We start from the raw sequence: 55220 nt of genomic DNA on the forward strand, positions 1-55220 counted from the left end.
AGTTCGCCGAGCAGCCGTTCGAGCGGCACGTCGGAGGCGCCCATGGCCTGGATGACGGTCCTGCGGGTGCGCCTGAGCGCCTCGTCGAAGGACGGCTCGTCCGACAGGTCGGCCCGCAGCATGAGCATCCTGGACAGGAAGCCGATCATCGGTTCCAGCTCGGTGCTGTCGCGGCCCGCGACGGGGGTGCCGACGCAGAAGTCCGTCTGGCCGCTGTGCCGTGACAGGAGCACCTGGTAGGCGGTCAGCAGCACCATGAACGGCGTGGCCCGCCGGGCGCGGGCGAACTCCGAGACCCGCGCGACCAGCTCCGGGGGCAGGCCGAAGACCAGTTCGGCGCCGTCGCCGCTGCGTTGCGGGGGGCGCTTCCTGTCGGTGGGGAGGTCGAGCGCGGGGACGCCCGACAGGCGCGCGGCCCACTCGGTCACGTCGGCCTCGTCCTGTCTGGCGCGCTGTTCACGGACGTGCTCGCCGTACTGCAGGGCCAGCGGCGGCAGGGGGTCGCGGCCCGCGTAGTGGTGGGCCAGTTCGTCGCGCAGCACGATGACCGAGGCGCCGTCGGCGATGATGTGGTGCAGTGTCACGGCCAGGACGTGGTCCCGCGCGCCGAGGCGGACGAGCGAGGCCCGCACCGGCGGCGCCGCGGACAGGTCGAAGGGGGCGTTGGCCCGTTCGGCGACGATCCGCCTGGCCTCCTCCTCCGAGCCGGCCTCGAACCGGTCGATCGTCACGGTCCCGGCGGGCAGGACCACGGCGGCGGGCCTGCCGTCGATCTCGTCGAAGCGGGTGCGCAGGGTCTCGTGCCTGCGCACGACCGCCGCGAAGGCGGCTTCGAGGGCGGGGACGTCGAGTTCGCCCTGTAGCCGGTAGGCGTGGCAGGTGTTGTAGGAGTGGTCGCGGGGGTCGAAGCGGTGAAGGAACCAGAGCCGTTCCTGCCCGTAGGAGAGCGGCTGGATCTGTTCCATGGCTTACCACCCAACTATGACGCACTTACTGGAAAGTTTACTTACAATTGCCGAGACGGCGACAGTGAACCACGCGTTGCTGGAGCGTTACAAGCCCCCTTTTTGCAGGGCTTTCTCTCTCGACGCTGGTGTGCCGCATTGACGAATCGGCGCCAACTTTAAAGACACTTTCAAGTAAGAACGCCTTTTGACAGCGACGAGGGCGCCCCCGGGGAATATGACTCCCCCGGGAACGCCCTCGCCTCGGCGCGGAACGGTCGGATCGCCGGGCCGGTCACGGTGTGTGGCCGGCCCACCGGCTCACCGATCGTCCGCCGCGTGGACCAGCTCGGCGAGCAGGCGCTGGCCGCCGGCGTTGGGGTGGAAGTAGTCCCAGGCGTTGATGTCGGACAGCTCGAAACGCCGGTCGAAGACCGCTCCGGCGTCGTGGCGGCAGGTGGGGTACTCGGCGCAGACCTTCTCCGCGACCAGGTTGAAGTCGACGACTCTGGCGTGCACCCGCTCACGCCTGGCCACGTCCTCCGGGTCGTTCGAGCGGGGCCGTTCGAGCAGCGACTGGCAGATGTGCAGGGTGGCCCAGGCCACACGGGCGGCCGTCTTGTCCTTGGCGACCTCCCACAGCCGCCGGACGTCGGGAATGCTGGCGACGAGGATCTCCGCCTCGGGCAGGCCGCCGCTCAGGGTCCGCAGCGCCGTACGGAAGGCGGCCTCGTAGTCGGCGACCGAGGTCATGTCCTCCTCGGAGGCGGTGCAGACGTCGTTGGCCCCGATCAGGATCGTGACGTATCCGGCCTGCTGGGAGACCGCCTTCTCGGCCTGGCCGGGCAGTTCGGCGACCTTGGCCCCCGTCTTGGCGTCGTTGTGCGCGACGATGTCGGGGTTGTCCTCCTTCAGCCTCAGGTAGAGGCTGTTCACCGACGAGGACGAACCCGTCGACCAGGATCGGGAGGGGCAGTCGAGGTAGAAGCCGCAGGCGTTGAAGCCACGGGTGATGGAGTCGCCGAGCGAGGCCATCGAGGTGATCGGCGCCCGAGTCCGGGCGGTGGCCGCACCTGGGGCGAGGGCGGGTGCGAGGACCACGGAAAAAGAGAGGGCGACAGCTGGAAAAAGACGGGGGGCGAACAAACCAGGCCTCCTGAGCTGCGGATTCGTCGGTTCCGGTGCTCAGAATGTGGGCCGCTTCCCGAGTCCTGACAAGCGGAACGACTGCTTCCTCACGGATCGGTAAGGAAGGTCAGACCCCGGAGGCGCCCTAGATCGTTTAAGGATGAGGTGATTACACTCGCCGCGTGAGCCGCGACCAGTCCCCGCCCGACGGCATCGACGCCGGCACCCCCCACATGGGGCGCGTGTACGACTACGTGCTGGGCGGCAAGAACAACTACGCGGCGGACCGCGAGTACGCCGACAGGATCGTCGCCCAGATGCCCGACTATCCCGTGCTGGCCAGGGCGAACCGGAGCTTCCTCAGCCGGGCGGTCGAGTACATGGCGCGGGCGGGAATCCGGCAGTTCCTCGACCTGGGCGCGGGCATCCCCACCTCACCGAACGTGCACGAGGTCGCCCGTGAGACCCACCCGGACGCGCGGGTCGTCTACGTGGACAACGACCCCGTCGTCTCGGTCCACAACGACGTGCTCCTGGCCACCGACGCCCTGCTGGTCTCCATCCGTGCCGACCTCGGGAGCCCCGGGACCGTGCTGGACCACCCCGACCTGCTGCGGCTCATCGACTTCGGCGAACCGGTCGGCGTGCTGCTGCTCTCGGTGCTCCAGCTGTTCCCCGGCGAGACGCCGGAACGCGTCCTCGGACCGTTGCGTGAGCGCCTCCCCGAGGGGAGCCTCCTGGCCGTCAGCCACCCGAGCGCGGAGGGCGACCAGGAGGCCGTCGCGCGGGCCCGCGCCGCGCTCGCCGGCGGTCCGGTCACCGTCGCCCTCAGGAGGCACGAGGAGATCCTGCCGTTCTTCGACGGGTTCGACCTGGTCGAACCGGGCCTGGTCGACGTGACGACGTGGCACCCCCGGATGCCGTCCCGCCCGACGAGCATGATCGTACTCGGCGGGGTGGCCAGGAAGGGCGGCGCGGAACCGGCCTGATCAGTACGGCAGCCGCTCGCGCAGCTCGCCGAGGAAGCGCCTGCTGTCGGAGATCGAGTAGGCCTGCACGCACAGGCTGTCCATGACCTGCGTGTAGTGGTCGGTCTCCTCCCGCTTCTCCACGTAGAGCGCGCTGGTGAGCTGCTCCATGTAGACCACGTCGGGGAGGTCCTTGTCGGGGAAGCGCAGGATGGAGAACGGGCCGCCCGCCGCCGCGTGCCCGCCCCGGTGGAAGGGCATGATCTGCAGCCTGACGTTGGGCAGCTCGGTGACCCGGAGCAGGTGGTCGAGCTGGGCGGCCATGACCTGCGGCCCCCCGATGGGACGGCGCAGCACGGCCTCGTCGACCACGGCCCACAGGATGGGCGCGTTCGGCCTGCTGAGCCGTTCCTGCCTGGCCAGCCTGAGGGAGACCCGGCGGTCGATCTCCTCGGCACAGGCGGTGCCGTGGACGAGCATGATGACCGCGCGGGCGTAGTCGGCGCTCTGCAGGAGTCCGGGGACGAACTGGACCTCGTAACTCCTGACGACGGAGGCGGCCTCCTCCAGGCCCACGTAGACCTGGAACCAGCCGGGCAGCAGGTCACCGTACTTGTGCCACCAGCCGGGGGCGTTGGCCTGCCTGGCCAGCGCGAGCAGCGGGTCCCGGTCTGCGGGGTCGATCACGCCGTACAGGGTCAGCAGGTCGGCGACGTCGCGCTCCTTGAAGCCGACCCGCCCGAGCTCAAGACGGCTGATCTTGGCATGGGAGGCGCGGATGGCGTACCCGGCGTCCTCCCTGGAGACGCCCCTGGCCACGCGCAGCCTCCGCAGCTGCGTGCCGAGGAGGATTCTCAGGATGGTCGGACTGCTCCCGCCCGAGTAGGCGAGGACACCACCCATCGCACCGTCTTCGGCATGCTGTATGCCCATGGCTTGCTCCCTGTCACCCGAGGACGGTGCAACGGCTTCTGTTCCAGACGCGGATAGTACAACTTTGGCAGCCTTGTCCACACATTGGATATCTGGATGACATGGGATCTTTCCCTAATGGAGACTTAAGGTGGTGTTCGAAAGCGTTCGTCTTTTTCGTTAATCCCCTACGCCTCGCATGTCGTGCAAACCTCGCATATTCCATGCGTTCTATGCATTTCGGGCGTTTCGTCCGACCAATGTCCCCGCCGACGGCCTGACCAGCGCCCTGACCCGGTGCGCGTCCAGCCGTACCAGTGCCGCCGCGGCCGCGACGCCGAGGGCCGCCACCGCCGCCAGCAGCACGGCCCCCGAGAGCGGGGTGAGGTCGGCCGGCGCGAGCCCCTGGACGGCCTGGAGCACGCTCACCACGACGAGCCCGCCGTACCCCGCGACGGCCAGGGCGACCAGGCGCGTCCTGGCGCGCTCGCCCCAGGAGGTCAGGGTGAGCAGCGCCGCGAGCGCGGGCAGCACCTGCAGGGCGTGCAGCGTGACCGCGTGCGGGACCTTCAGCTGACCGGCCGCGCCGAGGATCGACAGGTCGGTTCGGTCCGGCGGCAGCCCGATGATCCTGCCGTTGGCGATCAGCGCCCCGCCCGCGACCTGACTGAGCAGCAGTACGGCCAGCCCCGCCCTGATCGCCAGGCTCATGCTCGGCGAGGCGTCGAGCCCCCGGAAGGCCCGGACCGCGATGACCACGATCGGCGGGATCAGCCCGGCGAACGCGGTCACGGCCAGCACGGCCGAGACGGCCGTGTCGAACGGGGTGCCGAAGTTCAGATGGGAGGGCACCCCGCGCCAGCGCTGGAGGTCGATCAGCGCCACCTCGACCACGCAGGCCGTGCCGAGCGCGCCCAGCAGCAGCCGGGGCCGCGCGAGGGGCGGCCTGAGCCTGCCGGTGACCCAGACCAGGCATGCCAGCGTCAGACCGAAGGAGAAGCCGAACAGGATCGGCTTGCGCCAGGAGACCGGCCCCGCCCAGCCGCCGCCGTCCACGGCGTAGACGGCCAGGTGGAAGGCGCTCCCGGCGAGCAGCAGAGCCGCGACGCCGTACCAGAACCGTTGATGAGGGCGCATGGGCCAAGCCTCGTCCGCTTCCCCGGTGCGGGAATCCCACCGGGGAGGGCCCCTCGGCTACGCCCCGTGGAGTAGGGCGTGGAATCGGCCCCCCCGGATGGGGGTATGGACAGCGGATGAGCATCCACGATGAACTCCGCCAGGTCGAAGAGGACCTGGCCAGGCTGCGTTCCGAGGTCGCCGGGCTGCGTGAACAGGTCGGCGACCTCGGCCCGACGGACGCCATGGACCGGTCGGCGCTGATCTCCATGGCCGACCAGCAGGAGGCCCTCGCGGACGAGCTTGAGGAACGGCGGGAGCGCCTGCTCAAACAGGTCGGCGACCTCTAGAACACACCCCCCGATCGGGACATTTGGTTACACAAAACCCGAAAGGGTACCGATACCAGCGAACACTCATCGGGGGGGAACAATGATCAACATGCTTCGCAAGATGGGCGTGAAGTCCGGCACCATGTACGCCGCGGGTTTCGCGTCGATCGGCCTGTCGGTGGCGTCCTGGGTGGCGTCCCGCTCGGCCGAGCACGCCGGAATCGACCGGGCCGACCGCTGGGGCATCTTCGTCGGCCAGTGGGCGCCGACCTTCTTCGCGCTGGGCGTCGCCCTGCGCATCGAGGAGACCCACGGCCCGGAGATCTCCTCCAGGGAAACGCACGGCACGCGCGACGAACTCATCGAGGCGGGCTACGCCGAGGGCAGGATGCCCTCGCGCACCGGGGTCTGACGACCCGGCCGGGCGGGCGGCCGACCACCGCCCGCCCCCACCCCCGTCTCACCTCTGCCGTCTCATCTCTGGCCGACCAGCGCGGGATGCCGGGGGTCGTCCATCCGGACGACGACGTCGGCGGCACCGACCGGCCCGACCTCCCGCTCGTAACGCTCGTAGGCGGGCAGCGTCCAGCGCGCCCCCTCCTCCGTCCGCCTGGCCAGCGCGCCCGGCGAGAGCCACAGGTGCACGGTCAGGTCGAAGGCGAGCCCCCTGCCGAGCAGCAGGGCGCCGTCCAGCAGCAGCACCCCGCCCGGCGGCACGGTGACGTACGGCGCACGCGTCGCCCGGTCGGTCCTGACGTCCCACAGCGTGGGCAGGACCCTGCCCGAACGCCCCGGCTCCAGCGGGCCGAGCACCTCCCTGCCCAGGGCCCCGACGTCGAGCCAGTCGGTGTAGAAGGCGTCGGGGTCGGTCTTGCCGTACTCGAAGCGCAGCGACGCCGGACGCAGGAAGTCACCGGCGGACACCCGCATGACCTCGCGCCCGCGCAACCGCAGCGGGGCGACCAGTTCCTCGGCCAGCCGTTCCGGGCGCGCGGCGGGCGCGCCGTCGAGAGCCACCCGCACCCAGGAGGCACGGGGGCCCGCGGCGATCCGGTCGGCGAGGTCCTCGACGAGGTGTGCCGGCGAGATAGGAGTGATGTCCACGGGACATCTTTATCGAACCGCCCGCACCGTGGACTCCGCCGACCGTCTCCACGAGCATCGGCAGGTTAACCCGAACCACCGGAGCATCACGATCCAGTCAAGGTCGGACGTGAACCCGGCCAAAACTCACCACCCCATGTTGCCGATCGATGACTGGCGGTAACCATCCATGTGGATCGTTACCGCCAGTCGTGACCCGGATGTCGGCTTCCTGATCGCGGCCCACAGGTGAGGGCCGCGGCCGAGGCCCGTGCCGCCTGGCCGATCACGGTCGGTTACCTACGGAGACAGTGATGTCAGGAGAGACTCGATGATCAAGCGTGGTAAGCCCACCAAGAACGGGAAGGTCAGACTCACCTTCACCGTGCCGTTCGACCGGGCCGTCGGCGGAATCTCACTGGTCGGCGACTTCAACGGCTGGGACCCTTACGCCCACCCGATGGAGCGCAAGGAGAACGGCACCTACCAGGTGACCCTCACCGTCCCGTCCCAGCAGCCGATCCGCTTCCGTTACCTCGCCGACGGCGGGGTCTGGTTCGACGACGCGGACGCCGACCACCACGACGAGCAGGGAGGCCACCTCCACCCCGCCGGACAGCTCGCCGGCGCCTAGGGACGGTACGACGGGACCTCGCCGTCTCCACGGTCACCTCCGGCGAGACGGCCTCCCCCCACACGTCCCGCCTGTTTCACGCCCGACCGGCGGGTATCCGTAACGGTGGGCACGACGACAGGGGGAGCGGATGCGGACGACCCACACCGGCCAGGCGGCCGGCACCGCCACCGGGCCCGTCGCGGGAACCGTCACCGGAGCCACCGTCGGGGCGGCCACCGTGGGGGCCAACGTGGGGGCCACCGTCGGGGCCAACGTCGGGGCCAACGTCGGGGCCAACGTCGGGGCCACTGCCAGGGCCACCCTCAGGGCCGCCGCCGGGACCCTCGCGCGAGGGCTCGCCTCCGCGCGCGGCGAACGCGCGGTCTTCGCGGACGGCGCCACCTTCCACGCCACGCTCCGCCCGCTCGACCATCCGATGTTCGGCGTCCCCGCCCTCGACGGACCCGGCGACCACCCCGCGCTGGTCCGCCTGTCCAGGGCCGGACTCCTGCCCGCTCCCCTGCCCGACGTGCTCGGCCTGGCCGTACGGCTGCCCGGGGCGGGCGGGGCGGGGGGCGACCTCGACCTGCTGCTGTGCTCGGCGTTGTGGCCCGGCCTGCTGCCCCTGCCCCGGCGCCGTTTCGTCCCCGGGGTCTACTCGACGATCCTGGCCTACGACCGCGCGGGGGAACCGCTGCGCTTCCTCGCCGTCGGGCACGGCCCGGCCGCCGGAGTGCCCGCCGTCCCCGCCCTCCTCGGGGAGGCCGTCGCGGACGGGCCGCTGGAGTTCACCCTCGGCGTCGACGGCGCGGACAGACGTCCCCTGGTACGGCTGAGCGTCCACACCCCCCTGCCGGACCAGGCCGGTGATCTGCCGGGATTCGACCCTGTCCTGAACAGCCACCCCGCGCTGCGGCCCTCGGAGCGGCTGCAGGCGACCCGGCTCGCCGCCTACGCGGGTTCCCGCCGGGGACGGGCCGTCCGCTGACCGTCCGCCGTTCCTGCCCGCCCGTTGAACTGTCCTCAGCCATGGGCGTACGGTGGTTGGAGTGGTTTCCGTCTTCGCACGGCTCCCATAAGGGCGCTGTCTCAGGCTGAGGTAGACAGCGGGGCATCATGACACGGCTTTCCGTCACCGTGAACGACCATCCACGGTTCTCCGTGGTCTCGCTCGACGGCGATCTCGACAAAACATCGGCCCCACGGCTTGAGGAGACGCTCACCGAGGTGCTGACGCGGAGACAGTCGCGCGTCATCATCGACACGACGAGACTCGGCTTCTGTGACTCAAGCGGCGTCTGGACCCTGCTCACGACGCTGCGGCGGGCCTACGAGCTCAACGGCTGGCTGCGTCTGGCGGGCGTGCACGGGGTGCTCGGCCGGATGCTCGAACTGACCAGGCTGGCCGACGCGTTCCCCATCGACCGGGACGTGCAGGAGTCCCAGATGAGGGTGTTCGGGGAGAGCGTCCCCACCCCCCGCTGAACGGGTAAAGACCCGTCGACGAAAGGGCCGTGACACGGCAACGACGACGTCGCGGGCCCCGCACGGCTTCCTAGGGTGATCGGGCCAGGTAGGCCGAGCCCACAGGGGAGCCAGGGATGCGTCGTGTCCGCATCACGATGGACAACGCCGCGCTGCGCGACGTGGTACCCGGCGCCGCCGCGCGTGAGGCGGGCTTCGACGTCCGGGCCTCCCAGGTGATCCGCCGGGTCGGCGCCTCACACGAGGGGCACCCCGTCGAGGAGGTCTACGAGACGCTGCGCGCGAGCCTGCTGCAGATCCCGGGGGCCCGCACGTTCAACGAGGCCCGGGTGCGCAGGTGCGCGACGCTGATCAGCGAACGACGCGACCCGCTCTCCCGCGACTGACCCTCCCGGTGGCCTTCAGGAACCTTCAGGAACCTTCAGGAACGCAGCATGGTCAGCCGTACCGTCGAGGCGCCACGCTCGGTGAGGATCTCCACCGAGTCGCACATCTCCCGCATCAGCCACAGCCCGTAGCCCCTGCGGGAGCCGATCGGCGGCTGGACACGTCCCGCCCCGGTGTCGGTGAGCAGTCCCGCCTCGTCGATGATCTCCGCGACGACCCGCTCGGCGTCACAGCGCAGGACGACCAGGCCCTCGGTGCCCGCGTGGTCGAGCACGTTGTTCGCGGCCTCGCTGATGGCCAGGACGAAGTTGGTCTCCCGCAGTTCGCCGAGCGCCGCCGCCGCGAGGAACTCCCTGGCCCGGCGCCGCATCTCGGACAGGTCATCCCCGATCGGGAAGGACGTCCTGCGCGCCTCGCCACGGGTCGTCTCAGCCACGGGGGTCGTCCCCCGCGGCGCGGACCGTCCGCCCCGGCTCACCGGCCGGGACGAGGACGGGGGACCCGTCGAGGTCCGTCCGTCTGTCCGGGCGAATGGCCATGTCCTCACCGAGAGATCCGTTGGTGGTCCAGGTATCGTCACACTACCCGACCCCCTGAAAGCGATCTTCGAAGGGCCACCCGTCAGTCGCCGGCGACGATCCTGACGAACTCCTCGAAGGACAGCCGCCCGTCGCCGTCGGCGTCCGCGTCCCGGTTCAGCGAGCCGAGGGCCTCCGCGGGCAGGCCGGGGAAGTGAGCGCCGAACTCCTCCTCGGTGACGAAGCCGTCCCCGTCGGCGTCGATGGCGTCGAACCTCCGCCTGAGCTCCGTCAACCGCTCACCGGTCGGCTCTTCCCGCATGGTTGCCCGCCTTTCCCGACGTTTCCGACATCCCGTGTGTGACCAGACAACCTACGGGACGCACCCCCGGTACGGCCACGCCGGGCCGCCCGGCCCGTGACCCTAGACTGCGGGCATGATTCGTCCCGCAACGCCGGAGGACGTCCCGGCGATCGTCGACCTGATCCGCGGCCTCGCCGAGTACGAGAAGGCCCTGCGGGAGGTCGAGACCACGCCCGAGCAGCTGCACGAGGCCCTCTTCCGCCCCGAGCCCGCGGTGTTCTGCCACGTCGCGCAGGACCCCGACGAGGGACGGGTCGTGGGCTTCGCGATCTGGTACGTCACCTACTCGACCTGGCTCGGCAGGCACGGCATCCACCTTGAGGACCTCTTCGTCCTCCCGTCCGCCAGGGGGCGGGGGTACGGCAGGCGGCTGCTGGCCGAACTGGCCCGCCTCTGCGTGGCGCGCGGGTACGGCAGGCTCGAATGGCAGGTGCTCGACTGGAACACCCCGGCCGCGGAGTTCTACGTCTCGCTCGGCGCCGGGCCCCAGCAGGAGTGGATCCCGTACCGGATCACCGGGCAGGCGCTTGAGGAGCTCGCCGCACGGTAGGGCTCGGCCACCCTGTTCGTCCCGGGCGGCTTCCGGAGGGAACGGGCTCAGTCGCCCTGTTCATCCCAGCCGACCTGCGGCGATCGGTGGAAGTCGATGCCCATGACCGCCCACCGGGGCCCCTGCGCGCCGAGGCGGCGCGCGAAGGCCGCCCAGTCGTGGGTGGCCCCGGGCGACCAGCCGAGTTCGGCGACGGCGGGCAGCCGGGGGAAGGCCATGTACTCGATCTCCTCCTCCGTCGAGATCGCCTCGGTCCACAGCGGCGCCTCGACGCCGAGCACGGCCGAGGCGGGCACGCCCTCCAGGTGGGAGCCCGGGTCCCAGTCGTAGGCGTCGCGCACCTCGACGTAGCCCGCCCACTTCTGGCCCGGCACGGTCTCCGGGTCGTACTTCATGTCGAGGTAGGCCCGGTTCGCCGGTGACATGACCACCCGGGCGCCCCGGGCCACGGCTTCGGCCACCAGCGGGTCGGAGCCGGTTCGCCCCCAGTACTGCAGGACGCGTCCCTCCTGGTGGCGCACCCCGGGCTCGCCGATCTGGTGCCAGCCCACGACCGTCTTGCCCGTCGCGGCGACCATCGGCTGGACCCGGTTCATGAACGCGGCGTACCTGGCGGTCGGGGTGGCCCGTGCCTCGTCGCCGCCGATGTGCAGGTAGGGGCCGGGGGTCAGCGCGGCGACCTCCCCCAGGACGTCCTTGACGAAGGTGTGGACCTCCTCCTTCGTGGTGCACAGCGAACTGAACCCGACGTCGGTCCCGGTGTAGGGCGGCCTGGCCCTGCCATCGCAGTTCAGCTCGGCGTAGGAGGCCAGCGCCGCGTTGGTGTGGCCGGGCAGGTCGATCTCGGGGACGACCGTGACGTACCGCCGCGCCGCGTGGTCGACGATCTCCCTGTACTGCGCCTTGGTGTAGTGGCCGCCCGGGCCGCCGCCGACCTGGGTGCGCCCGCCGTACGCGGCCAGTCTCGGCCTGCTGTCCACGGCGATGCGCCAGCCCTGGTCGTCGGAGAGGTGCAGGTGCAGGTGGTTGATCTTGTAGAGGGCGATCCGGTCGATGTACCGCTTGACCGTCTCGACCGGGAGGAAGTGGCGGGCCACGTCCAGCATCGCGCCCCGGTAGGGGAAGCGCGGGTAGTCCACGATCCGCCCGCCCCGTACCGTCCACGGCCCCGGCACGGCGGTCGGGCTCTCGACCTTCGGCGGCAGGAGCTGGCGCAGCGTCTGCACCCCGTTGAAGAGCCCGGCGCCCGTCCTGGCGCGGATGACCACGGCCTCGCCGGTCACGTCGAGCCGGTACCCCTGGGAACCGACGACCGGGTCCGCCCCGGTGAGCAGCAGCGAGACGCCCCTGCCCTCCCCGTCCTGGACGACCGGCAGGGCGTAGCCGGTCGAGGGGCGCAGCAGCCCGGCGAGGTAGGCGCCCACCTTCGCCGCCTCGGCGGAGCCCGCCTCGGTGTGGACGACCGCGTCCGGCGGCAGCGTGTAGGAGGCGTCCGCCGCGGGCCGTACCGAGACGGGAACCGGCAGGACCTCCCCCATCGGGGCGGGGGCCGTACGGGCACCCGTGGTCAGCGCCACCACGCCCGCGCCGAGCACAAGAGCCGCGACGGCGGTGAGACGTGCGGGCCTGGAACGCCACAGGCGGGCCGGAGTCGGTGCCATGGCGTCCCCTCACCGGATGATCTCTGGCTGACAACCCTCGCCGACGGGACGATCGGCGTCAAGCAGGACACGGCGCCCAGGGGAAGCCATCATGACCACCGGGACGTAACCTCCCGGCAACCCCCCGGCCATCCGGCACCTATTCGCTGTGCTCCATGGCCTGGCCGGACACCGAAGCCGTCGGATCGGACGTCACCACCCCCGTCATCGTGTACGGCGTCGCGGAGCGGACCCCCGACGGGGAGCTGGCGCACGAGGGCAACCGGGTCCCCGACATCGTCGCCCTCGACGCCCGGCGCCTGGTGGTCGCCTGGCGGGCCGGGGTGGGCGACCCCCGCGACCCGGCGCCGACCGACCAGGGCTCCATCATGTACGCCAGGTCGGCCGACGGCGGGACGACCTGGACGGTCGGCACGCTGGCCGGGGCGACCGCCGCCCACCGCTACCACTACGTGATCTTCCTGAAGGACGGGGACGCGCTGTACGCGCTGCTCGGGCGGATCGCGGTCGCCGAGGACCGCGACCCCTCCGGCGACCTCGACGGCTTCCCCGTCACGATGACCGCGAAGCGGAGCCTCGACGGCGGCGTGACCTGGGCCGACTTCCCCGTCGTCGTCGACGTGCCCGGCAACGCCAGGGGGGTGGTCGTCGCGGGCAGACCGCTCAGGCACGACGGGCTGTGGCTGGTGCCGTACTGGCGGCGGGCGGGGAACACGACCAGGGCGGGGGTGCTGCGCTCGGCGGACCTGGTCACCTGGACCTCCGGCGGCCTGGCGGAGAACCCGCCGGGCGTCGCGGTCGAGGAGCCGCAGATCGCTCCGTCCCAGGACGAGCCGGGCGCGATCGTGATGGTGGCCAGGACCCTCGACCTGACCGGCGGGACCTCCCCCGCCGAACGGGACGCCCACTACCGCGCGAACGCCGCCTACTGCGCCACGGCCGTCAGCCGGGACGGCGGGCTGACGTGGTCGCCGATGAGACCGGACCCCGAACTGCCCAACTACTACGTCAAGACGTTCTTCTGCGGCGACTCCCAGGGCCGCCACCTCGCGATCTACAACACCTTCGCCGGGCCGTTCACCGGCCCCTCGGCCGCCAGGCCCGACCAGTACCGCGAGGTCCTGCACTACAAGGTCAGGCGTCCCGGCGAACCGTGGGAGCCCGGACGGCTCTTCGCCGACGGCCCCAGGCTGACCAGGGGGGCGGCCAGGGGGTGGGACGTCTACCCCAGCGCCGACGAGTACGAACCCGGCCGCCTCGTGGTCGTCTGGGAGCACAACCAGACCAACATCAAGGTCGCCGGACTCGACATCTCCCGCCCCTTCCCGGACGGCGACCTGCCGACCGGCGACTGGACGCTCACCGGCGGGGCGCGGATCGACGCGGGCCGGATCCGTCTCAGGAGCACCGGTCCCGTGCCCTCCCACGCCTGGCGCCCCCTCGACGTCTCCAGGGGGTGCGACTTCACCCTGGAGTTCAGGGGGCGGGTCGACGACGACAGCGCGCTCGACCCGCGCACCGGCGCCGGCGTCTGCCTCGGCGCGAAGGTGGCCAACGGCGCGAGAAGGCTGATGCTGACCGTCCAGCGCGGCGGGGTCTGGACGATGCGCAAGGGTTCGGCCGTCTGGGAACGGGTCCACCCCCTCGGCGGCGCGGGAGCGCTCGCGACGTGGCGGGTCGACGTGGACAGCGCCGGGGTCGCCCGCCTGTTCCGCGACGGCGCGGACACCGGGGTCACCTGGGTCGTCCAGGACAGCAGGGAACGGCCCCAGCTCGCCCACTGGGTGACCGGGACGCCCGGCGGGAACGCCGCCGAGGCGACCGTCGAGTGGACACGGCTGACCCCTTTCCGCCGGGATCGCGCCCGGCTCTGACCGTCCCGTTCGATCCGCCTTCCCCGAGGTCGGCGCCGCCCGTCACGCGGTAGCTTGGTGGCTGCCATCACAAGGGAAGAGAGATCGTGACGACGTCTATTCATCAGCGGATCGCCGAAGAGCTGGGGGTGCGCGAGCGGCAGGTGCAGTCGGCGGTCGAGCTGCTCGACGGCGGGGCCACCGTGCCGTTCATCGCCCGCTACCGCAAGGAGGTCACCGGGGCGCTCGACGACGCGCAGCTCCGCACGCTTGAGGAGCGTCTGCGTTACCTGCGTGAGCTTGAGGAACGGCGTGCCGCGATCCTGGAGTCGATCCGCTCCCAGGGCAAGCTCGACGACGCCCTGGCGGCGCAGATCGCGGCGGCCGACTCCAAGGCCCGCCTTGAGGACATCTACCTGCCCTACAAGCCGAAGCGGCGCACCAAGGCGCAGATCGCCAGGGAGGCCGGGCTCGAACCGCTCGCCGACGGCCTGCTGAACGACCCGTCCGTCGATCCGCAGGCGGCCGCCGCCGCGTTCGTCGGCGAGGGGGTCGCCGACACCGCCGCCGCGCTCGACGGGGCGCGGGCGATCCTGGTCGAGCGCTTCAGCGAGGACGCCGACCTGGTCGGCGAGCTGCGTGAGCGGATGTGGTCCAAGGGCCGCCTGGTCGCGGCGGTCCGCGAGGGCAAGGAGGAGGGCGGCGCGAAGTTCTCCGACTACTTCGACTTCGCGGAGCCGTTCACCAAGCTTCCCTCCCACCGCATCCTGGCGATGTTCCGGGGCGAGAAGGAGGAGGTGCTCACCCTCACCCTTGAGCCCGAGCCCGAGCCGACCGGCACCTACGAGGGGCGCGTCGCGCACCGCTTCGGCGTCTCCGACCAGGGCAGGCCCGCCGACAAGTGGCTTGCCGACACCGTCCGCTGGGCCTGGCGCACCCGCATCCTCGTGCACCTGGGCATCGACCTGCGGATGCGCCTGTGGCAGGCGGCCGAGGACGAGGCGGTGCGCGTCTTCGCCGCCAACCTGCGTGACCTGCTGCTGGCCGCCCCCGCGGGCAGCCGCGCCACCATGGGCCTGGACCCGGGGCTGCGCACCGGCGTCAAGGTCGCGGTCGTCGACGCGACCGGCAAGGTGCTGGACACCGACACGATCTACCCCCACGAGCCGCGCAGGCGCTGGGACGAGTCGCTGGCCACGCTGGCCGCACTGGCCAAGCGGCACGACGTCGAGCTGGTCGCCATCGGCAACGGCACCGCCTCGCGGGAGACCGACAAGCTCGCCGGCGAGCTGGTCAAGCTGGTCCCGGGACTCACCAAGATCGTGGTCTCCGAGGCCGGGGCCTCGGTCTACTCGGCCTCCGCCTTCGCCTCCCAGGAGCTTCCCGGGCTGGACGTCTCGCTGCGCGGCGCCGTCTCGATCGCGCGCCGCCTGCAGGACCCGCTGGCCGAGCTGGTCAAGATCGACCCCAAGTCGATCGGCGTCGGGCAGTACCAGCACGACCTCGCGGAGACCAAGCTGTCCCGCTCGCTCGACGCGGTGGTCGAAGACTGCGTGAACGCGGTCGGCGTCGACGTCAACACCGCCTCGGCCCCGCTGCTGACCCGGGTCTCCGGCATCGGCTCGACGCTGGCGGACAACATCGTCCAGCACCGCGACGCCAACGGCCCCTTCCGTTCCCGCAAGGCGCTCAAGGACGTCGCCAGGCTCGGCCCCAAGGCCTTCGAGCAGTGCGCGGGCTTCCTGCGCATCCCCGGTGGCGACGACCCGCTCGACGCCTCAAGCGTGCACCCGGAGGCCTACCCGGTCGTACGGCGCATCCTGTCGGCGACCGGTGGCGACATCACCCGGCTGATCGGCAACGGCACCGTGCTGCGTTCGCTGCGGCCGCAGGACTTCGTTGACGAGACCTTCGGTCTGCCGACCGTCAGCGACATCCTGTCCGAGCTTGAGAAGCCGGGCCGTGACCCGCGTCCGGCCTTCAAGACCGCGACGTTCAAGGAGGGCGTGGAGAAGCTGTCGGACCTCAAGCCCGGCATGCTGCTGGAGGGCGTCGTCACCAACGTGGCGGCCTTCGGGGCGTTCGTCGACGTCGGCGTGCACCAGGACGGCCTGGTGCACGTCTCCGCGCTGTCGCGCAACTTCGTCAAGGACCCGCGCGAGGTGGTCAAGCCCGGTGACATCGTCAGGGTGAAGGTGCTCGACGTCGACATCCCGCGCAAGCGCATCTCGCTCACCCTCCGCCTTGAGGACGAGCCCGCCCAGGGGCCCGCGAAGGGCGGCGCCCCCAGGGGGCAGGGTGGCGACCGTCAGCGTGGCGGCAGGGAGAACGGCGGCGGCCGACAGCGGCAGGAGCGCGGCGGCGACCGGCGGAGCGCGCCGGGCGGCGCGATGGCCGACGCCCTGCGCCGGGCCGGTCTCGGCGGCTCCGACTCAGGGCGTTAGCCGTACGGCGACGCGGGCCCGGCGGCTCTTTCGCCGGGCCCGCTGTGTCCTTCCCGCCGAGTCCGCGGCTGTTTGATTCCCGCGGGCCCGCTGTGTCTCCCGGCCGGGCCCGCGGGCGGTGAGGTCAGAGCAGGCGCCTGATGTCGCCGTAGGCACGGTAGAAGCCGCCCCGCGCCGACTGGCGGACGCCCTCGACGAGGTAGCGGGCACCCGCCTCGCGCACCTCCTTGGGGAACTGCACGTTCCAGCGCGGGTCGTAGCCCTCGCTGACGACCCGCACCCGCAGCCGGTCGCCCTCCCTGAAGCACTCGACGACCACGCCGCCCGCGGCGTCCGTGACGGCGTCGAACACCACGGTCTCCAGCGTCGCGACCGGCTCGACCGCGGCCAGGCTCGCGGCGGCCTTGACGTCGACCGCCTGGGGGACGGTGCCCGCCTGGGCCGCCCTGATCGCCTCCTCGGTGGCGTCGATGCAGGCCAGGGTGCCGTCGGTGGTCACGATGTAGAGGCGGTCGTCGAGGTACTGCATGGAGAAGGCCGAGCCGCAGCCCGTACCCAGCTTCCACAGGCGCTCGCCGCTCTGGTCGAAGCAGTAGATCGAGGAGTGGTTGTCGCCGGCGAAGACGTACCGGCCGCCGGGGGCGGTCGCGCAGGAGAAGACGGTGGCGTCACAGCGGTAGACCGCCTCGGTCCTGCCGTCCGACTTGGCGAGCCTGTGCACGGCGCCCCGGCCGGTGCCCGCGTAGACCGAGTCGGCCTCCTGCCAGCCGAACAGCACCGCGCCCGCGACACCGGTCTCCCAGACCGGCTTGCCGTCGGCGGCGTCGTAGCGTGCCACGCCGGTGGAGTGACCGTGGTAGACGGCGTCGTCGTCGCAGCGGACCATCCAGGCGTACTCGCCCCGCCCCTTGCGTGCCCACTGGAACTCGTCCTCGTGGTCGATCGTGGTGATCCGGCCCGCCCTGTCCGACACGCCGAGCACGCCGTCGTGGATGTCCAGCCAGTAGATGTCGACGTCGTCGGCGATCTCGTAGGCGACCCTGGGCACCTTCCCGCTGAGGTCGTAGACCTTGCCGTCGTCGGCGCCCGCATAGATCCAGAAGTCGTCGGCGACGATGCACTTCACCCCGTCGGGCAGCCGGAAACGGCCGGTGACGGTGCCGCCGTGGGTGACGGTGTAGACGTCGCCGTTCTGGTTGCCGACCCAGCAGCGCTCCGAGTCGACGAAGATGCCGAAGGCCGCGGCTCCGCTGGCGAAGCGCCACAGCACCGGGGCCTGGGAGGCGGTCGAGCGGACGCTCTCCACGCTGCGCCGGGTGACCGAGCGGCGCTGCCGCACCCCGCGCACGGCCGGGGCGTAGCCCTTCCTGACCTTCTCCGCGATCTTCTTGGCGGCCGCGGCCGCGGCCTTCTCCTCGGTCGTGAACGAGGAGATCTTGGTCTGGCCCGAGTCGCCGATGCGGCCGTAGCTGATGGTCACCTGCAGCCCGTCGTGCACGACCTCGTAGAACTTGTGGGAGCCTCCGCCGTCCTCGGACAGCTCCAGGTACGTGCTCCGCGCCGCCATGCCACACCTCTCGGTCGATTCGGTCGATCGATTTTCCGGGAGCGTACGGCAGATGGGCGACAAAACAGATGTTTTCCGCTGAACCGCAGGTCACCCACTCAAGAACCGCCTATCGAAGCACCATGGAAGCGGGCGCGCCCTGCCCCCTGCCACCCCGTACGGCCACGCCCGCCGGAGAGGCCGGGACCGTGGCCTGGACGGTGGCCCTGACCGCGTCCCTGGCGGTGGCCCGCTCCCGGCTGTGGCAGGCCCGCAGCACCGGGCCGAGCATCACGAGCACCCCGACCTCGAAGAGCACGACCAGCCGCTGGGTCACCCCGGCCGGGATGTCGTCGTTGGTCAGGTCGATGCCGAGCATCCGTACGACGTAGGGGGCGACCACCAGGACCAGCACGCCCAGGGAGGCCAGGCTCAACAGCCGGACCGGGCGGGAGTACGGGCTGCTCGCGTACCTCCTGGCCAGGATCAGGCCCGCCAGCGGCATCGCCAGGAAGGCCACGAACGCCGCGTACCTGTGGATGCCACCGGACATCGACAGCGGCACACCGGGCTTGTCCGTGGGGAAGGCGCCGATCAGCAGCATGCACAGCCCCCAGACGGCGATCAGCGTCGCGGCCCCCCGGTCCTCACCGCGCCGGGCGAGCAGGACGCCGAACGTGGTCGCGGCCGCGGCGAAGAGGCCCAGGGAGACGGGCAACAGCCAGCCGTCGGTCTGGAAGGCGTATTCACTGATCACCGTGTGCACCGGGTCGAGCCCGGTGACCAGGTGGAGTCCCGTCATCGTCACGGTCCCGGCGCCGATCGCCACGTAACCGCCCACAAGCATCTTCGATCCCGCAAAAGCCTGACGTGCCATGGGTTCAACCTTGGCGAGCGGCCTCGTTCCGCAGTACCGGAGACGGTCCCCAGTGATCCCTGAGCCTTCCCGGAGGAACCCCGGGGCGGGGTGGGGTTACCTTCAGGGGGCCGTTCGTCACCCCAGGGCGCTGAACTGGGAGAAGACCACCCAGGGTAGGGCAGACCTCATCAGGGTAGCCCTCCTCAGGGTGGGGCCGGGGCCACCCGGGACTTGACCTTGAGCGCGCTCGAAGAGACATCGTGGGACACCGGGGCCGCCCCGAACACAGGGGCCTCGATCACTTGATCGACTTCTACAGGGCACAGGAGTTCACATGAACAGGCGTCGTCTTGGTCAGAACGGCCCGGAGGTCTCGGCCATCGGACTCGGCTGCATGGGGATGTCGGAATTCTACGGTCAGGCCGACGAGTCCGAGTCGGTCGCGGTCATCCGTCGCGCGCTCGATTTGGGGATCGACTTCCTCGACACCGCCGACATGTACGGCAGGGGCCACAACGAGGAACTGGTCGGCCGGGCGATCAGGGGCCGCAGGGACGAGGTGGTGCTGGCCACCAAGTTCGGCGTCGTCAGAAGGGAGGGCAAGGAGCGCGGGGTCGACGGCAGCCCCGCCTACGTCAGGCAGGCGGCCGAGGCCTCGCTCAGGAGGCTCGGCGTGGACCACATCGACCTGTACTACCTGCACCGTCGTGACCCGCAGGTGCCGATCGAGGACACCGTCGGGGCGATGGCCGAGCTGGTCGCGCAGGGCAAGGTCGGCCGGATCGGCCTGTCGGAGGTGAGCGCGGACACCCTGAGGAGGGCCCACGCCACGCACCCGATCGCCGCGCTGCAGAGTGAGTACTCGCTGTTCACCCGGGGTCTTGAGACGGAGATCCTGCCCGCGGCCAGGGAGCTCGGCGTCGCGCTCGTCGCCTACTCTCCGATCAGCAGGGGACTGCTCGGCGGCCTCGGCACGGGCGACCGGCTTCCCGACGACGACTTCCGCAGGCATCTTCCCCGCTTCGCCGGGGAGAACGGCTCGCGCAACGAGGAGCTCGCCGCCGAGGTCCACAAGATCGCCGAGGAGGCCGGTTGCACTCCGGCCCAGCTCTCCCTGGCGTGGCTGCTGGGCCGGGGTGAGGACGTCATCCCCATCCCCGGCACCAAGCGGCTGCGTTATCTGGAGGAGAACGCGGCGTCGGTTGACGTCACCCTGACCGCCGACCAGCTCGCCGCGCTCGACGCGGCCGTGCCCCCGGACAGCGTCAAGGGTGATCGTTACCCGAGCATGGCACTGATCGAGGGCTGAGCCGTACCGTCGCACGGTCCCGGGCCCGTGCCGGGCACGGGCCCCAGGGCCTCAGGGCCTGCGGTCGCGGAAGGTGCGGCGCAGGTCGTCGACCCAGGCGCCGGGGATCTCCCAGGGGATGAAGTGGCCGCCCCGGTCGTGGACGGTGAGGTTGACGTGGTTGTACCAGCCCGCCCGGTCGCCGTCGAGGAAGGAGCGCACCCGCCGGTCGGTGGTGACGCCGGGCGGGTTCTCGAAGCCGACGAAGGTGATGCCGGTCGGGGCCTCGACGACGGGTTCTCGGTCGTGGGAGGGCGCCCAGGGGTGCCGGTTGGCGTTGGCGTAGTAGCGCATCGAGGCGCCGATCGCGTTGTTGACCCAGTAGATCATCGTGTGCGTGATCAGGTCGTCCCGGTCGAAGACGGTCTCGACGTCGCCGCCGTTGTCGCTCCAGGCCGTCCAGCGTTCCAGGAGCCAGGCCAGCAGGCCCGCGGGTGAGTCGCTCAGCGCGTGGGCGAGGGTGCCTGAGTCCAGCATGTGCACGGCCAGGTGCACCGCGAAGCGCCGGTCGAGGGCGAGGATCCGCTCGCGGACGGAGTCGGGCGCCCCTTCGGGGATGGGCGCGCCCTGGGCGAGGTCCCAGGCCCGGTCACCGTTGAAGAGGGTGAGCTTCTGGCCGGAGCCGATGTGGATGCCGTACAGCTCGGCGGCGTACTTGTGGCCGAGCTGACCGCAGACCAGGGCGCCGATGTCGCACCCGCCTGCGGCGTATCTGGAGTGGCCGAGGACGCCGGTCATGAGGCTGTGCCACAGGTCGGCGACCTTCCAGAAGTTGACGTCGTGGCTTCCTGGGAGCGGACCGGAGAACCCGAACCCGGGCAGGGAGGGCACGATGACGTCGAAGGCGTCCTCCGGGTCGCCGCCGAAGGCCGCGGGGTCGGCGAGCCGGTCGACGACCTTCGACCAGTGCCAGAACGTCCACGGCCAGCCGTGGGTGAGGATCAGCGGAACCGGCCGGGGTCCTGCCCCCGCCTTGTACATGAAGTGCACCGGGGTGCCGTCCACGGTCACCCGGTAGTGCTCGTAGGCGTTGATCGCGGCCTCGGCCTCCCGCCAGTCGTACTCCTCGCGCCAGTAGGTGACCAGCTCGTTCAGGTAGCCGCGGGGGACGCCGTAGGACCAGTCGCCGTCCTCCTCCAGCGGTGGGCGGGTCAGGCTCAGCCGTACCCTCAGGTCGTCCAGGACCTGGTCGGGCACGTGGATCGGGGTCGGTTCGAGGGGAATCATACGGTTCCTTTCACCGGTCACCGGCGGCGGGCGGCGGTTCGTCCGGCGGCCGTACGGCGAGGGCGGACATCTCCGACAGCGCGGGCAGCGCCTCGGCGATCGCCCGTCGCTGCCCGGCGTCCAGGTGCCGGGCCAGTTCGGCGAGCCTGGCGATCCGGTTCTCGCGGCGGCTGTGGACGATCTCGGCGCCCGCGGGGGTGATGTGCACGAGCACGGCCCGGCCGTCGGTCGGGTCGGGCCGCCGCCTGACCAGGCCGTCGCGTTCGAGACGGGTGACGAGCTGGGTGATCGCCGGTTGGGTGACCTGTTCGCTCTCCTTCAGCTCCGACAGGCGCAACGGCCCTCTGCCGGCCAGGGTGTGCAGCACCCCCAGCGTGGTGAAGCTCATCCGCTCGACGGAGGCGAGGCGGATGAAGACTCCCGTGAACCTCTCCACGGCGAGGGCGAGGGCCTCGACGTCGAGGCCGTCCGATGACTCGTGCGGCGACACGGCAGGACTGTATCACCGACTTATATAAGTTGCTTATCTATTTCGGGAGGGGGCGAACCCCCTCCCGAGGGAACCACGGGACTCAGCGGGCCAGTGCGGTGGCCAGCGGGGTCGCCGGATGCCCCGTCAGTCGCGGTACGGCGTCGCCGATCCCGGCCAGCTCACCCTTGGCGATGGCCGTGTAGGTCGAGACCCACGCGTCGACCTCCCAGTCGGGGGCGCCGTAGTGCTCCCTGGAGCGGTAGGCCTCCTCGACGGTCTCCCGGTGGTAGGTGACGGGACGCCCGGTGACCTCGGTGATGATCGCGGCGGCCTCCTCAAGGGTGATCGCCTCGGGGCCGGTCAGGTCGTACGTCGCGCCCGCGTGTTCGCCGGGTGAGCCCAGGACCGCGACGGCGGCGTCGGCGATGTCGTCGAGGGCCACGACCGACACCCGCCCGTCCTCCGCGGGACCGCGCAGCACACCGTCCTGACCGGCCATCAGTGGCAGCAGGTCGGCGTACATGTTGTCCCGCAGGAACGTGAACGGCACCCCCGTGGCCCGGATGTGCTCCTCGGTCGCCCAGTGGTCGCGGGCGAGGGTGAACGTGGCGTCGGGGGCGGCCCCGTAGAAGGAGACGTACACCAGGTGGCCGACGCCCGCGGCGACCGCGGCGTCCACGAAGGCCCGGTGCTGGGCGACGCGGTCGGGGGCCTCGGAGGCCGAGACCATGAGCAGGGTCTCGATCCCGTCGAGGGCCTGGCGCGCGGCCTCCCCGTCGGCGAAGTCCGCCCGCGCGACCTGGGCCCCGTCCAGCCGGGGCGCGCGGGCGGGATCGCGGACGACGAGCCTCTGACTGGTCCCCGCGGCGGCGAGCCTGGCGGCGACACGCCCGCCGAGCCTGCCGGTTACTCCTGTGACAGCGATGGTGGTCATGCTTGAAAGGTACTGGCGCCCCTCACGGCCACCGGGCAGGCATGCCCTCGGACGACTCAGCGGAAAGCGACAAATCCCCGGCGGCATGCCCCATAAGACATTAGATCGCTCACCCGAGTCACTTGACGGGTGGCCGTATACCGCTGTCAACTCCGGCCTTCCCGAGCCCGCCCTCCCCCGGGGACGTCCCGATCCTTCCGGGCCGCGGTGTCACACCGGTGGGCGCGAGGGTCATGGCCGATGAACTCAGAGGACCGCCCAGAAAAGGCAGCATCACCACGAAAAGCCACGAAATATCATTATTTTTCACGCCAATTGTGGCACTTTACTCGAACATTGATACGGGCTGCGTGTCGTTTACCAAGAAGAGCACCAGGGGAGTATTGAACTCGCGCCCGGAAGCATGTCGCGGCGTTTTTCCACCTTCGGACTATTTTTCATGGAGTGATGATGCGCCCTGGGAACAGACCCGCCCGCGCCCTGTCCGTCACCGCCCTGGGAGTCGCCCTCGCGGCGCTCGCGCCCCTGCCCGCCCTCGCCGCCGGCCCCACCGCCTCCGCCCCTGTCTCCACCGCCACCCCCGCCACCGGGCCCGGCTCCGGCATGGGAGAACCGGTGGATCCCGGCGAGGTCGAGCCGGGCATCTCATGGACGAACACCCTGAAGCCCTCGGGCCTGGGCAGGCGCGGAACGCACTGATCCCGCGCCCCGGCTCCGCCCCCACGGAAGACCCCGCGAGGACCCCATGGAGACCCATGAGGGCCCACGACTCCACGAAGGCTCTCATAGGGCCCTATGAGGGCCCGATGAGGATCCCGGAGACCGGCTCAGCCCAGGCGTGAGACGAGGACCCCGGCACGCGCGAGCTGCGCCTCGCGTGCCCTCCGCACCGCACGACCCAGCAGCGTACGGTTCCAGGCCTGCACCACGAGCCTGTCCTCGACCTCGGTCCCGCCGTCCCGGTCCCGCAGGGTGAACCGGTAGCCGAGTTTGACCCCGCCGGGACCCGCGGCCTCCCCCTCGACGGTCTCCGGAGTGCTCCTGAGCGTCACCTTCACCAGGCTCTCGTACCTGACGAGACCGAGCAGCCTGAGCCGCTCGACCGAGACGTAGCGCGTCTCCCCGTCCACCGTGCTGACGTCCCTGACCGCGACCACCAGCGGCGAGAGCCCCACGTAGCTCTGCGGCTGGCTCAGGTGCGCCCGAAGCGCCGCCGGGGTGTTACGCACATGGAAGGTGTTGTGCAGCGTGACTTTCGGCATGACATGTCCCCCAAATCATGATCTTTAGGGGGAGACAGTAGCCGGTTCCGACATGTACCACCGGGTGTGTTGCTCACCTCGGGTGAGGGAGTCGAGCCTGCGGGGCAGCTCGCTGCGGGAGAACGGGTCGGCCCCGGCGTTGCGGATGTGGATGCCCACGGCGTACATGTCCCGGATCTCCATGAGCGTCGAGTAGCCCGGCCAGGAGCGCAGGTCACTGCCGTAGGCGTCGGCGAAGGCGTCCACCTCGGCCGCGCTCAGCCCGAACCGGCGCTGACCGTGGTAGGTGTGCACCAGGTCCCACTCACGGGGTCCGACCGCGACGCCGTCCCAGTCGCACAGCACCACGTGACCGTCCGTGCAGCGCAGCAGGTTGTCGATCCAGGCGTCCCCGTGCAGCAGCACCGGCGAGCCGTCCATGTCCAGCCCCGCCCAGCGCTCGGAGAGCTCGGCGATGCGGTCGCGCAGCCAGGCCCGCTGGCAGGGGGTGAGCACCGCCGACCCGTCGACCGTCACCCGCAGCTCGGCCAGCGGATCGGCGAAGCGCTTCAACGCCACCGGGGGCACCGGCAGCAGGTGCAGGCTGCGCAGGATCTCTCCCAGCTCGGTGGTCGTCGGACGGCCGCTCGCGGGCACGTAGTGCCAGAAGGTCACGACGCCGCCCTCGTGGGTCACCGGCTGCTCGGAGATCTCGTCGGCGGGACGCACCGCGGGAAAGCCCTGCTGGGCGAGCCAGCGGGCGACCGCGAGCACCAGTGGAAGCCTGGTCCGCGCGTTCGGCGCGGTGGCGATCCTGACCACGATCCCGCCGCGCAGCTTGAAGACGGCGTTGCTTCGCACACGAAGGAGTTCGGCGTCCCGGTGATCGATCCCGAGATCCTCGCAGACCTCGCGCAGGACCCGGAACGCCCCCTCCGCGAGCGGGCCCATCAGCTCACCGGCAGGGCATCGACGACCAGGTCTGTCAGGCGGCGCACCGCCGCGGCTCTGCGCCTGCCCTCCGGCACCTCCGACAGCACCACCCTGGCGCGGCTGAGCACGATGGAGGTGCGGTGCTCCGGCGGCACCTGGAGCAGGGCCTTCTCCGCCAGGTGGCAGGCGTCGTCGGCCTTGCCCCCGCGGGCCATGTGCGCGGCCTGGTCGAGCAGGAGCAGCACCGGGTCGATGGTGTAGGCCCCGGAGGGACCCGGCGTCCAGTCGACCTCCTCCCCCAGCTCGATCAGCGTGCCGATCCGGTAGAACTGCAGGCGGCGTTCGGAGAAACGGAAGGCCAGGTGGTCGTGCCCCTCGGGAGGCATCCTGGCGAAGATCCGCTCCGCCTCGGCCAGCGCCGCCCTGGCGGCCTTGTGCTCGCCGAGCCTGGCCAGCGCCCGCGCCTCGGCCGCCGCCCCGAGGGCCGCCGGAGAGCTGGGCGCGTTCCCCGCAAGTGTCCTGGCCTCCCTGGCGAGCCGTACGGTCTCGGCGAGGTCCCCGTAGTAGTAGGGCAGCATCGCCTGCTGCGCCCTGACCAGGGCTCGCAGCCGCAGGTCGCCCATGTCGTCGGAGGCGGTGCGCGCCGTGCCGTACCAGGCGTGGGCCTGGCGGGTGTCGCCGAGCTTCATCAGCGCGTCCGCGGAGAGCAACGCCAGCATCACGGTCGCGCTCAGCAGGCGGCGCTGGGCCATCGCGGGCTGGCGGGCGGTGACGAGCGCGCGCACGTCGCACAGTTCGAGCATCAGCCGGTAGAGCATCGGCAGCGGGGCACTGGTGATGTACTCGCGGCGGTAGCGGAGCACCTGCTCGTCGAGCGCGTCGAGCTGGTCCTCGGTGACGGTGGCGCGGGCGAGGGTGCGGTCGAGCTCCTGGCGGGTCCGTTCGACCTCGGCCAGCAGCCGCCCGTTCATCACGAAGCGGGAGCCGAGCAGCGCGTGGTGGAACAGCGCCCGCCGTTCCATGTCGTTCCTGCCGTCAGCCGCGCCGTCGCCCTCGCGCCGTTCCTCGGCCCGGTACGGCCGGCGCCCCTCACCCCCGGAGAGCACGACGACCCTGGCCTCGCTCTCGTCGTCGCAGTAGTCACCCGCCAGGCCGAGCCGTACGGCGTTGGCCCGGTAGAGCCGCGCCAGCAGGTCGATGGTCTGCGGGCGGGGACGGGCGCGCTTGTTCTCCCAGGCGTTGAGGAGGTCGATGTTGGCCCGGGCCTCCCCCAGGTCCTGGCGCAGGCACATCTCCTCAAGTTCCTGTACGGCCTGCCTGGCCGACCACCCCCTGGCCAGCCGGTGGGCCTTCAGGAGGCTGACCCCGCAGCAACCGTGGATGGCCTGCGCCGTCTGCCAGGGCGTCCACTGCTCGGAACCGGCCTGCTCACGCCAGCGGCGCGCACACGCGGGAGAATGTTCACCTCGGGCCACGGCGCCCTCCCCGTCGCTGTTTACACAAGATTAACGAGAGCGAAGCACAGCGTAAGCATGCTCATGCATTGCTTTCCCTTTATTCGCGGTTTACGCACGGAACGGCGACAACTTTCCCAGGTATTCCACTGATCCGGCGCCGATCCGGCCCGAAGGCCGATTGCCTCACATGCCCCCGAACCGCACTCTGCACATTAAAGCCAACACCGTCCGCCAGGAGTGATCCACATGACGGCAAAGCGCGGCGAGGCCGTCGACCATCTGCGCCGGCTCGCCTCCCAGCTGGAGGCCCATTCCTTCCAGGTGCACCTGAGGTCGTCCCACGGACCTTATCCCCGCCTCCACGTGGTCAACCCGATGGCCCCCACCATGACGGAGGACGTCCTCGCCTCCCACGACGAGGACGGCGAATGGTGGTTCTGGCTCTCGTGGGCGGGGCGTATCGGTCAGGCCGAGGACGTCGCGACGGCTGCGGAGCGTGTGGCCAGTGTGCTCCATGTGATACGTCGATAGGTGATTCTTGGGCTCCACATGGGTAACACCCGATGATCAAGCCCAGAAAGGAGCGGGAACGTGAAAAGGATCCACCTCATCCAGCGCCCCCGGCCCCCACGTGAGCCGGTTCCGCTCGACCTGCGCACTCCCTCGGGCAGAGCCCTCCCTTTTTGACCCCTTTCAGTGCCATACATCCCCTTCTGACCGCCGCCCTCCGGCGGCCGCCCCGCGCCGCAGCGACGGGTCACGGCCGCGGAGCGCGTCGCCTCTCTCCCCTTAGGAGCCCCTTTCAAGGGAAATTTCTCCTTTTTTGAGTCCCCCTTTCAAGGTAACTTCAAGTACTTTGCAGGGGTCCCGGGCCATCCTTGCGGCCATGAGCAGCGTTCTCTTCACCGTCAGTGTCAGCGTGGTGGTTCCCGCCATGAACGAGGCCGCCAACCTGCCGCACGTCTTCGCGACGCTGCCGGAGTGGGTGGACGAGGTCATACTGGTCGACGGCAACTCGACCGACGACACGGTCGCCGTCGCCGAGAGGCTCCGTCCGGGGCTGCGTGTCGTGACGCAGACCGGCAGGGGCAAGGGCAACGCCCTCACCGAGGGGTTCGCCGCCGCGAAGGGCGACATCATCGTCATGATCGACGCCGATGGTTCGACGGACGGGCGGGAGATCGTCGCCTTCGTGACCGCCCTGACCGAGGGCGCCGACTTCGCCAAGGGCTCCCGCTACATCCCCGGCGGCGGCTCCGACGACATCAGCCGGACCCGCTCCCTGGGCAACCGCGTCCTCACGATGATCACCAACCGTCTCTACGGCACCCGCTACACCGACCTGTGTTACGGCTACAACGCCTTCTGGGCGCGTCATCTGGAGGTCCTGAACCTCGACTGCGACGGCTTCGAGATCGAGACGCTGATGAACGTGCGCGCCGCCAAGGCCGGGCTCGTGATCCGCGAGGTGCCCAGCCACGAGCGCAGCCGCATCCACGGCGTCAGCAACCTGCACGCCGTACGGGACGGCCTGCGCGTGCTCAGGACCATCCTGCGCGAGCGCCGCCGCACCGCCTCTCCCCGGCGCGAGCACGCCTCCGTCTGACCCGGGCGGCTAATATGTGCGTCTAGACAGACTGGACAGTCGATCCCGGCGGAGGCACCCATGGGCGGATGGCAACTCCAGGAGGCCAAGCAGCGTTTCAGCGAGGTCATCCGGCGTGCTCTGAGCGAAGGGCCTCAGACCGTCACCCGGCACGGGGAGGAGGTCGCCGTCGTCATCGACATCACCGAGTACCGTCGTCTCAGGGGTGAGACCCCCGACTTCGGACGCTTCCTGCTTTCGGCCCCCGACTGGGACGACGACGTCGAGTTCCCCCGTGACCGAGACCTTCCCCGAACGGTTCACCTCGACTGATGGGCACCGGGTACCTCCTCGACACGAACGTGGTCTCCGAGGCGCGCAAGCGGAACGGGAATCCCCTGGTCAGAGAGTGGATCGCCGCCACGCACGGCCCTGTCCTCCACCTCAGCAGCCTGACCGTCGGCGAGATCCGCCGCGGGGTCGAACTCCGCAGGCGCAGGGATCCCGCACAGGCCGCCGTGCTGGAACGCTGGCTCACCGAACTGCTGCGGCAGTTCGGTGACCGCATCGCCCCGATCACCCCCGAGGTCGCCGAGGAGTGGGGGCGGCTGAACGCCGTGCGGCCGATTCCCACGGCGGACGGGTTGATCGCCGCGACGGCCAGGGTGAACGGCTGGACGCTGGTCACCCGCAACGTCAAGGACTTCGAGGGGACGGGGGTCTCGCTCGTCGACCCGTTCGACCTGCCGCCCGCCTGATCAGGCGAACTTCGTCTTCGGGCGTTCCTGCAGGACGCCGTCCACGTAGACGTCCACCTTCTCGTCGTAGAACGCGACGAGCCCGGCGACACGCCCGCTCTCCTCAAGCGGGGTCCGGTAGGACCAGGCCAGGTCGGGCCGGCCGTTGACGCTCCAGTACTCCGCCACCCCCTTGTACGGGCAGCGGGTCACGGTCTCGGTGGGAACGAGAAGGTCGAGCCGGACGTCGGTCTTCGGCAGGTAGTAACGCGGCGGCAGGCCCGTCTCGAACAGGATCCTGGGGTGGTGGGAGTCGGCGACGACGACGCCGTCCACCTCGACACGCACGTGCCGCGAGGACGGCAGGACGTCGACCCGGGTGTAGGGGTCGCGGGGATGGACGTAGACCTCCTCGTCCTCCTCGAACCAGGCGTCGGCCGCCTCCCACTCGAACCGCACGTGGTCGCGCAGTTCCTCGATGGGCGATTCGGGATAGGCGAGGGCCGCGTCGGCGACTCCCGCCACGTCGTACAGCACCGCCTCGCCGCGGCTCGGCGAGTGCGCGCTCCCGCCGTTGGGCTCCAGCTCGACGGCGACGTCCCGCCGGGGGAAGTAGTAGGTCGGGTAGTAGGGCACCTCCCAGACCAGCAGTGCCCGGGTGGTGTCAGCGGCCACCCTGCCCCCGAAGAGGACCCGCACTCTCTTCGCGCTCCGCTCCACACGGACACGCCCACGTGTAACCGGTTCCATGCCACCGCCAACCCTGACCGTCTCGGGACTATTCCGGCACAGGTCTCGCACCGGTTTCCCCGTGTGGGATACACATGATCTTGTGCGCCGACTTCTCCTCCCCCTGGCCGCGCTGGCGCTCCCGCTGACGGGGTGCGGCGTGAACGACCCCGCACGGGCGGACTTCTGGGCGAAGGCCGGCACCCTGACCGAGACTCTGAAGGGCACCCGGTTCAAGGAGAGTGAGGATCTCGGCTTCCTCATCACCCTGCGGGAGGGTGTCGAGGTCCTGTCCGTCGCCGAGCGGACCCGGCGGGACCCGTTCCGTGCCGTGGTCAGGGTGACCGGCAAGGGAATGATCAAGGTCTGGGAGGGCAGGCGTGAGACGCTCCGTGCCGTTCCCGACATCGTCGGCTGCTTCGAGGCCGTCGCCTCCGGCAACGCCTTTCCCGACTTCTTCGCGGACGTCTCCCTCAAGGAGGTCACATGCCCGGCCACCACTCCCCTCGGCTTCAGGGCCCACGCCAGGTTTCCTCCCCGGATGTATGAGCGGTTGCAGGAGACGCTCCCCGGCAGACCGGACCTGGCCAAGGTCCGGGAGGCCGTACAGCGGCTGGACCTGGACCCGCGGGTCGTCCGGGAGATCACCGAGGGGGAGACGGAGAAGGGGAGGACGGTCGGGATCGCGCTCAGGGAGGGGCCCGACGGCGGCTGCATGTACGCGCGGGTCTGGCGGGGAGGGTCGGAGGTCTGGGCGCCCTACCGGATCGTGCCCTACAGCGACGTCGGAGCCCAGACCTGCACGGCGACCGGAGCGATCAACGGCTACGCCGAGCGGGCGGCCCACTGAGAGCTCAGGCGCCCGCCTCCGTCCGGCCTCCCAGAGGGGCCCGGGGGCGTAGCGCGCCCGCGGTGGCGACGGTCGTCAGGACGATCACCGACAGCACGGCGAAGGTGACGGGAAGCGACGTCAGGTGGGCGACCCAGCCGGTCACCGCGGGGGCCAGCAGCCCCGACAGGTAGGTGATCGTCGCCACCCCCGCGACGCCCTGGCTCGGCGCCGCGGTCGCCCTGCCTCCGGCGGCGAAGGTCAGCGGTACGATCACGGCTATTCCCAGGCCGAACAGCGCGAACCCGGCGACGCCCGGCAGCGGGTCGCGCGCCGTGACGATGACCGTCCCTCCGGCGACCGCGAGCAGGCCACCGGCCCGTACGGTGGCGACCGGCCCGAGGCGCTGGACGATCAGATCTCCCAGCAGCCTGGTCACGGCCATGGCCAGGGCGAAGGTCGCGTAGGCCGCGGCGGCCATGCCCGGCCCCGCCCCGGTGACGTCCGTGACGTAGACGGCCGACCAGTTCATGCTCGCCCCCTCGGCGAAGGTCGCGCAGAACCCGACCGCGCCGATCGCCAGGATGGCCCGCGAGGGTACGGCGAAGCGGGGCGGTGCCTGCTCGCCCGGCTCAGGGCGGACGTCCGGCAGGCCGCGGCTCGCCACGAAACCGACGACCAGCAGGACGAGCGCGACGGCGCCGTGGTGCAGGCGCGCGTCGATCCCGGCCTGGGCGGCGACGACCCCGATCCCGGCGCCGGCCAGGCTGCCCACACTCCACATGCCGTGCAGCCCCGACATGATCGAACGTCCCAGGCGCCGCTCGATGATCACCCCCTGGGCGTTCATGGTGACGTCGCACGTACCCGCCGCCGCGCCGTACGCCAGGAAGATCGCGCACAACCAGACGAACCCGGGGGCCTGGGAGGGGATCGCGAGGGCGACGCACCACAGGGCGAGCAGGATCCTCGTGGCGGCGCGCCCGCCGATGCGGTGGACGAGACGGCCGGCCATCGGCATCGCCACGAAAGCCCCCACCGCAGGACAGAACAGGGCGATCCCCAGTGCGGCGGGATCGAGACTCAGATGGTCTTGCAGCCACGGGACGCGGGTCGCCATGCTTCCCGCTACCGCCCCGTGGACGGCGAACACCGCCGCGACCGCGATGCGGGCGCGTTGATTGTCGTTGCGCATGGTGTGAGAAACTAACAGGCAGGCTTCCTGATTAAAAGGGGATAAATGAGGACCGCGACTCCGCAGATGGCCAGGGCGATCAACGACCGCCTCGCCCTGGACCTGCTGCTCGAACACGGAACGCTGACCGCCCCGCAGCTACGGGCGCTCACCGGGCTGTCCCGCCCGACCGTGTCCGACCTCATCGAACGCCTGCAGACCAACGGGCTCATCGAGGTCGTCGGCAAGAGCGGCGACGAACGCCGGGGGCCGAACGCCCGCCTGTACGGCATCGTGGCCGGCCGTGCCCACGTGGCCGGAGCCGACATACGGCGTGACACGGTCACCGTGACCGTCTCCGACATCACCGGAAGCCCGGTCGGCTCGGCGAGCCGCGAGATCGGCCCCGGGAACGGAGCCCTGATCGCCTCGCCCACCTACCCCCAGCACGCCAGGGCGGCCACCCCCCTGGCCGGGGTCATCGCCGACGCCGTCGCCGAGGCGGCCGGTTCCCGGAGCCTGCACGCCGTCGTCCTCGGCGTGCCGGGGATGGTCGACCCGCACAGCGGCGAACTGGCCGTGGACAACGGCGTGCCCGGCTGGCAGCCGCACCTGCTCCAGACGTTGCGCCGCAGGATCGACGCGCGGATCGACCTGGAGAACGACGTCAACCTCGCCGCCGTCGCCGAGCACCGCGCCGGTTCCGCGCAGGGACGCGAGGACTTCGTGCTGCTCTGGCTCGACGACGCCGTGGGCGCGGCGGTCACCCTCGGCGGGAGGCTGCGCAGGGGCGCCTCGGGTGGCGCGGGTGAGATCACGCCGCTCGGCTTCCCCGAGGGTTCCTTCTGCGACCTGCTGGACGCCAGGGCCGCCGCCGGGCTCGACCAGGACACCCTGGCCGCCAGGATCGCCCGGATGGCCTTCACCGCGGTCGCCGTCCTCGACCCGGGACTCGTGGTCCTCGGCGGGGAGACGGGCCGCTCCGGCGGTGAGGAACTGGCCGCGCGGGTCGGCGAGCACCTCGACACGCTCTCGCCGGTCCCCACCCAGGTCCGCGCGGGCACCGTCGAGGGCAACGCGATCCTCAACGGCGCCCTGTTCACGGCACTGTCCATCGCCCAGCGGGACGTCTTCGGCGACGCCCCGGGCGACCCCCCGATGTGACGGCCGCCCTCCGGTCAGGGCCCGGTACGGCGACGACGGAGAGAGCGGAAGGCAACCCAGATGACGAGCCCGGCGCCGAGGGCGGTCAGCAGGAACAACAGCGTCGGCCGCCACGACCAGGCGGGACCGGTCAACGCGAGGTGCTCGACGGGGTACTCGTTGTACTTCGCGGTCGCGCGGGCGGTGGCCACGTCGGTGTGGACGGCCAGGTCGCGCAGTACCGGGTCGAAGCCGGACTCGGCGGCGGCGCGCCCCGCGTGCGGCAGTTCGACGGCCAGCCCACGCCCGGCGGCCAGACGGGTGAGCGCGGGATCGACCTGCCCTGCCGCGCCGACCCCGGGGACGACCAGCCGGGAGAGGGCCGGCGCCGTACCGTCCGCCGGTTCGGCCACCAGGGTCACGCCGTGCCGGGTGGTGACCGCCGGGGTGCCCGCGAGCGCGACCGCGTGGGCCGCGAAGGAGCCTCCCGCGTAGACCTCGAACGCCGCGGCGACGTCGATCTCACCGGCCCCCGGGTTCAGCCCGATGCCGACGACCGGCCGGAACCAGGGGAAGGCCGCGTTGAGCGCGTAGGGCAGGTCCGCCAGAGCCGGCTCGTCGGCCGGGATCACGGTCGAGGCGCCGGGCGACCAGCCGGGATAACCGACCTCGGCGCCGACACGCCGGGCCTCGGCCTCCCCCGCCAGCAGTTCGACCAGCCGCAACGCGCCGACGACGCCGGAGGTCACACCCGCGGTCGTGGTGACCGGGCCGTCCTCGACGTAACGTCTGCCCTGAACCCAGCGGGTGTCCGGATAGTCACTCCGGAGAGCGCCGATGACCCCCCAGTGCGAGGTCGCGGCGCGTCCCCTGAGCAGGCCACCGGCCGCGACCAGCCGGGAGCCCGCGCAGACGCCCAGGATCCGGGCGCCCGCGGCGGCCCGACGGGCGATCCAGGCGCGCAGCGGCGCCTCGGCCTCACCCTCGGGGTCGACCACGGCCGGAACCACGACCACGTCGGGCACCGCGTCCCCGGTCTCCGCCTCCTCAAGCGTGCGGTCGGGCAGCAGGCGCAGGCCGCCGGACAACGGGACCGGCTCCCTGCGCGCGCCCACCGTGTGGACGAGGAACCGATCGGAGCGGGCGAAGACCTCGTACGGCCCGAGCACGTCGGTGGTCACCGAACCGCTCGTCCCGACCACGACCGCGACCTTGATCCGTCCCCGCGGCGCCTCTCCCGCCGGAGGCTTCCCGGGTACGGCTCGCGGGGCCCCCGGGTAGCTGTCCCGCATGGAGACCACGACCCCGGCCGCGCATGTTCCACCAACGAGAACACCCCAGATGGCGATGAAAAGGACTATCCGTACGAGCAATCTGGCACGTTGAGGCATGCGGAAGCTCCTGAGGTGTGAGGGGTCCCGGCCCGATCGGGAACCGGGAACGAGAAGAACGAGAACGCCGCGTGACGGCGGAATGACGGGGAACGAGAAGAACCGGGACGGTCAGCCGGTTTCCCGCCGGAACTCCGAGGGCGGCCCGCCGTACCTGGCCTTGAACAGGCGGCGGAAGTGCCGTCCCTCGCGGAAGCCACACCGGACGGCCACGGCGTCGACCGGCAGGCTGGTCTCGCGCAGCAGGGACATGGCGCGTTCGAGCCGCAGCCGCTGCCGGTACTCCAGCGGGGTGATCCCGGTCGCAGCGGTGAAGGCCCGGCTGAGCCCCCTGGGGGACAGGTTCGCCACCTCGGCCAGTTCGGCCAGGGTGTGCGCGGCGTCGATGCTCCCCGCGAGATGGTCCTGCACCCGGTGGACGGCGGAGTCCAGGTGCGACCGGTGCCTCAGGAACTGGCTGATCTGCTCCCCCGCGCCGTCCCTGCGCAGGTAGACCACCAGTTCACGGGCGACGGCCGTGGTCAGGGCCGGGCCGTGGTCCCGCTCGACCAGCGAGAGCGCCAGATCGACCCCTGCCGAGACGCCCGCGCTGGTGCTGACCGGGCCGTCGTGGACGTAGAGCACCGCCTCCTGCACCCTCGCCGCCGGGTATCTGGCGCGCATCGCCTCGACCAGCGACCAGTGCGTGGTGCAGCGGCGCCCGTCCAGCAGGCCCGCCTCACCCAGCGCCACCGCGCCGGTGCAGACCGACGCCAGCCGCGCCCCCGTGGCGGCCGCCGCACGCAGCCAGCCGACCACGGTCTCCGAGACGTACGGCTCGCGGTGCTCACGCAGCCTGGGGCCCGGGACCAGCACCAGATCACCGGCCGCGACCTGCGGCAGGGCGCCGAGCCCCGCGAGGCTCACCCCCTGGGCGGTCGCCACCCGCTCGGCGTCGGCGACGTGCTCGATCCGGTATCCCGCGCCGAGAAACGCGGCGGTGTCGAACACCTGCACCGGACCCGCCAGGTCGAGCAGGTTCACCTCGGGCAGGACCAGCACCACGACCCTGCCGGTACTTCCGGTCCCCTCATCAGCCACGACGCCGACGCTACCGGCCGTCACCCCGTCCCCGGCAGGGCCGCACGAGCCCCGCACCGGACGGATCAGGTCACCGGCAAACGCACGGGGTCTGCACATTCGAGGACTCTCGCCTTCTACCGACCTGAAAGTCAGCGCCCACACAACGGAGCCCGAAGTCCCGCACCAAGGAACGACATCCATCTTCTTACAACGAGAAGTGATTACCCAATCCCCCTCGGTAACCAAAGGACATTTCGCACTCACCAAAAATGGGATTCCTGCAGATTTTAAATATTACTCTCCACAAGCAGTCGAGGGCAATTAAGTCACCCAGCCAAAGTAACGTGGAAAAAATATAACAAAATGATCACGATCCCTTGCCTTCGTTGATCACCCCCTTCTTATTTGGCAATCTACTTTCTGGCACAAGATATGCATCCATCACCAAAGGAGTGCAATGACAAGCAAAGTCAAATCCATTCTCGGTGGAGCCGTCGCCGCCATCGCAGCAACCACCCTGCTTGTCACGCCAGCCAATGCCGCAGTCTCGGAAAGCAACAACTCCGCCCAGGCGCAGACCGCACCAGGAGAGCTGGCCCGCCCCTTTGCCTGGATTTTGGTTACGAGCTACTACTACCACTCAGCCAGCGAGAGAGTGACCAAGGGAGGGGCATGCATTGGAGCCAAAACAAACCTGCAATTGCAAGGATACAACGCTCAGTGCGTGGATCAAGGAGATCGCTGGGATCTGATCCGAGAGCTCTAGCTCCACAAAATCCACATCGCGGGTAATCAAAAATCTAGCGCACAGCAGATGAACGTGAGGGGCTCTAGGTAATGGAAGAGCTTTCCTTCAATCGAGCGCCCCTCACTTTTTGAGCGCTCCCAGGGTTGGACCAAATACTCCTGTTCATACATATTCCAGCCAAGCCTAATGCTTTTGCGATGCTAGGGCCGGTAGCGGGATCGGCGAGCCCGTGTCTGCCGATCTTTTATTCGTGATGTTCTTCGAACATGTGAACCTCTGGGTTCTGGCGGTATGCCCAGGTCATACGGTACGCACAAGGCGACGGGCTGACCGCTGTGCGATGCACCGAGCGTGAACAGATCCGGCTGGAGGTGGCCGAGCTGTTCGCTCACGGCTACACCGGCACCCAAGCGGCCAAGCATCTGCGAGTCAGCCAGATGTCGGCCGACCGGTGATACCGAGCCCGGGCGCCATACCGTGTGGCCTCGGCGGTGACATATCGGGCCGCAGCGCAGGCAGGGTCTCGACTGTGGCTATGGTCCGCTATTCGCCGGGCGAGCGGTTCCGGCTGATCTATGGGTGCATGTCTACCCATGACGCAAGGCTGAGACAACGAACTGCACCAAGTGTGACTACCACGACTTGCCCGTCAACGCATCATCCACATTCTTTGGCCGACGCGGCCACCGCACGATCTTCGGGTCCATCGCACCTGGATGATCGCAGCGGTGGTCGTCCCTTTTTGTGGGGGGCTAGCACGCATGTGGCTAAACGCGCGCAAGATCCCGATATGCGGCTGGAGTACCCCCAGCCTTGAAGGAAGCCCGCCCCCGGCTAAGCATGTACGGGGTCGTCAGGCCGCCTCGAGGGCGTCGGCGACGGAGGGGAAGACCTCGAAGACCTGGGTCAGGCCCGCCAGGTTGAGCCTGCGGGCCAGGTTTCCCTGGACACCGGTGAGGATGAGCCGTACTCCCGCGAGCTGGCCCTGGTGACGGGCCTGGAGCAGTTCACCGATGCCGGAGGAGTCGCAGAACGTCAGAGCCGACAGGTCGAGGATGAGGGTCGGCGACTGCAGGAGCTCCCACGCCCTGCCGAGCTCCGCACGCAGCAACGGCGTGTGGTAGTGGTCCAGCTCCCCGCTCACCCGCACCACGAGCGTCGTACCGTGCAGCCCGGACGTGGCGCTGAAACTCGGCTCCGGCTCTTTTCCCGCGAACATCATCAACCTTCTGTACCGAACCTCTCCCAGCCGTGTAACTGTCTCACACGGAACGGGTCCCTCCGTGAGCCCGGCGGCCATGCCGCCGGACGCACCCCCCTGTTGCCCCACCGTCCCGTCTGACGTGCCTCGTCCCCGGCCCAGGCGGCGGGGAACGCGTCCTTTCTCGCCCTGTCAGGGTGCCCAGGGCTGACAGGTCTATTCAGGATCGGCACCGCCCGGAGGGCACTCTGAGGGAGGATGCCCGCATGGGACATCTACGCTCTGTCACGCTCGTGCTCGCCGGGGTGACCCTGATGGCCTCCTGTGGCGCGCATCCCCCCGAGCCGTCCCCCACCGCGTCCCAGGCACCGCCGCCGAGCCGTACGGCGCAGCGGAACCCGTCGCCGGTCTCCCCCGCCTGGAAGGCCGTCAGGCCCGCCCAGCTGGCGGCGAGCTCCGCGCTGCTCGACGTGGCGGCGGCCGGGCCGCGTGAGGTGTGGGCGGTCGGCTACCAGAGGGGCGCCGAGGACAGGGAGGGCACTCCCGCCGTGACCAGGTGGGACGGTGTGAGATGGCGCGAGGTCACCGGGCTGAACGATCACGACGTCAACCACCTGACGGGCGTCAGCGTGGCCGGTCCCCGGGATGTCTGGGTCGCGGGCAACGGGGTGAACGCGTTCGCCGCGCGCTGGGACGGGCGGCGCTGGACGGCGCGGCGGCCCTTCGGCGTCGCGGAGGACTACCGGCTGACGGACGTCGCCGCCACGGGCGGCACAGGGAGCACAGCGTGGTTCACCGGGAACGGCCCGTCCGGCGGGGTGCTGATCCGGTGGGACGGCACGGCCTTCCGCAACGTGCCCACCGGCGGCGGCACCTTCGAGGCGGTCACCGCCAGGCAGGGGCACGTCTGGGCGGTCGGAGCGGCCCAGGACGGCACACCGCTGGTCTGGCACGGCTCCCCCGACCGCTGGGAGCGGTCGCGGACACCCGCCATCCCCGGTGGCACGCTGCGGCGGGTCTGGCAGGTCTCCCCGTCCGACGTGTGGGCGGTCGGCGAGGTCGCGCCCGCCGGGGCCGTACGGGACGGAGCCCGGATCAGGCAGGGGCAGCCGCTGGTCCTGCACTGGGACGGGACCCGGTGGGCCAGGGCCGAGGTGCCGGTCGCCCGCGGTGCCCTGCAGGGCGTCACCGCCTCCGGTCCCGGCGAGGTGTGGATCAGCGGGGTGGACGCCGACCATCCGGGGCAGGCGCTCATGCTCCGCTTCGACGGCACGGCGTGGACACGCGAGTACGGCCCGCTCCTGCGTCCCCGCCGTCCCGACCAGCAGTACGAGGACAGTGACCACGTCACCAGGACGGGTGTCACCCGGGTGCCCGGTACGGCCACGCTGTGGGCGGTCGGCTCGGTCGGCGTCGGTGACGACGAGGACGATTTCGTCCTCAGACGCTGAGCCCGTTCCTTCCGTCTTCAAGTTTTACCTGTCGCCTCACCGTGATCTTCAGACCGGAGACCGGCGTGCGCATCCCCTGCCCCATCGGACTTCCCGGCCCGCCCGTGATCCGGAGAATGCTCCGTTTTCACTCTCCGGACGGCCCGAAACAAATTCGATCACCCATGGACACCCCAAATCGCCCTTGGAATGTCGTACTCTCTCCCAAACTCCAATAAAGAGGGAGTCTGACATGAAACGTATAAGAATCACCCAAAGGCCTCGGCCGCCACGTCAGCCCGTCTCTCTCGACCTGCGCACCCCCTCAGGACGAGCGCTCCCGTTCTGACAGGAACAACCTGTTGACGAACCAGAGCACCACCCCGACGACGAGCAGCAGACCCGCCCGCACGTAGACGTCGGCGCCGCGCCCCGTGATCGGCAGCGCGAGCACAAGGCAGACAACCGCGCCGAGCGCCGGCATCCAACTGGGCGCCCGGTAGTGGTCGTGGCCGACGGGATCCTTGCGCAGCACGAGCACGGCCACGTTGACCAGCGCGAAGACCAGCAACAGCAGCAGCACCGTCGTGTCGGCCAGATCGCCGACATCGCCGGTCGCGACCAGCACCGCCGCGATCGCGGTGGTGAACAGGACGGCCACCCAGGGCGTCGCCCTGGTCGAGTGCACCGAGGCGAAGACCTTCGGCACGATGCCCTCTCGGGCCATGCCGTACACCAGGCGTGAGGCCATGATCATGTTGATCAGCGCGGTGTTGCCGACCGCCAGCAGCGCGATCAGCGCGAACAGCTTGGGCGGGAACGCCAGGCCCGCGACCTTGACGACCTCAAGGAGCGGGCCCGTCGAACTGGTCAGGGTCTTGGCGTCCACCAGCATCGTCGCGGTGAACGCCACCGCCAGATAGATCAGCGCCGCGACCGCCAGACCACCGAAGAGCGCCCTGGGGTAGTCGCGCTGCGGATCCTTCGACTCCTCGGCCAGGTTGACCGAGTCCTCGAAGCCGAGCAACGCGTAGAAGGCGAGCGCCGTACCGCCGAGGACACCGAGGAAGGCGCCGTTCGCCGGATGGAACTCCAGGGCCCGGGCGGGCTCGCCCTCCCCGGACAGCAGCGCGTAGATCCCGATCACGATGATCACCACGAGCCCGAACGCCTCGATGACGGTCAGGACCACGTTGACCTTGATGGACTCGGAGATGCCCGCGAAGTTCACCAGCGTCACCAGCCCCAGGAAGACGAACGCCCCGGCCATCACCGGCAGGGTGACGAACTCCCCGAGGTACTTGCCGCCGAACGCGCGCGCCGCCGCGCTCGCCGAGGTGATCCCGCTCATCAGCACCGCGAAGGCCACGACGAAGGTCAGGAAGGGGATGTTGAACGCCTTGTTCGTGTACAGCGCGGCCCCGGCGGCCTGGGGATACTTCCCGACGAGTTCGGCGTAGGCCGTCGCGGTCAGCGCGGCCAGCACGAAGGCCACCAGGAACGGCAGCCACAGAGCGCCGCCGACATATCCGGCGACCTTCCCCACCAGGGCGTATATCCCCGCACCGAGGATGTCGCCGACCACGAAGAGCAACAGGACCCGGCGCCCGATCACCCGCTTGAGCGAGTGCTGGGCCGCGCCGGAATCGATCACCGCCTCAGCCATGCCGCGCTCCTACCCGCCCTCCGGCGGATCTCACCCACCGTCACTCGGGCACCACCTGTAAGCGTCATGAAAGTGCGCCGCAAGCAGATCCCCTACTGTTCTCTCTGTCACAAGAAGTAATGAAAGGCAGAAATGTTCTCCGTCCTCTCCTCCCGTCGTATCGCCGCCACCGTCGCGGGAGCCGCACTTCTCTCCTTCACCGCCGCCTGTGGCGGGTCCGGTAACGCCGAGTTCTGCGCCCAGGCGCCCTGGACCAAGGCCTTCACGGACTACACCACCTCCATCACCGGCGCTGGCACCGACTTGAGCAAGTTCAACGACGCCAGCCAGAAGCTGTCGGCCGACCTGAAGGAGCTCGCTGGCAAGACCGACGGGGACCTCGCTTCCGCCCTCAACGATCTCGCCACCTCCTGGGGTGACTTCAAGCTCGACGACAAGGACCCGGCTGCGGCCGGCGCCGCCGCGCAGAACATGACCAAGCAGCTCCAGGAGGCCACCGTCAAGCTTGGCAAGGCCTGCACCTCCTGACCTCACTCCGCGCCTCCCCCTCCTCCCGGGAAGGCACAACCCAGGGCACAGCCGCCGCTCCGCCTGCGGGGGGCAGCGCGGGGCGACGGTTGTGTTTGCTTTTGCGGCGCCTTCGGCGCCGCGGGCTGTGTCTCTTTTGCGCCGCCTGCGGCGGCGCGGGCTTGGGCGCCTGAGGTCGGTGACTTCCCTCGTCACTCATCCGCTTCGCTCCGTCGCTCCTCGGTCCAGTTCACCGACGCGGCCAAGCCGAAACTCCTCACGCGCGGCACCGGTAAGGCCAAACCCTTCACTTCGGAGGGGGCGGCAGCACCGGGATCTGAGGAAGTTGCGAGATCCAGGCCATCGTGTCCCGAAGCCTCTGCCGTCCGTCCGGTGGGGGCTTCGCCGGTTTTCGGGTACGGCGGGCACTGTGCAACCGGTGCCATAAACGCGCATCGCGTGCCAACCAGCAGGGTCGATCGGGGGCGTCCTTTACCGGCTGTCAGCTCGCTGTCAGCCTCGCAGGGCGCGGGCCTCGGCGTAGCACTGCTCGAAGCCCTCAAGCACGGCGGGCCACGAACAGCGCACCGGCTCCGTCTCACGGTTGTGGGCCGCGATCGACTCGCGCAGGTCGCGGTCGCGCACCAGCTTGGCCACCGAGGTGACCAGGCCCTCGAAGCTCTCGCCGAGCAGTCCCTCCTTGCCGGGACGGACGAAGTCGGCCACCCCGCTCTGGGCCCGCGCCACCACCGGCACCCCGGCCACCCTGGCCTCAAGCGCTGCAAGTCCGAAGGACTCCCTGGGAGCGGGGGCGACGAAGACGTCGGCGGAGGCGAGCAGCTCACGGATCCGCTCACGGCTGTAGCGACCGGGGAGCGAGACCCACCCCGTCATCTCGTTCGCCCGCAGATAGCGCTCCATCTGGGAGCGCGCCGGGCCGTCGCCCACGACGGTCGCCCGCATCCGCGTCTCGGCGGGCACCAGGGCGCGGGCCTCCTTGAGGAGCCTGAGCAATCTGACCGGCTGCTTGCGGGGTGCGAGCCGTCCGACCGCCACGACGTGCACGGGAGCGTCCTGATCGGCTTCGCCGCCGGAGCCGGGAACGGCCTGGCGCCAGGCCGAGACGTCCAGGCCGTTGGAGACCACGTGGACCGGCACCCTGCGCCCCGCGACCGAGCGGATCGGCCGGGCCGCGGCCTCACTCACCGCGGTGCCGACCAGCCCCCAGCGGTGCCATTCGAACAGCAGCCGCAGCCCCCGGTAGAGGACACGGGTCACCGGATCCCACATGCTGTGCACGGTCACCACGACGGGCAGCCCCGCCCGTACGGCGGCGCGGACCCCCATCCAGGCGAACGGCGAGACCGCACCCATGTGAACGTGCACCACGTCGGGCCGTCGTGCCTTCACCAGACGCAACAGGTGACCGACGCCGAACGGGTGAACAGGCAGGTCGAAGGGGAGTTTCGCAACGATCCGATACACGCCCCGCAGTGTCTCCCCCGGCGTCGCGGTCGCGACCTCGACCTCGTGGCCCGCCTCCCGCTCCATCCGGACCAGATCGGCCACCTGCACCTCTATCCCACCCAGACGCGGCAGGTAACAGTCACTGACGTGGAGGATCCTCACCGTGCCAGCCTAAAGCGTCCGCCCCACCCCGCCCCTCGCCCCCGGGACCCCACGGAAGAACCCCCGTTCAGGCCACCGTCCGCCCACGCCCGCGACGACCCGGACCCCACGAACTCCCCAAGACCCTGCCGATGCCTCGGATCCCGTCACCCCCTCTAAGGTTTTGTCCGGGGGTACCGGTGCCACACGAGGGGTTACGGCTCGGGCGCGTCGGTGCTTGGACCGAGGAACGCAGGAGCGAAGCGACGCAGTGACAAGGGAAAAGACACCGACCCGAAACGCCCAAGCCCCGCGACGTCGAAGGTGGCGCGGGACAACACGGCTTGTGCTTTCCCGGTGCCGTGTGTGAAGAGTGTCGGCTTGGGCGCGTCGGTGCTTGGACTGAGGAACGCAGGAGCGAAGCGACGCAGAGACGAGGGAAAGCACCGACCCGAAGCGCCCAAGCCCGCGACGCCGCCAGGCGGCGCAAAGAAACACAGCTTGGGCGCGTCGGTGCTTGGACCGAGGAACGCAGGAGCGAAGCGACGCAGAGACGAGGGAAAGCACCGACCCGAAGCGCCCAAGCCCGCGACGCGGGACAACACGGCTTGTGCTTTCCCGGTGCCGTGTGTGAGGAGTTTCGGCTTGGGCGCGTCGGTGCTTGGACTGAGGAGCGAAGGAGCGAAGCGGATGAGCGACGAGGGAAAGCGCCGACTCGAAAGCGCCCAAGCCCGCGACGCCGAAGGCGGCGCAAAGAGACACAGCGCCGCCAGGCGGAGCAAAAGAAACACAGCCGTGTTCTTCCATGCCCACCCCGATGACGAGGCCCTGCTGACCGCGGGGACCATGGCGATGCTCGCCGCCCAGGGGCACCGGGTGATCCTGGTCGTCGCGACCTCGGGGGAGCTCGGTCAGGCCGATCTCGGACCCGGTGAGGCCCTGGGGGCCGCCAGAATGGCCGAGCTGTACAGGTCGGCCGCCGCGCTCGGCTGCGCCAGGGTGGTGAACCTCGGCTACGGCGACTCGGGGCTGGCCCCGGACGGCGGCGTCGCCGAGGGGCGCGCGGGGAACGCCTTCATCGACGCCGACGTCGAGGAGGCCGCGGGGCGGCTGGCCGAGATCCTCACCGAGGAGGGGGCCGACCTGCTGACGACCTACGACCCGGCGGGGGGCTACGGGCATCCCGACCATGTTCAGGTGAACCGGGTGGGCGCGCGGGCTGCCGAGATCGCGGGCACCCCGATCGTGCTTGAGGCGACGGTCAACCGTGATCCGCTGCTGAAGGGGCTGCGTCTGATCAGCCGGTTCTTCCCGCAGCTCGACGTCCGTTCCTTCGAGCGGGCCTACTCCCCCGGGTCGGTGATCACCCATCGGGTCGGGGTACGGCGTTTCGCCCGGCAGAAGCGGGCGAGCATGGCGGCGCACGCCTCCCAGGCGACGGGGGCGGACACCCGGACGCTCGGGGTGATGCTGAAGGTGCCCCTGCCGCTCTACCGGCTCATCTTCGGCACCGAGTGGTACGTCCGCCGGGATCTGCCGCAGGGCGCCAGGCTGAGGCATCCGTTCGAAGCTCCTCCCAAAGGATGAGCCCCGGACCGGCACACTTGGTCGAGGGGGTTTCATGAAGAACAAGTGGGTTCAGATCGGACTGTCGGTCGTGTCGCTGGCACTGGCCGCGACGCTCGTGCGTTTCCTGCCGCAGATCGTCGAGGCGATGACCGGCAAGCACGTCTCGTGGTCGCAGATCGGCGCCCAGTTCTCCGGGTTGAACTGGCAGACGATCGCGCTGATGGCCGTCGTCTGGCTGGCGAGCCTGCTGGCCTACACGTTCGTGCTGACGGCCTCCCTGCCCGGTCTGACCCACCTGCAGGCTCTCACGTTGAACGCGGCCGGCAGCGCGGTGAGCAATCTGCTGCCGTTCGGCGGCGCCGCCGGGGTCGCGATGACGATCGGGATGACCAAGGGGTGGGGTTTCCCGTTACGGCCCGTGGTGGTCTCGACGCTGGCCAGCGGCATCTGGAACACCCTGTTCCGGTTCATCCTGCCCGCGGTCGGCATCCTGGCGCTGCTGCTCAGCGGGCAGCGGCTCAGCCCGGCGGTGACCAGCGCGGGCTGGATCGGCGCGCTGTCCATCCTGGTGCTGGTCGTCGTGGTCGCCGCCGCGCTGTACTGGGACGCCGCCGCCGCGCCGCTCGGCCGGGTTCTCGACGCCGCCGCCCGGCTGCTTCCCCGCCGGTGGCGTCCGACGGGTCACGGCCCCTCCCACTCCCTCGACCGGTTGCGCGCCGACACCTCCGAGGTCGTACGGCACCGCTGGCCGGGACTCACCCTGGGCATGATCTTCTTCCTCGGCCTGCAGTGGCTGATCCTCGTCTGCTGTCTCCAGGCGACCGGCTCCTATCCGGGCCTGGCGCAGTCGATCGCGGTCTTCGCCCTGTCCAGGGTGCTGACCACCGCCGTCGTCACCCCGAGCGGGACCGGCATCATGGAGGCCGGGACCGTCGGCGCGCTGGTCTTCTTCGGGGCCCCGCTCGATTCGGCCACGGCCGCTGCGTTGCTTTTCGGCTTCTGGACCTACACTGTCGAAATCCCCTTCGGCGGCCTGGCACTCGGCGCGTGGGCGCTCCTGCGCAGGCGTGAGAGCACGGTCCAGGCCCCCGAGAAAGAGCCGATCAGCCGCTAGATTGGGAAAAACCTTGTGCGTGATTCGAAGGCCCGCATAGCGTGGCGGCTGACATGGCGGGTGAAATCGTAGCGTTCCGGGTCCTCGGCCCGGTCGAGGCGCACTCCGGTGACGACGAGCTCGATCTGGGCGGGTTACGCCAGCGTGCCGTCCTCGCCCGGCTTCTGGTGGCGCGGGGGCAGGTCGTCCCCGTTGACTCCCTGCTCTACGACCTGTGGGATGACGACGCGGCCAAGGGCGCGCAGTCGGGGTTGCAGGTCTACATCTCCCGGCTGCGGCGGGTCCTGGAACCCGGCCGTCCGCGTGGGGGGCCGAACCGGCTGCTGGTGACCGTCGCCTCGGGTTACGCGTTGCGTGTCGCGCCCGACCAGGTGGACGCGTTGCGGTTCGAGGCCATGGTCCGCGCCGCCGGTGAGCAGCTCGAAGGCGACGACCCCGCCTCGGCGCGGGCGCGTCTTGAGAAGGCGCTGGGGTTGTGGCGTGGCACGCCGTACTCCGACTTCGCCGACCAGCCGTGGGCGGAGGCGGAGGTGAACCGCCTGACCGAGCTGAGGCTGGTGGCCCGTGAGCGGCACGCCGACAGCAGTCTGCGTCTGGGGCTGCCCGCGGAGGCCGTACCCGACCTGGAGGCGTTGACCGCCGAGCATCCGCTGCGTGAGGAGGGCTGGCGGCTGCTCGCCCTCGGCCTCTACCGGTGCGGACGGCAGGCCGACGCGCTGGCCGCGCTGCGCAGGGCGCGCACGATCCTCGCCGACGAGCTGGGCATCGACCCGGGCCCCGCGCTGCGCAAGCTTGAGTCGGACATCCTGGCTCAGGACCCCGGTCTCCAGCTCGCCGTCCCACCGGCGAGGCAGCGTACGGCGGTGCCCGCCGACACCTGGCCGCCCCGTCCGGCGGCGGCCCCCGCCGAGCTGCCGCCCCTGGAGCCCGAGCCGTTCGTCGGGCGGGAGGCGGAGCTGAGCAGGCTGATGACCGCGGCGGCCAGGACGGGCCGTTTCACCGCGGCCGTGATCAGCGGTGACGCGGGCGCGGGCAAGACGATGCTGGTCCGCAGGCTCGCCAGGCAGCTCGCCGACGACGGCTGGGGCACCTCCTCGGGCGCGTGCCCCGACAGCAGCGCCACCCCGCCCGTCTGGGCGTGGGTGGAGATCCTGCGCACCCTGGTGGACGTCACCGGGGCGGGTGAGTACGCCCCGCTGCTGGCCCCGTTGCTGGACGACACCGCGGCCGAGCCCGACGAGGACCAGGCCTCCGGCGGATTCCGGCTGCACCGGGCGGTCGGCGGTTACCTGGCGGCCGTCGCCAAGGAGCGGCCGATCCTGCTGACGCTGGAGGACCTGCACTGGGCCGACGACCAGACGCTCGCGCTGCTGCGGGCGCTGCCGAGCCTGCTGGCGACCAGCCGGGTGCTGCTCGTGGTGACCTGCAGGGACAGTGAGCTGAGCGACCAGCAGGCGGACGTGCTCGCCGCGTTGGCCAGGCTCGGTCCTGTGCGGGTCGGCCTGACGGGTCTGGACGCCGAGGCGGTCGCCGAGCTGGTCAGGGCCACCTGTGTGCGCGCGGTCGACGAGGACGCGGTCAACAGCATCGTCGAACGGACCGGCGGCAACCCGTTCTTCGTCCGTGAGACCGTACGCCTGCTGGACGCCGAGGCGGTGAGCGACCGCGCGACGGCGGCCGAGGTGATCTCCGGTGTGCCGTCCGGTGTCCGTGACGTGCTGCGGCGCCGGATCGCCAGGCTGCCCGCCGCCGCCCAGCAGATCCTGTTGCAGGCGGCGGTGATCGGCCGTGACGTCGATGTGGACGTGCTGGTCGACGTCGCGGGTGACGAGGACGCGGTGGTCGACGCCGTCGAGGCGGCGCTGCTGGCCGGGCTGGTCACCGAGCCGGGCCCCGGCATGCTGCGTTTCGATCACGACCTGGTCCGGGACACCGTCTACTCGGACGCCTCCAGGCTGCGCCGTTCCCGGCTGCACGCCGCCGTCGCCTCGGCGATCGAGCGCAGGCATCCCGGGGACGTGGCCGCGCTCGCCCACCATTACGACGCGGCGGGCACCGCGGAGACCGCGGCCAAGGCGGTGCGTTACGCGGGGCTGGCCGCCGAGCAGGCCGAACGGCGTTTCGCCCACCGTGAGGCGGCCTCCCTGTGGGAGAAGGCGATCGCCGCCTTCGACAGGTCCGGTGCCGCCTCGACTCCGGAGAGCACCCGTGAGCGTCTGCTGCTGACCCTGAACCTGATCAAGGCGCTGGCGTTGTGCGGGGACATGGCCGCGGCCCGCAGGCGGCGGCGTGAGGCGATGGACACCGCCCTGCCGCTGGGCAACCTGGAGCTGACCGCCAGGGTCGCCGCCTCCCTCGCCGTGCCGCACAAGGGCATGGCCCGTGACTTCACCCGTACGGCGTGGGAGATCGTGGACGTCGCCGAGCAGGCGCTGGTCGAGCTGCCCGCGGGTGAGCAGTCGCTGCGGGCGAGCCTGCTGGCCACCCTGGCGCTCGAACTTGAGGGGTCGGCGACCTCCAGGGGAGAGCAGGCCTCCCTTGAGGCGGAGGAGCTGGCCAGGCGCAGTGGTGATCCGGCGCTGCTGGCGACCGCGCTGAGCGGGCGGCTGCGTCAGTCGTACGGCATCACCCCCGTCGGGGAGCGCGAGGTCATCGGCAGGGAGCTGCTTGAGGTCGGCAAGACGACCGGCCAGGTCTCGGTCCAGGCCCTGGCGCATCTGGTGCTGATGGAGTGCGCCGCGGCCTCCGGCGCGTTCGCCGAGGCCGACGCGCACGTGGCCGCCTCCGAACGACTCGCCAGGCAGTACGGCCTGCCCGCCCCCGCCGCCGTGGGCGCGTGGTACGCCGGGCAGCGCCTGATGATCGCCGGTGACTTCTCGGGGGCGGCGCTCGCCTACCGGGACGCCGCGCGGCTGACCGCGAAGGCCGGCATGCTCGAAGGCCGCCAGGACCTTCCGCTGATCACCACCTTCTGCCTGCACCTGGTCAACGGCAGGGCCGCCGACATGGTCGAGCCGCTGGCCGAGGCCCATCAGAGGGGGGCCAAGTGGACTCTCGACGCCTACGCCGTGGCCCTGGCCTCGGCCGGGCACACACGGGACGCCAGGGCGGTCATCGCGGTCAAGACTCCGGTCCGCCCTGACTTCCTCTACGAGCTGGCGATGGTCTGGCGGGCGCTGGCCGGGATGCTGCTGGACGACCGGGAGCGGATGACCGAGGCCTACGACACGCTCAAGCCGTTCGCCGAGCGGATCGCGGGCGCGGGGACGGGTGTGGTCGCGTTGTGGCCGGTCTCGCTGACCCTGGGTGACCTGGCGCTCAGGCTGGGCTTCTCCGACGCGGTGCGCCCGCACTACGAGGACGCCCTGGCCGTCGCCCGGCGGGTCGGGGTGACCCGCTGGGTCGAGGCGGCGCAGCGTTCGCTCAGCAGCTGACGCGGAACCTGGCGCTGTGCGCGGTCGGACGGCCGGGGACGGAGAGCGTGACGCGGTACAGGCCGGGGTTGCCGGCGATCCTCGGCTGCCATTCGACGCTCTGACGCTCTCCGGTGAAGCCGGAGCCGCCGCTCAGGTAGGTGCGCCAGCCGCGGGACGACTCGCTCCAGCGCTGCAGGCGCCAGCCGTAGGTGACGGTTCTTTCCGGGTGCGGGTTGCCGATGACGCTGCGCGCCTCGTACGACCTGTCGCACGGGCCGCCCTCGGTCGCCGGGGTGACGGTGACCGTGCCCTCCGCCAGGGTGGTCTCCGCCTGGACCTGTGCCGTGGTCTCCTGCATGGACTTGGACGACAACTCCACGGTCTCCACCGACGCGTCGTCCGCGCTGACCGCCCGCACCGTGGTCGCGGGGGTGCGCGGCACCTCGATCCCGGCGTAGGCTCCGACGAAGGCGAGCGTGGCGACCAGCAGTTTCACGACGCTCGCGGTTCCACTGGCCACCACCGGCGTGAGACTGCCTCGCGGACTCATGACTGTTCCCTCCCTGTTTCTGCCCCTTACTTGTAGCCCGGGATGGTTGATCTCCGCTTGACGTCCGGTTGCAGCGTCAACGGTGGCTGAACGGGCTCCCACCCGACCCCCTGGACAAGGTCAGGTAAGCCTGCCCTAATATCGGCATACGGCAGGGAAACCAGCGGGGCGGTGATGTTCACAATGCGGTCGTTCGCGGCAGGCATCCCCGACCCGACCTCGGCCTCCGTGCTGGGGATGCCCCTGTGGCTCTGGGTGCTCATCGGAGGGGTCGCGCTGTTCGGCGCCTTCCAGGCCTACTACTGGATCGGCAGGAAGCTCGGCCCGAGGCTCTACGCCACCCGGGTGGGCAGGCGGATCAGCCAGGACGGCATCCGCAAGGTCGAGAACGCCGTCAGCAGGTGGGGCGCGCTGGCCGTCTACGGCTGTTTCTGGGTTCCCGGCCTGCGGCACACGCTGCCCTGGGCCGCGGGGGTGCTGCGTGTCTCCTACCCGTGGTACGTCGTGGCCAGCGCCCTCGGCTGCCTGACCTGGGTCCCCATCGCGTCCTTCGGCCTGTACTCGCTGTTGTGGGGCTGGCTCAAGCTCGCGGCCGAGTCTCCGCTGCTCGCGGGCACGGGTCTTCTCGTGGCGGCCGTGGCGGTCACGCTGTTCGTGCGTCACCGCAGGAACGCGCGGCGGACCAAGGAGGAAGTCACCGTCGGGTGACGCCGCGCCGTACGGCTTGTGTCACACCTCCGCGTGGTTTCTGCCACCATGTTCCCCATGCAAACCGGGGGAATTCGCCTTCTCGCCTGTACCGCTCTGGCCACCGTGACCACGGTGGCCGCTGTGACAACCGGGTTCGTCGTGCCCGCGCACGCCGCGCCGGTCGTGTCACAGGCCACGACGAGGACGGTCGCGGCCTCGACCGCTCCCGCGGTGGCCGCGAAAGTCGCCTACCTGCTCGACGTGACCACGGGCAAGCCGCTGTTCGCCAAGCAGGCCACCAAGCGGGTGCCGATCGCCAGCCTGACCAAGGTCATGACGGCCTACGTCGTGCTGCGTGAGGCCGGTCTCGACGACGTCGTGCGGATCAACGCCGACGACGTACGGCACGCCGCGACGAACGACGCGACCAGCGCCTCGCTGCGCGCCGGGGAACGCCTGACCGTCCGGGACCTGCTGCACGGGGTGATGCTCCCCTCGGGGGCGGACGCCTCCCACGCGCTGGCCCGCGTCTACGGCCCCGGCGAGAAGAAGTTCGTGGCCAAGATGAACGCCGCGGCCCGCTCGCTCGGCCTGACCGGCACCCGCTACACCAACACCGACGGGCTGCCCAAGCCGTCCGGCGGCTACTCGACCGCCCAGGACCAGGCCAAGCTGGCCCAGATCGCGCTGGGTGACCCGGTGCTGCTGGGCATCGCCTCGACCAGGCGCTACACCGTGGCCGCCTCCAAGCTGCACCGGGCCCACACCTGGACCAACAGCAACAAGCTGCTCGGCAAGACGCCCGGCGCGCTGGGTGTGAAGACGGGTTACACCCGCGCCGCGGGCTACTGCCTGTCGTTCGCCGCCGACCGGGACGGCCACCGGTTCGTCGGGGTGATTCTCGGCGACGCGAAGTCCGAGCGCCGTTTCCAGACCGCCAACCGGCTCCTGGACTGGGCCGGCGAGCAGGTCTCCGGCACGGGCGACGACCAGGGCGAGGACGGCGGGACCCTCAGCGGCGACGCCTAGCCCAGGGTGTCTCCGGTTCCTGTGACGAGGACGCCGCGCATCAGGCCGTGACAGGCGATGGCCGCCGCCGCGACCACGTTGAGGGAGTCGACGCCCAGGCTCATCGCGGCTGAGCTCATGGGGATGCACACCGGCTGGTCGGCCTCGTGCAGCCAGTGGGAGGACAGGCCGTCGCCCTCCGAGCCGAGCAGGAGGGCGACCCGGTCCGCCGTACCGGCCGTGTCGATCGGGGTCGCGCCCTGGTCGGGGGTGAGTGCCAGGGTCAGGAAACCCGCCGCGCGAAGTTCGGCGAGGCCGTCGTACCAGTTGGTCATCCGCGCGTACGGGATCGCGAAGACGGCACCCATCGACACCTTCACCGCCCTGCGGTACAGCGGGTCGGCGCAGCGGGGCGACAGGATCACGGCGTGGACGCCGAGCGCGGCGGCGCAGCGGAAGATCGCACCCACGTTGCCGTGGTCCACCAGGTCCTCCAGGACGAGGACGCGCCGGGGGCCGCCGCGCAGCGTCTCGGCGACCGTGGGCAGGGGTTTGCGGTCCATGGCGGCCAGGGCGCCCCGGTGGACCGGGAACCCGGCGATCTCCTCCATCTCCCGGTCCTCGACCACGTGGACCCGGTCGCCGAGACCGTCGAGCAGGTCGGCCAGGGAGTCGGCCCAGCGGCGGGTCAGCAGCACCGAGCGCACCGGATACCCGGCGGCGACGGCCCTGCGGATCACCTTCTCCCCTTCGGCGATGAACAGGCCGTGTTCGGCCTCAAGGCTCTTGCGCAGTTCGACGTCACGCAGGTTCGCGTAGTCGGCCAGGCGGGGGTCCCGGTGAAGGTCCCGGTGAAGATCGGGGTGGGAATCGGCTGCTTCAGGCATCCTGGAATACTGCCACGGCCTTTCTGAGCTGCCACACCGCGGCGTAGACGACCAGCAGCACGCTCAGTCCGGCCAGTGTTCCCGCACCCAGTCTGGTGATCAGCTCGGTGCCGTCCCTCGGCGGGAAGATCACGGGCCACACCGCCGCTCCCCCCAGGGTCGCGGCCACCGCCGCCAGGATCACGCCGAGCCGTACCGGGGTGGAGAGCCTCAGCCGGTCGGGCACCGCGACCGGGGTCATCCGGGCCAGGCCGCGCCAGGACCACCACAGCACCAGGCTCAGCCCGACCACGCTTGAGAGGTACTGCAGCGCACGGAAGGTGGGAATCTGGCCGACGAGGGGGTCGACCAGCCAGGACCAGCCCCAGATCCGGATGCTGTAGGAGTGGGTGAAGGAGTCCCACAGCAGGTGGGTGAGGGAGCCGACGACGCCGCCCGCGACCACGGGCAGCAGCCGGCCGATGTCGTGTTTCGGGGCCAGCGAGGCCGCCCTTCCCGCAAGACCGGCGGGCAGCAGCGCGGTCAGCGGGTCACGGAGCAGCCCGTGGAAGACGGCGAACATCACCAGGACGGCGAGCAGGTCGAGGGTGAAGGCGCCGGGTATGGAGTGCCAGATCCCGTAGTTCGGCAGGAAGGGCAGAAAGATCGGCAGGTCGGGTGCCATCGTGCCCAGCGCGAGCGCCCAGGGGTCGAGGACCTTGCGGGCCCGCGCCGAGGCGATGAACGGCAGCACTGCGGCGACATGGCTGGGCGTGAACGGCACGAAGCTTTCTCCTGAGATCCGGTGATTCGTTCTTCCCCAGGAGACTATGGCGCCACGTCCGCCACCGAGCGACTCACGAATCCGCCTCGAAACCACAGGGAGTGGCGTGTAGGTTACCTGGCGTGATATTTGGGGATTCAGGAACCACCACGGCCTGCCGGAGCACACCCCCCGCGCCCGAGAGCGCACGCTGGCTGCGCGACGCCCGTACCGCACGCGCCCTCTCGCTGGCGACGCTCGTCTGGCTCGGGGTCGAGAGCGCTCTCGGCATCGCCGCCGGATTCGCCGCGCACTCGGTCGCGCTGATCGGCTGGGGCATGTTCTCACTGGTCGAGGCCGCGGCCAGTCTCATCGTCGTGTGGCGCTTCACCGGGTCGCGGACCCACTCGGCGGACGCCGAGGCCAGGGCGGGCAGGGCGGTGGCGATCAGTTTCTGGCTACTGGCCCCCTACCTGGCGCTTCACGTGGTCTACGACCTGTGGGCGGGGCACACGGCCAGGCCCAGCGTGCTCGGCGCGGTGGTCACGGCGGTCAGCCTGTTCGCCATGCCGTTCCTCGGGGTGGCCAAGCGACGGCTGGGCGCGCGGCTCGGCTCGGCCGCGACCTCGGGGGAGGGCACCCAGAACCTGCTGTGCGCCTCGCAGGCCGTGGGCGTGCTGGCCGGGATCGCGCTGAACGGCCTCGGGTTCCGGTGGGCCGACCCGGTCGTGGCGACGCTGCTGGCCGCGGTGGCCGCGCACGAGGGGCGCAAGGCCTGGCGCGGGCACGTCTGCCACCACTGAGCGGCCCGTTCCCATACAGCACAGAGATCGTTTTCTATCGCGCAGGTGGATTTACACAGCAAAAAGGGTGTTTTGCCACTTTAAGCGTTCCCAGTACAGTTCCGTGAACATTGTGGAGAACCTCCGTATAAGGTGACCCGCTAGTTTCCGGACATCGAACGCGAAGAGGGCATCGTGAGCGGACGTCACAGGACGGATGAGCTCGACGACGGCTACGCCTCCTACAACCTGCCGCGGCGGCGCAGAAGCGGACGGGGCGCGGTGCTCGTGCCGTTGGCGGGCTCCGTCGCCCTCGCGGTGCTGCTCGGCGTCGCCGCCTTCGTGATCGTCAACCGGGACCGCGGCTGTGCGCAGACTCCCGTCACACTGCGGGTGACCGCCTCCCCCGACATCCAGCCCGCCCTCTCCGAGATCGCCGGGCGCTTCACCAGGACCTCCCGCGACTCCGGCGGCGGATGCGCGACCGTCACGGTGACCGGGGCCGCCTCCGCCGCCGTGGCCTCCGGCCTGGGGGGCAGCGGGGGCGAGGTCGGTGCGATGGACCTGTGGATTCCCGACTCCTCCCTGTGGGTGAACGGCCTGCGCGCCAAGGATCCGGCCTTCCCCGCCCCCGGCGCCTCCGTCGCCCGCTCCCCCGTCGTGCTGGCCGCTCCGGGCACCGCGGTCCAGGAACTGCGGGACGACCTCGGCGAGGCGAGTTGGAAGGGCATGCTCGGCGCCGCGAACGTGACGGACCCCAACGGCCCGGGCCGCAGGGTGCGGGTGCTCGCGCTCGACCCCTCGCTCAACGCGGCCGGGCTCGGCGCGCTGCTGGCCGCCTCGGGTACGGCGACGGCCTCGGGTGTCGGCCAGGAGGAACTGGTCGGCGCGCTCAAGACACTGTCCGGCTCCACCGTCCGCGACCAGGACGCGCTGCTGGCCAGTCTCGGCGTCAAGGGCCGCAGGACCCCGATCGGCGTCGCCTCGGAGCAGGGCGTGTGGGCCTTCGACACCGGCAGAAAGCCGCAGGTCCCCGCCGTCCCGCTGTATCCGGCCGAGGGGACGGTCGACCTCGACTACCCGGCGGTCGTCACCACCCGGGACGCCGCCGTGCGCGCCGCGGCCGAGGCGTTCCTGCGCGACCTCACCACCGAGGCCGCCGGGAAGGACCTCCAGGACCGGGGTTTCCGCACCCCCGACGGCCGGGCGGGCACCGCGCTCCTGGGTGTCTCCGGCTTCCGCGCCCAGGCGCCGAAGTCGCTGCCGCTCCCGGACGCCGCGACCGTCGCCGGGCTGTCACGCTCGTGGTCCCGGCTGAACCTCGGCACCAGGCTGCTCACCCTGCTGGACGTCTCGGGCACGATGGCGCTCCCCGTGCCGGGGACGGGCCTGACGCGGATGCGGGCCATCACCAGGATCGCCACCGAGGGCATCAAGCTGTTCCCGGTCAAGAGCGAGATCGGGGTGTGGGAGTTCTCCACGAACCTGGACGGCCGAGGCGTCGACTACCACGAGACGGTCCCGGTCGGCCCGCTGACCGAGAACCTGGACGGTGTCCTGCGCCGGGACCTGATCAACCGGAAACTGGCCGCGACCAGGGCCAGGGCGACCGGCGACACCGGGCTCAACGACACCCTCGCCGCCGCCTACCGGCGGATGAACGAGGAGTACCAGGGCGACAAGATCAATACCTTGGTGGTCCTGACGGACGGCGCGGGCAACGACGACCCCGAGGGCGGCATCGGCGACCGGGAGATCCTCAGGAGGCTGAAGCGGGAGTACGACCCGGAGCGGCCGGTCAGCATCCTGATCATCGCCTTCGGGCCGGACGCGCCGAAGGGCAGGCGCCAGATGGAGGCACTGGCCAGGGCCACCGGCGGCGAGGCCTACATCGCCAAGGACATCGGACAGGTTCGCACGTTCTTCCTTGAGGGAATGCGGCGCCGCCTCTGCGCGCCGCACTGCTGACCCCTCTCCGAGGGCACCGCCGTACGGCGGACATATCACACGATCGGCATGGATGGTGACCCTCCGCGGAGGGCGTGATTTGAGTCACTTCTCCCACCCCCGGCTCGCGCGGCCCCCGACACGCCCGAGCCACCTTTGCCACAACCGTCCCAGCTCACCCGATCTGACCGAAAAGCCCTGCACCATAGGGCTTCGGTGGTTGCGCGTGAGACTCTCCCGGCGTGGCGAAAGGCCCAAGGGAGACATCCGAATCCTGACCGGATATCGTATGATCACTTGACTCCGCGCTGGATAACGCCAACGCAT

55 protein-coding genes (1 of these 55 only partly in view) are annotated in these 55220 nt (G+C 70.6%); 29 read left to right on the top strand and 26 right to left on the bottom strand.

Annotated features, from left to right (window positions below; all coding sequences use genetic code 11):
- Both ABZ463_RS06255 and ABZ463_RS06260 read right to left on the bottom strand, forming a co-directional pair.
- On the bottom strand, positions 1-965 hold the 5' portion of the coding sequence (locus tag ABZ463_RS06255; protein ID WP_362773580.1) for an amino acid adenylation domain-containing protein. It extends 5059 nt beyond the left edge of the window; the window shows 965 of its 6024 coding nt (coding positions 1-965); the start codon lies at positions 963-965; the stop codon falls past the left edge of the window.
- A 300-nt stretch (positions 966-1265) separates the two neighbouring features.
- Entirely contained in the window at positions 1266-2045 is a 780-nt protein-coding gene (locus tag ABZ463_RS06260) for an SGNH/GDSL hydrolase family protein (protein WP_352010583.1), read from the bottom strand.
- A 209-nt stretch (positions 2046-2254) separates the two neighbouring features.
- Between ABZ463_RS06260 and ABZ463_RS06265 the strand changes: the two genes are divergently transcribed.
- Positions 2255-3061, top strand: a complete 807-nt coding sequence (locus tag ABZ463_RS06265; protein WP_362773585.1) for an SAM-dependent methyltransferase — start codon at positions 2255-2257, stop codon at positions 3059-3061.
- Here the strand turns inward: ABZ463_RS06265 and ABZ463_RS06270 are convergent, their stop codons facing one another.
- Both ABZ463_RS06270 and ABZ463_RS06275 read right to left on the bottom strand, forming a co-directional pair.
- Positions 3062-3943 carry a helix-turn-helix transcriptional regulator gene (locus ABZ463_RS06270; protein WP_352010736.1) on the bottom strand — a complete coding sequence of 294 codons (882 nt, stop codon included), beginning with the start codon at positions 3941-3943 and terminating at the stop codon, positions 3062-3064.
- 240 nt (positions 3944-4183) lie between these two features.
- Positions 4184-5089, bottom strand: a complete 906-nt coding sequence (locus ABZ463_RS06275; protein ID WP_362773588.1) for a hypothetical protein — start codon at positions 5087-5089, stop codon at positions 4184-4186.
- 116 nt (positions 5090-5205) lie between these two features.
- Here ABZ463_RS06275 and ABZ463_RS06280 point away from each other — a divergent pair, with 116 nt between their 5' ends.
- The gene (locus tag ABZ463_RS06280; protein ID WP_352010580.1) at positions 5206-5418 is read left to right on the top strand and encodes a hypothetical protein; all 213 of its coding nucleotides are present in this window, start codon (positions 5206-5208) and stop codon (positions 5416-5418) included.
- A gap of 91 nt (positions 5419-5509) precedes the next feature.
- Positions 5510-5812 (top strand): hypothetical protein, encoded by a 303-nt coding sequence (locus ABZ463_RS06285; RefSeq protein WP_352010579.1) that lies wholly within the window; start codon positions 5510-5512, stop codon positions 5810-5812.
- A 62-nt stretch (positions 5813-5874) separates the two neighbouring features.
- On the opposite strand, the gene ABZ463_RS06290 is transcribed toward ABZ463_RS06285, so the two are convergent.
- The gene (locus tag ABZ463_RS06290; protein ID WP_362773592.1) at positions 5875-6504 is read right to left on the bottom strand and encodes a uridine kinase; all 630 of its coding nucleotides are present in this window, start codon (positions 6502-6504) and stop codon (positions 5875-5877) included.
- 310 nt (positions 6505-6814) lie between these two features.
- On the opposite strand from ABZ463_RS06290, the gene ABZ463_RS06295 reads away from it, so the two are divergent.
- The 4 genes from ABZ463_RS06295 to ABZ463_RS06310 all read left to right on the top strand — a co-directional run bounded on the left by ABZ463_RS06295 (position 6815) and on the right by ABZ463_RS06310 (position 8970).
- The gene (locus ABZ463_RS06295; protein WP_352010577.1) at positions 6815-7117 is read left to right on the top strand and encodes an isoamylase early set domain-containing protein; all 303 of its coding nucleotides are present in this window, start codon (positions 6815-6817) and stop codon (positions 7115-7117) included.
- A 130-nt stretch (positions 7118-7247) separates the two neighbouring features.
- On the top strand, positions 7248-8087 hold the full coding sequence (locus tag ABZ463_RS06300; RefSeq protein ID WP_362773596.1) for a hypothetical protein: 840 nt from the start codon (positions 7248-7250) through the stop codon (positions 8085-8087).
- 128 nt (positions 8088-8215) lie between these two features.
- Positions 8216-8584, top strand: a complete 369-nt coding sequence (locus ABZ463_RS06305; RefSeq protein WP_352010575.1) for an STAS domain-containing protein — start codon at positions 8216-8218, stop codon at positions 8582-8584.
- Positions 8585-8700: 116 nt separating this feature from the next.
- Positions 8701-8970, top strand: coding sequence for a hypothetical protein (locus ABZ463_RS06310; protein WP_352010574.1), 270 nt, complete (start codon positions 8701-8703; stop codon positions 8968-8970).
- Between the two features lie 35 nt (positions 8971-9005).
- Here the strand turns inward: ABZ463_RS06310 and ABZ463_RS06315 are convergent, their stop codons facing one another.
- Positions 9006-9407, bottom strand: coding sequence for an ATP-binding protein (locus ABZ463_RS06315; RefSeq protein ID WP_362773601.1), 402 nt, complete (start codon positions 9405-9407; stop codon positions 9006-9008).
- A 185-nt stretch (positions 9408-9592) separates the two neighbouring features.
- Positions 9593-9811 carry an EF-hand domain-containing protein gene (locus ABZ463_RS06320; protein ID WP_362773604.1) on the bottom strand — a complete coding sequence of 73 codons (219 nt, stop codon included), beginning with the start codon at positions 9809-9811 and terminating at the stop codon, positions 9593-9595.
- A 115-nt stretch (positions 9812-9926) separates the two neighbouring features.
- Here ABZ463_RS06320 and ABZ463_RS06325 point away from each other — a divergent pair, with 115 nt between their 5' ends.
- Positions 9927-10403 (top strand): GNAT family N-acetyltransferase, encoded by a 477-nt coding sequence (locus ABZ463_RS06325; RefSeq protein WP_352010571.1) that lies wholly within the window; start codon positions 9927-9929, stop codon positions 10401-10403.
- Positions 10404-10450: 47 nt separating this feature from the next.
- Here the strand turns inward: ABZ463_RS06325 and ABZ463_RS06330 are convergent, their stop codons facing one another.
- Positions 10451-12064 carry a beta-N-acetylhexosaminidase gene (locus tag ABZ463_RS06330; RefSeq protein WP_362773608.1) on the bottom strand — a complete coding sequence of 538 codons (1614 nt, stop codon included), beginning with the start codon at positions 12062-12064 and terminating at the stop codon, positions 10451-10453.
- A 155-nt stretch (positions 12065-12219) separates the two neighbouring features.
- Between ABZ463_RS06330 and ABZ463_RS06335 the strand changes: the two genes are divergently transcribed.
- Both ABZ463_RS06335 and ABZ463_RS06340 read left to right on the top strand, forming a co-directional pair.
- Complete coding sequence (locus tag ABZ463_RS06335; protein ID WP_352010569.1) at positions 12220-13938, top strand: sialidase family protein; 1719 nt, start codon at positions 12220-12222, stop codon at positions 13936-13938.
- An 86-nt stretch (positions 13939-14024) separates the two neighbouring features.
- Positions 14025-16361, top strand: coding sequence for a Tex family protein (locus ABZ463_RS06340; protein ID WP_362773611.1), 2337 nt, complete (start codon positions 14025-14027; stop codon positions 16359-16361).
- A 124-nt stretch (positions 16362-16485) separates the two neighbouring features.
- Here ABZ463_RS06340 and ABZ463_RS06345 read toward each other — a convergent pair whose 3' ends face one another.
- Both ABZ463_RS06345 and ABZ463_RS06350 read right to left on the bottom strand, forming a co-directional pair.
- A complete protein-coding gene (locus ABZ463_RS06345; protein ID WP_352010567.1) occupies positions 16486-17928 on the bottom strand; it encodes a WGR domain-containing protein in 1443 nt (480 codons plus the stop codon).
- Between the two features lie 109 nt (positions 17929-18037).
- Positions 18038-18754: a DUF998 domain-containing protein gene (locus tag ABZ463_RS06350; protein WP_362773615.1), complete on the bottom strand. Its 717-nt coding sequence runs from the start codon at positions 18752-18754 to the stop codon at positions 18038-18040.
- Positions 18755-19100: 346 nt separating this feature from the next.
- On the opposite strand from ABZ463_RS06350, the gene ABZ463_RS06355 reads away from it, so the two are divergent.
- A complete protein-coding gene (locus tag ABZ463_RS06355) occupies positions 19101-20075 on the top strand; it encodes an aldo/keto reductase (RefSeq protein WP_362773618.1) in 975 nt (324 codons plus the stop codon).
- A 51-nt stretch (positions 20076-20126) separates the two neighbouring features.
- On the opposite strand, the gene ABZ463_RS06360 is transcribed toward ABZ463_RS06355, so the two are convergent.
- From ABZ463_RS06360 to ABZ463_RS06370, 3 genes are all read right to left on the bottom strand, one after another.
- On the bottom strand, positions 20127-21341 hold the full coding sequence (locus tag ABZ463_RS06360) for an alpha/beta fold hydrolase (protein WP_362773621.1): 1215 nt from the start codon (positions 21339-21341) through the stop codon (positions 20127-20129).
- 10 nt (positions 21342-21351) lie between these two features.
- The gene (locus ABZ463_RS06365) at positions 21352-21831 is read right to left on the bottom strand and encodes a MarR family transcriptional regulator (RefSeq protein ID WP_352010563.1); all 480 of its coding nucleotides are present in this window, start codon (positions 21829-21831) and stop codon (positions 21352-21354) included.
- Positions 21832-21913: 82 nt separating this feature from the next.
- A complete protein-coding gene (locus ABZ463_RS06370; protein WP_362773625.1) occupies positions 21914-22747 on the bottom strand; it encodes an SDR family oxidoreductase in 834 nt (277 codons plus the stop codon).
- A gap of 450 nt (positions 22748-23197) precedes the next feature.
- Here ABZ463_RS06370 and ABZ463_RS06375 point away from each other — a divergent pair, with 450 nt between their 5' ends.
- On the top strand, positions 23198-23446 hold the full coding sequence (locus ABZ463_RS06375; RefSeq protein WP_362773628.1) for a hypothetical protein: 249 nt from the start codon (positions 23198-23200) through the stop codon (positions 23444-23446).
- 128 nt (positions 23447-23574) lie between these two features.
- Here ABZ463_RS06375 and ABZ463_RS06380 read toward each other — a convergent pair whose 3' ends face one another.
- Genes ABZ463_RS06380 through ABZ463_RS06390 form a run of 3 tightly spaced genes read right to left on the bottom strand, consistent with a single transcriptional unit; the run spans position 23575 to position 26396 of the window.
- The gene (locus tag ABZ463_RS06380; protein ID WP_352010560.1) at positions 23575-24009 is read right to left on the bottom strand and encodes an SRPBCC family protein; all 435 of its coding nucleotides are present in this window, start codon (positions 24007-24009) and stop codon (positions 23575-23577) included.
- A 24-nt stretch (positions 24010-24033) separates the two neighbouring features.
- Positions 24034-24939, bottom strand: coding sequence for an aminoglycoside phosphotransferase family protein (locus ABZ463_RS06385; RefSeq protein WP_352010559.1), 906 nt, complete (start codon positions 24937-24939; stop codon positions 24034-24036).
- Positions 24939-26396 (bottom strand): XRE family transcriptional regulator, encoded by a 1458-nt coding sequence (locus ABZ463_RS06390; protein WP_362773632.1) that lies wholly within the window; start codon positions 26394-26396, stop codon positions 24939-24941. Before ABZ463_RS06390 ends, ABZ463_RS06385 begins: the two co-directional genes overlap by 1 nt.
- Before the next feature lie 228 nt (positions 26397-26624).
- Between ABZ463_RS06390 and ABZ463_RS06395 the strand changes: the two genes are divergently transcribed.
- The 4 genes from ABZ463_RS06395 to ABZ463_RS06410 all read left to right on the top strand — a co-directional run bounded on the left by ABZ463_RS06395 (position 26625) and on the right by ABZ463_RS06410 (position 28721).
- Positions 26625-26909, top strand: coding sequence for a hypothetical protein (locus tag ABZ463_RS06395; protein ID WP_352010557.1), 285 nt, complete (start codon positions 26625-26627; stop codon positions 26907-26909).
- A 355-nt stretch (positions 26910-27264) separates the two neighbouring features.
- On the top strand, positions 27265-27984 hold the full coding sequence (locus ABZ463_RS06400; protein ID WP_352010556.1) for a glycosyltransferase family 2 protein: 720 nt from the start codon (positions 27265-27267) through the stop codon (positions 27982-27984).
- 60 nt (positions 27985-28044) lie between these two features.
- Positions 28045-28296 (top strand): type II toxin-antitoxin system Phd/YefM family antitoxin, encoded by a 252-nt coding sequence (locus ABZ463_RS06405; protein WP_362773636.1) that lies wholly within the window; start codon positions 28045-28047, stop codon positions 28294-28296.
- Positions 28296-28721 (top strand): type II toxin-antitoxin system VapC family toxin, encoded by a 426-nt coding sequence (locus tag ABZ463_RS06410; RefSeq protein WP_362773639.1) that lies wholly within the window; start codon positions 28296-28298, stop codon positions 28719-28721. The genes ABZ463_RS06405 and ABZ463_RS06410 overlap by 1 nt, the downstream gene beginning before the upstream one ends.
- Here ABZ463_RS06410 and ABZ463_RS06415 read toward each other — a convergent pair whose 3' ends face one another.
- Positions 28722-29450, bottom strand: a complete 729-nt coding sequence (locus tag ABZ463_RS06415) for a DUF427 domain-containing protein (RefSeq protein ID WP_362773642.1) — start codon at positions 29448-29450, stop codon at positions 28722-28724.
- A gap of 82 nt (positions 29451-29532) precedes the next feature.
- On the opposite strand from ABZ463_RS06415, the gene ABZ463_RS06420 reads away from it, so the two are divergent.
- Positions 29533-30279 (top strand): hypothetical protein, encoded by a 747-nt coding sequence (locus ABZ463_RS06420; RefSeq protein ID WP_362773645.1) that lies wholly within the window; start codon positions 29533-29535, stop codon positions 30277-30279.
- 4 nt (positions 30280-30283) lie between these two features.
- Here ABZ463_RS06420 and ABZ463_RS06425 read toward each other — a convergent pair whose 3' ends face one another.
- Positions 30284-31453: an MFS transporter gene (locus tag ABZ463_RS06425; protein ID WP_362773648.1), complete on the bottom strand. Its 1170-nt coding sequence runs from the start codon at positions 31451-31453 to the stop codon at positions 30284-30286.
- A gap of 45 nt (positions 31454-31498) precedes the next feature.
- Here ABZ463_RS06425 and ABZ463_RS06430 point away from each other — a divergent pair, with 45 nt between their 5' ends.
- Positions 31499-32596, top strand: a complete 1098-nt coding sequence (locus ABZ463_RS06430; protein WP_362773651.1) for an ROK family transcriptional regulator — start codon at positions 31499-31501, stop codon at positions 32594-32596.
- A 14-nt stretch (positions 32597-32610) separates the two neighbouring features.
- Here the strand turns inward: ABZ463_RS06430 and ABZ463_RS06435 are convergent, their stop codons facing one another.
- Positions 32611-33867: a DJ-1/PfpI family protein gene (locus tag ABZ463_RS06435; protein ID WP_362773654.1), complete on the bottom strand. Its 1257-nt coding sequence runs from the start codon at positions 33865-33867 to the stop codon at positions 32611-32613.
- A 210-nt stretch (positions 33868-34077) separates the two neighbouring features.
- Entirely contained in the window at positions 34078-35046 is a 969-nt protein-coding gene (locus tag ABZ463_RS06440) for a helix-turn-helix domain-containing protein (RefSeq protein WP_352010549.1), read from the bottom strand.
- Positions 35047-35485: 439 nt separating this feature from the next.
- Between ABZ463_RS06440 and ABZ463_RS06445 the strand changes: the two genes are divergently transcribed.
- Positions 35486-35794, top strand: a complete 309-nt coding sequence (locus ABZ463_RS06445) for a hypothetical protein (protein ID WP_362773658.1) — start codon at positions 35486-35488, stop codon at positions 35792-35794.
- Between the two features lie 317 nt (positions 35795-36111).
- Positions 36112-36231: a helix-turn-helix domain-containing protein gene (locus ABZ463_RS06450; protein ID WP_362773661.1), complete on the top strand. Its 120-nt coding sequence runs from the start codon at positions 36112-36114 to the stop codon at positions 36229-36231.
- 398 nt (positions 36232-36629) lie between these two features.
- On the opposite strand, the gene ABZ463_RS06455 is transcribed toward ABZ463_RS06450, so the two are convergent.
- The gene (locus tag ABZ463_RS06455; protein WP_362773664.1) at positions 36630-36995 is read right to left on the bottom strand and encodes an STAS domain-containing protein; all 366 of its coding nucleotides are present in this window, start codon (positions 36993-36995) and stop codon (positions 36630-36632) included.
- Positions 36996-37243: 248 nt separating this feature from the next.
- On the opposite strand from ABZ463_RS06455, the gene ABZ463_RS06460 reads away from it, so the two are divergent.
- Positions 37244-38428 (top strand): hypothetical protein, encoded by a 1185-nt coding sequence (locus ABZ463_RS06460; RefSeq protein WP_362773667.1) that lies wholly within the window; start codon positions 37244-37246, stop codon positions 38426-38428.
- A 304-nt stretch (positions 38429-38732) separates the two neighbouring features.
- Here ABZ463_RS06460 and ABZ463_RS06465 read toward each other — a convergent pair whose 3' ends face one another.
- Positions 38733-40073 carry an APC family permease gene (locus ABZ463_RS06465; protein WP_352010546.1) on the bottom strand — a complete coding sequence of 447 codons (1341 nt, stop codon included), beginning with the start codon at positions 40071-40073 and terminating at the stop codon, positions 38733-38735.
- Between the two features lie 132 nt (positions 40074-40205).
- Here ABZ463_RS06465 and ABZ463_RS06470 point away from each other — a divergent pair, with 132 nt between their 5' ends.
- Positions 40206-40601 (top strand): hypothetical protein, encoded by a 396-nt coding sequence (locus ABZ463_RS06470; RefSeq protein ID WP_362773670.1) that lies wholly within the window; start codon positions 40206-40208, stop codon positions 40599-40601.
- Between the two features lie 492 nt (positions 40602-41093).
- On the opposite strand, the gene ABZ463_RS06475 is transcribed toward ABZ463_RS06470, so the two are convergent.
- Entirely contained in the window at positions 41094-42209 is a 1116-nt protein-coding gene (locus ABZ463_RS06475) for a glycosyltransferase family 4 protein (RefSeq protein ID WP_362773673.1), read from the bottom strand.
- Between the two features lie 774 nt (positions 42210-42983).
- On the opposite strand from ABZ463_RS06475, the gene ABZ463_RS06480 reads away from it, so the two are divergent.
- From ABZ463_RS06480 to ABZ463_RS06490, 3 genes are read left to right on the top strand one after another with little or no spacing between them, the layout of a single operon-like run.
- Complete coding sequence (locus ABZ463_RS06480) at positions 42984-43775, top strand: PIG-L family deacetylase (RefSeq protein ID WP_362773676.1); 792 nt, start codon at positions 42984-42986, stop codon at positions 43773-43775.
- A gap of 34 nt (positions 43776-43809) precedes the next feature.
- Complete coding sequence (locus tag ABZ463_RS06485; RefSeq protein WP_352010542.1) at positions 43810-44871, top strand: lysylphosphatidylglycerol synthase transmembrane domain-containing protein; 1062 nt, start codon at positions 43810-43812, stop codon at positions 44869-44871.
- A gap of 53 nt (positions 44872-44924) precedes the next feature.
- A complete protein-coding gene (locus tag ABZ463_RS06490) occupies positions 44925-48305 on the top strand; it encodes a BTAD domain-containing putative transcriptional regulator (protein ID WP_362773680.1) in 3381 nt (1126 codons plus the stop codon).
- Here ABZ463_RS06490 and ABZ463_RS06495 read toward each other — a convergent pair.
- On the bottom strand, positions 48295-48837 hold the full coding sequence (locus ABZ463_RS06495; protein ID WP_362773683.1) for a hypothetical protein: 543 nt from the start codon (positions 48835-48837) through the stop codon (positions 48295-48297). The two genes, ABZ463_RS06490 and ABZ463_RS06495, sit on opposite strands and share 11 nt — an antisense overlap.
- A gap of 174 nt (positions 48838-49011) precedes the next feature.
- Between ABZ463_RS06495 and ABZ463_RS06500 the strand changes: the two genes are divergently transcribed.
- A complete protein-coding gene (locus ABZ463_RS06500) occupies positions 49012-49545 on the top strand; it encodes a VTT domain-containing protein (protein WP_362773689.1) in 534 nt (177 codons plus the stop codon).
- A gap of 114 nt (positions 49546-49659) precedes the next feature.
- Positions 49660-50556, top strand: a complete 897-nt coding sequence (locus ABZ463_RS06505; protein ID WP_352010538.1) for a D-alanyl-D-alanine carboxypeptidase family protein — start codon at positions 49660-49662, stop codon at positions 50554-50556.
- Here ABZ463_RS06505 and ABZ463_RS06510 read toward each other — a convergent pair.
- A complete protein-coding gene (locus tag ABZ463_RS06510; protein ID WP_352010537.1) occupies positions 50553-51422 on the bottom strand; it encodes an RNA methyltransferase in 870 nt (289 codons plus the stop codon). The genes ABZ463_RS06505 and ABZ463_RS06510 overlap by 4 nt on opposite strands.
- Positions 51415-52185, bottom strand: coding sequence for a DUF4184 family protein (locus ABZ463_RS06515; protein ID WP_352010536.1), 771 nt, complete (start codon positions 52183-52185; stop codon positions 51415-51417). The genes ABZ463_RS06510 and ABZ463_RS06515 overlap by 8 nt, the downstream gene beginning before the upstream one ends.
- A 122-nt stretch (positions 52186-52307) precedes the next feature.
- Here ABZ463_RS06515 and ABZ463_RS06520 point away from each other — a divergent pair, with 122 nt between their 5' ends.
- Together ABZ463_RS06520 and ABZ463_RS06525 are read left to right on the top strand one after the other, a co-directional pair.
- Complete coding sequence (locus ABZ463_RS06520) at positions 52308-52967, top strand: cation transporter (RefSeq protein WP_362773694.1); 660 nt, start codon at positions 52308-52310, stop codon at positions 52965-52967.
- A gap of 174 nt (positions 52968-53141) precedes the next feature.
- Positions 53142-54914, top strand: a complete 1773-nt coding sequence (locus ABZ463_RS06525) for a substrate-binding domain-containing protein (RefSeq protein WP_362773697.1) — start codon at positions 53142-53144, stop codon at positions 54912-54914.
- Positions 54915-55220 lie beyond the last annotated feature (306 nt).

Source organism: Streptosporangium sp. NPDC020145 (assembly GCF_040631275.1).
Taxonomy (GTDB): Bacteria; Actinomycetota; Actinomycetes; order Streptosporangiales; family Streptosporangiaceae; genus Streptosporangium.

Bases quoted from the DNA above. Each gene is read 5' to 3' on its own strand.
- ABZ463_RS06415 (WP_362773642.1), bottom strand. From the start codon at position 29,450: ATGGAACCGGTTACACGTGGGCGTGTCCGTGTGGAGCGGAGCGCGAAG.
- ABZ463_RS06310 (WP_352010574.1), top strand. From the start codon at position 8,701: ATGCGTCGTGTCCGCATCACGATGGACAACGCCGCGCTGCGCGACGTG.
- ABZ463_RS06345 (WP_352010567.1), bottom strand. From the start codon at position 17,928: ATGGCGGCGCGGAGCACGTACCTGGAGCTGTCCGAGGACGGCGGAGGC.
- ABZ463_RS06275 (WP_362773588.1), bottom strand. From the start codon at position 5,089: ATGCGCCCTCATCAACGGTTCTGGTACGGCGTCGCGGCTCTGCTGCTC.
- ABZ463_RS06425 (WP_362773648.1), bottom strand. From the start codon at position 31,453: ATGCGCAACGACAATCAACGCGCCCGCATCGCGGTCGCGGCGGTGTTC.
- ABZ463_RS06305 (WP_352010575.1), top strand. From the start codon at position 8,216: ATGACACGGCTTTCCGTCACCGTGAACGACCATCCACGGTTCTCCGTG.
- ABZ463_RS06360 (WP_362773621.1), bottom strand. From the start codon at position 21,341: ATGATTCCCCTCGAACCGACCCCGATCCACGTGCCCGACCAGGTCCTG.
- ABZ463_RS06495 (WP_362773683.1), bottom strand. From the start codon at position 48,837: ATGAGTCCGCGAGGCAGTCTCACGCCGGTGGTGGCCAGTGGAACCGCG.
- ABZ463_RS06410 (WP_362773639.1), top strand. From the start codon at position 28,296: ATGGGCACCGGGTACCTCCTCGACACGAACGTGGTCTCCGAGGCGCGC.
- ABZ463_RS06430 (WP_362773651.1), top strand. From the start codon at position 31,499: ATGAGGACCGCGACTCCGCAGATGGCCAGGGCGATCAACGACCGCCTC.
- ABZ463_RS06395 (WP_352010557.1), top strand. From the start codon at position 26,625: ATGACGGCAAAGCGCGGCGAGGCCGTCGACCATCTGCGCCGGCTCGCC.
- ABZ463_RS06280 (WP_352010580.1), top strand. From the start codon at position 5,206: ATGAGCATCCACGATGAACTCCGCCAGGTCGAAGAGGACCTGGCCAGG.
- ABZ463_RS06485 (WP_352010542.1), top strand. From the start codon at position 43,810: ATGAAGAACAAGTGGGTTCAGATCGGACTGTCGGTCGTGTCGCTGGCA.
- ABZ463_RS06510 (WP_352010537.1), bottom strand. From the start codon at position 51,422: ATGCCTGAAGCAGCCGATTCCCACCCCGATCTTCACCGGGACCTTCAC.
- ABZ463_RS06385 (WP_352010559.1), bottom strand. From the start codon at position 24,939: ATGGGCCCGCTCGCGGAGGGGGCGTTCCGGGTCCTGCGCGAGGTCTGC.
- ABZ463_RS06355 (WP_362773618.1), top strand. From the start codon at position 19,101: ATGAACAGGCGTCGTCTTGGTCAGAACGGCCCGGAGGTCTCGGCCATC.
- ABZ463_RS06445 (WP_362773658.1), top strand. From the start codon at position 35,486: ATGACAAGCAAAGTCAAATCCATTCTCGGTGGAGCCGTCGCCGCCATC.
- ABZ463_RS06325 (WP_352010571.1), top strand. From the start codon at position 9,927: ATGATTCGTCCCGCAACGCCGGAGGACGTCCCGGCGATCGTCGACCTG.
- ABZ463_RS06470 (WP_362773670.1), top strand. From the start codon at position 40,206: ATGTTCTCCGTCCTCTCCTCCCGTCGTATCGCCGCCACCGTCGCGGGA.
- ABZ463_RS06300 (WP_362773596.1), top strand. From the start codon at position 7,248: ATGCGGACGACCCACACCGGCCAGGCGGCCGGCACCGCCACCGGGCCC.
- ABZ463_RS06370 (WP_362773625.1), bottom strand. From the start codon at position 22,747: ATGACCACCATCGCTGTCACAGGAGTAACCGGCAGGCTCGGCGGGCGT.
- ABZ463_RS06295 (WP_352010577.1), top strand. From the start codon at position 6,815: ATGATCAAGCGTGGTAAGCCCACCAAGAACGGGAAGGTCAGACTCACC.
- ABZ463_RS06405 (WP_362773636.1), top strand. From the start codon at position 28,045: ATGGGCGGATGGCAACTCCAGGAGGCCAAGCAGCGTTTCAGCGAGGTC.
- ABZ463_RS06490 (WP_362773680.1), top strand. From the start codon at position 44,925: ATGGCGGGTGAAATCGTAGCGTTCCGGGTCCTCGGCCCGGTCGAGGCG.
- ABZ463_RS06375 (WP_362773628.1), top strand. From the start codon at position 23,198: ATGCGCCCTGGGAACAGACCCGCCCGCGCCCTGTCCGTCACCGCCCTG.
- ABZ463_RS06500 (WP_362773689.1), top strand. From the start codon at position 49,012: ATGTTCACAATGCGGTCGTTCGCGGCAGGCATCCCCGACCCGACCTCG.
- ABZ463_RS06455 (WP_362773664.1), bottom strand. From the start codon at position 36,995: ATGTTCGCGGGAAAAGAGCCGGAGCCGAGTTTCAGCGCCACGTCCGGG.
- ABZ463_RS06460 (WP_362773667.1), top strand. From the start codon at position 37,244: ATGGGACATCTACGCTCTGTCACGCTCGTGCTCGCCGGGGTGACCCTG.
- ABZ463_RS06320 (WP_362773604.1), bottom strand. From the start codon at position 9,811: ATGCGGGAAGAGCCGACCGGTGAGCGGTTGACGGAGCTCAGGCGGAGG.
- ABZ463_RS06330 (WP_362773608.1), bottom strand. From the start codon at position 12,064: ATGGCACCGACTCCGGCCCGCCTGTGGCGTTCCAGGCCCGCACGTCTC.
- ABZ463_RS06435 (WP_362773654.1), bottom strand. From the start codon at position 33,867: ATGCGGGACAGCTACCCGGGGGCCCCGCGAGCCGTACCCGGGAAGCCT.
- ABZ463_RS06465 (WP_352010546.1), bottom strand. From the start codon at position 40,073: ATGGCTGAGGCGGTGATCGATTCCGGCGCGGCCCAGCACTCGCTCAAG.
- ABZ463_RS06400 (WP_352010556.1), top strand. From the start codon at position 27,265: ATGAGCAGCGTTCTCTTCACCGTCAGTGTCAGCGTGGTGGTTCCCGCC.
- ABZ463_RS06270 (WP_352010736.1), bottom strand. From the start codon at position 3,943: ATGGGTGGTGTCCTCGCCTACTCGGGCGGGAGCAGTCCGACCATCCTG.
- ABZ463_RS06350 (WP_362773615.1), bottom strand. From the start codon at position 18,754: ATGCTTGTGGGCGGTTACGTGGCGATCGGCGCCGGGACCGTGACGATG.
- ABZ463_RS06335 (WP_352010569.1), top strand. From the start codon at position 12,220: ATGGCCTGGCCGGACACCGAAGCCGTCGGATCGGACGTCACCACCCCC.
- ABZ463_RS06285 (WP_352010579.1), top strand. From the start codon at position 5,510: ATGCTTCGCAAGATGGGCGTGAAGTCCGGCACCATGTACGCCGCGGGT.
- ABZ463_RS06380 (WP_352010560.1), bottom strand. From the start codon at position 24,009: ATGCCGAAAGTCACGCTGCACAACACCTTCCATGTGCGTAACACCCCG.